Origin of the sequence: Catellatospora aurea, from assembly GCF_042663325.1 — a bacterium.
GTDB lineage: Bacteria > Actinomycetota > Actinomycetes > Mycobacteriales > Micromonosporaceae > Catellatospora > Catellatospora aurea.
The window spans coordinates 1-56607 of record NZ_JBHTAC010000005.1 but is presented as its reverse complement, the minus strand read 5'-3'; the positions used below and the strand labels follow the sequence as shown (position 1 = coordinate 56607).

53 protein-coding genes (1 of these 53 only partly in view) are annotated in these 56607 nt (G+C 71.1%); 33 read left to right on the top strand and 20 right to left on the bottom strand.

Features of this window, described 5'->3' with window-relative positions; all coding sequences use genetic code 11:
* On the top strand, positions 1–271 hold the 3' portion of the coding sequence (locus tag ACFQO7_RS06755; RefSeq protein ID WP_360538331.1) for a PIN domain nuclease. 161 nt of this gene lie to the left of the window's left edge; 271 of the gene's 432 nt are visible here — the last part of the coding sequence; its start codon lies beyond the left edge, outside the window; the stop codon is at positions 269–271.
* 262 nt (positions 272–533) lie between these two features.
* Here the strand turns inward: ACFQO7_RS06755 and ACFQO7_RS06750 are convergent, their stop codons facing one another.
* From ACFQO7_RS06750 to ACFQO7_RS06740, 3 genes are all read right to left on the bottom strand, one after another.
* Positions 534–1463, bottom strand: coding sequence for a hypothetical protein (locus ACFQO7_RS06750; RefSeq protein WP_376805609.1), 930 nt, complete (start codon positions 1461–1463; stop codon positions 534–536).
* A gap of 125 nt (positions 1464–1588) precedes the next feature.
* Positions 1589–2146: an MBL fold metallo-hydrolase gene (locus ACFQO7_RS06745; protein ID WP_376805608.1), complete on the bottom strand. Its 558-nt coding sequence runs from the start codon at positions 2144–2146 to the stop codon at positions 1589–1591.
* The gene (locus ACFQO7_RS06740; protein ID WP_376805607.1) at positions 2143–2421 is read right to left on the bottom strand and encodes a hypothetical protein; all 279 of its coding nucleotides are present in this window, start codon (positions 2419–2421) and stop codon (positions 2143–2145) included. Before ACFQO7_RS06740 ends, ACFQO7_RS06745 begins: the two co-directional genes overlap by 4 nt.
* Between ACFQO7_RS06740 and ACFQO7_RS06735 the strand changes: the two genes are divergently transcribed.
* On the top strand, positions 2420–5374 hold the full coding sequence (locus ACFQO7_RS06735; protein ID WP_376805606.1) for a helix-turn-helix transcriptional regulator: 2955 nt from the start codon (positions 2420–2422) through the stop codon (positions 5372–5374). The two genes, ACFQO7_RS06740 and ACFQO7_RS06735, sit on opposite strands and share 2 nt — an antisense overlap.
* 248 nt (positions 5375–5622) lie before the next feature.
* Positions 5623–11802 carry a S8 family serine peptidase gene (locus ACFQO7_RS06730; protein ID WP_376805605.1) on the top strand — a complete coding sequence of 2060 codons (6180 nt, stop codon included), beginning with the start codon at positions 5623–5625 and terminating at the stop codon, positions 11800–11802.
* 229 nt (positions 11803–12031) lie between these two features.
* On the opposite strand, the gene ACFQO7_RS06725 is transcribed toward ACFQO7_RS06730, so the two are convergent.
* From ACFQO7_RS06725 to ACFQO7_RS06710, 4 genes are all read right to left on the bottom strand, one after another.
* Entirely contained in the window at positions 12032–12604 is a 573-nt protein-coding gene (locus tag ACFQO7_RS06725) for a dienelactone hydrolase family protein (RefSeq protein WP_376805604.1), read from the bottom strand.
* Positions 12605–12706: 102 nt separating this feature from the next.
* Entirely contained in the window at positions 12707–12886 is a 180-nt protein-coding gene (locus ACFQO7_RS06720) for a hypothetical protein (protein ID WP_376805603.1), read from the bottom strand.
* Positions 12887–12924: 38 nt separating this feature from the next.
* A complete protein-coding gene (locus tag ACFQO7_RS06715; RefSeq protein ID WP_376805602.1) occupies positions 12925–14109 on the bottom strand; it encodes a glycoside hydrolase family 3 N-terminal domain-containing protein in 1185 nt (394 codons plus the stop codon).
* 42 nt (positions 14110–14151) lie between these two features.
* Positions 14152–15036: an alpha/beta fold hydrolase gene (locus tag ACFQO7_RS06710; protein WP_376805601.1), complete on the bottom strand. Its 885-nt coding sequence runs from the start codon at positions 15034–15036 to the stop codon at positions 14152–14154.
* 428 nt (positions 15037–15464) lie between these two features.
* On the opposite strand from ACFQO7_RS06710, the gene ACFQO7_RS06705 reads away from it, so the two are divergent.
* Positions 15465–17918 (top strand): glycosyl hydrolase family 28-related protein, encoded by a 2454-nt coding sequence (locus ACFQO7_RS06705; protein WP_376805600.1) that lies wholly within the window; start codon positions 15465–15467, stop codon positions 17916–17918.
* A gap of 48 nt (positions 17919–17966) precedes the next feature.
* Here ACFQO7_RS06705 and ACFQO7_RS06700 read toward each other — a convergent pair whose 3' ends face one another.
* Positions 17967–19955 carry a putative bifunctional diguanylate cyclase/phosphodiesterase gene (locus tag ACFQO7_RS06700; RefSeq protein WP_376805599.1) on the bottom strand — a complete coding sequence of 663 codons (1989 nt, stop codon included), beginning with the start codon at positions 19953–19955 and terminating at the stop codon, positions 17967–17969.
* A 225-nt stretch (positions 19956–20180) separates the two neighbouring features.
* Here ACFQO7_RS06700 and ACFQO7_RS06695 point away from each other — a divergent pair, with 225 nt between their 5' ends.
* The 11 genes from ACFQO7_RS06695 to ACFQO7_RS06645 all read left to right on the top strand — a co-directional run bounded on the left by ACFQO7_RS06695 (position 20181) and on the right by ACFQO7_RS06645 (position 27719).
* Positions 20181–21365 (top strand): branched-chain amino acid ABC transporter substrate-binding protein, encoded by a 1185-nt coding sequence (locus ACFQO7_RS06695; RefSeq protein ID WP_376805598.1) that lies wholly within the window; start codon positions 20181–20183, stop codon positions 21363–21365.
* Positions 21366–21393: 28 nt separating this feature from the next.
* Positions 21394–22185: a class I SAM-dependent methyltransferase gene (locus tag ACFQO7_RS06690; protein ID WP_376805597.1), complete on the top strand. Its 792-nt coding sequence runs from the start codon at positions 21394–21396 to the stop codon at positions 22183–22185.
* A gap of 166 nt (positions 22186–22351) precedes the next feature.
* Positions 22352–22723 carry a hypothetical protein gene (locus ACFQO7_RS06685; protein ID WP_376805596.1) on the top strand — a complete coding sequence of 124 codons (372 nt, stop codon included), beginning with the start codon at positions 22352–22354 and terminating at the stop codon, positions 22721–22723.
* 402 nt (positions 22724–23125) lie between these two features.
* Entirely contained in the window at positions 23126–23503 is a 378-nt protein-coding gene (locus ACFQO7_RS06680; RefSeq protein ID WP_360538299.1) for a hypothetical protein, read from the top strand.
* A gap of 8 nt (positions 23504–23511) precedes the next feature.
* Positions 23512–24483: a hypothetical protein gene (locus ACFQO7_RS06675; protein ID WP_376805595.1), complete on the top strand. Its 972-nt coding sequence runs from the start codon at positions 23512–23514 to the stop codon at positions 24481–24483.
* Positions 24484–24536: 53 nt separating this feature from the next.
* Positions 24537–24917, top strand: a complete 381-nt coding sequence (locus ACFQO7_RS06670; protein ID WP_376805594.1) for a roadblock/LC7 domain-containing protein — start codon at positions 24537–24539, stop codon at positions 24915–24917.
* Between the two features lie 41 nt (positions 24918–24958).
* Entirely contained in the window at positions 24959–25330 is a 372-nt protein-coding gene (locus ACFQO7_RS06665) for a hypothetical protein (protein ID WP_203698751.1), read from the top strand.
* Between the two features lie 316 nt (positions 25331–25646).
* A complete protein-coding gene (locus ACFQO7_RS06660) occupies positions 25647–26072 on the top strand; it encodes a DUF6232 family protein (RefSeq protein ID WP_376805593.1) in 426 nt (141 codons plus the stop codon).
* A 128-nt stretch (positions 26073–26200) separates the two neighbouring features.
* Positions 26201–27136 carry a helix-turn-helix domain-containing protein gene (locus tag ACFQO7_RS06655; RefSeq protein WP_376805592.1) on the top strand — a complete coding sequence of 312 codons (936 nt, stop codon included), beginning with the start codon at positions 26201–26203 and terminating at the stop codon, positions 27134–27136.
* A gap of 57 nt (positions 27137–27193) precedes the next feature.
* A complete protein-coding gene (locus ACFQO7_RS06650; protein ID WP_376805591.1) occupies positions 27194–27394 on the top strand; it encodes a DUF397 domain-containing protein in 201 nt (66 codons plus the stop codon).
* Positions 27395–27524: 130 nt separating this feature from the next.
* On the top strand, positions 27525–27719 hold the full coding sequence (locus ACFQO7_RS06645) for a DUF397 domain-containing protein (RefSeq protein ID WP_376805590.1): 195 nt from the start codon (positions 27525–27527) through the stop codon (positions 27717–27719).
* Positions 27720–27839: 120 nt separating this feature from the next.
* Here ACFQO7_RS06645 and ACFQO7_RS06640 read toward each other — a convergent pair whose 3' ends face one another.
* Positions 27840–28766, bottom strand: coding sequence for a site-2 protease family protein (locus ACFQO7_RS06640; protein WP_376805589.1), 927 nt, complete (start codon positions 28764–28766; stop codon positions 27840–27842).
* A gap of 71 nt (positions 28767–28837) precedes the next feature.
* Between ACFQO7_RS06640 and ACFQO7_RS06635 the strand changes: the two genes are divergently transcribed.
* Positions 28838–29518, top strand: coding sequence for a VOC family protein (locus ACFQO7_RS06635; protein WP_376805588.1), 681 nt, complete (start codon positions 28838–28840; stop codon positions 29516–29518).
* Positions 29519–29569: 51 nt separating this feature from the next.
* On the opposite strand, the gene ACFQO7_RS06630 is transcribed toward ACFQO7_RS06635, so the two are convergent.
* Complete coding sequence (locus tag ACFQO7_RS06630; RefSeq protein WP_376805587.1) at positions 29570–30127, bottom strand: TetR/AcrR family transcriptional regulator; 558 nt, start codon at positions 30125–30127, stop codon at positions 29570–29572.
* 55 nt (positions 30128–30182) lie between these two features.
* Here ACFQO7_RS06630 and ACFQO7_RS06625 point away from each other — a divergent pair, with 55 nt between their 5' ends.
* The 7 genes from ACFQO7_RS06625 to ACFQO7_RS06595 all read left to right on the top strand — a co-directional run bounded on the left by ACFQO7_RS06625 (position 30183) and on the right by ACFQO7_RS06595 (position 40946).
* Positions 30183–31244 carry an FAD-dependent monooxygenase gene (locus ACFQO7_RS06625; RefSeq protein WP_376805586.1) on the top strand — a complete coding sequence of 354 codons (1062 nt, stop codon included), beginning with the start codon at positions 30183–30185 and terminating at the stop codon, positions 31242–31244.
* Positions 31245–31450: 206 nt separating this feature from the next.
* Positions 31451–32506 carry a LacI family DNA-binding transcriptional regulator gene (locus ACFQO7_RS06620; protein WP_465252380.1) on the top strand — a complete coding sequence of 352 codons (1056 nt, stop codon included), beginning with the start codon at positions 31451–31453 and terminating at the stop codon, positions 32504–32506.
* Positions 32507–32863: 357 nt separating this feature from the next.
* Positions 32864–34222, top strand: a complete 1359-nt coding sequence (locus ACFQO7_RS06615) for an ABC transporter substrate-binding protein (RefSeq protein WP_376805584.1) — start codon at positions 32864–32866, stop codon at positions 34220–34222.
* A gap of 105 nt (positions 34223–34327) precedes the next feature.
* A complete protein-coding gene (locus tag ACFQO7_RS06610) occupies positions 34328–35290 on the top strand; it encodes a carbohydrate ABC transporter permease (RefSeq protein ID WP_376805583.1) in 963 nt (320 codons plus the stop codon).
* Between the two features lie 11 nt (positions 35291–35301).
* Positions 35302–36189 carry a carbohydrate ABC transporter permease gene (locus ACFQO7_RS06605; protein ID WP_376805582.1) on the top strand — a complete coding sequence of 296 codons (888 nt, stop codon included), beginning with the start codon at positions 35302–35304 and terminating at the stop codon, positions 36187–36189.
* A 141-nt stretch (positions 36190–36330) separates the two neighbouring features.
* Positions 36331–39291, top strand: a complete 2961-nt coding sequence (locus ACFQO7_RS06600; protein ID WP_376805581.1) for a carbohydrate-binding protein — start codon at positions 36331–36333, stop codon at positions 39289–39291.
* Between the two features lie 35 nt (positions 39292–39326).
* Positions 39327–40946: a glycoside hydrolase family 13 protein gene (locus tag ACFQO7_RS06595; protein ID WP_376805580.1), complete on the top strand. Its 1620-nt coding sequence runs from the start codon at positions 39327–39329 to the stop codon at positions 40944–40946.
* A 114-nt stretch (positions 40947–41060) separates the two neighbouring features.
* Here ACFQO7_RS06595 and ACFQO7_RS06590 read toward each other — a convergent pair whose 3' ends face one another.
* Both ACFQO7_RS06590 and ACFQO7_RS06585 read right to left on the bottom strand, forming a co-directional pair.
* Positions 41061–41372, bottom strand: coding sequence for a type II toxin-antitoxin system PemK/MazF family toxin (locus ACFQO7_RS06590; protein WP_376805579.1), 312 nt, complete (start codon positions 41370–41372; stop codon positions 41061–41063).
* 38 nt (positions 41373–41410) lie between these two features.
* Positions 41411–41635, bottom strand: coding sequence for a hypothetical protein (locus ACFQO7_RS06585; RefSeq protein WP_376805578.1), 225 nt, complete (start codon positions 41633–41635; stop codon positions 41411–41413).
* Positions 41636–41810: 175 nt separating this feature from the next.
* On the opposite strand from ACFQO7_RS06585, the gene ACFQO7_RS06580 reads away from it, so the two are divergent.
* Positions 41811–42803 carry a LacI family DNA-binding transcriptional regulator gene (locus ACFQO7_RS06580; RefSeq protein WP_376805577.1) on the top strand — a complete coding sequence of 331 codons (993 nt, stop codon included), beginning with the start codon at positions 41811–41813 and terminating at the stop codon, positions 42801–42803.
* 64 nt (positions 42804–42867) lie between these two features.
* Positions 42868–43215, top strand: a complete 348-nt coding sequence (locus tag ACFQO7_RS06575; RefSeq protein ID WP_376805576.1) for an ADP-ribosylation/crystallin J1 — start codon at positions 42868–42870, stop codon at positions 43213–43215.
* Positions 43216–43229: 14 nt separating this feature from the next.
* Here ACFQO7_RS06575 and ACFQO7_RS06570 read toward each other — a convergent pair whose 3' ends face one another.
* Positions 43230–43727, bottom strand: coding sequence for a hypothetical protein (locus tag ACFQO7_RS06570; RefSeq protein WP_376805575.1), 498 nt, complete (start codon positions 43725–43727; stop codon positions 43230–43232).
* A gap of 48 nt (positions 43728–43775) precedes the next feature.
* Complete coding sequence (locus ACFQO7_RS06565) at positions 43776–45365, bottom strand: MFS transporter (RefSeq protein ID WP_376805574.1); 1590 nt, start codon at positions 45363–45365, stop codon at positions 43776–43778.
* Between the two features lie 165 nt (positions 45366–45530).
* Here ACFQO7_RS06565 and ACFQO7_RS06560 point away from each other — a divergent pair, with 165 nt between their 5' ends.
* The 3 genes from ACFQO7_RS06560 to ACFQO7_RS06550 all read left to right on the top strand — a co-directional run bounded on the left by ACFQO7_RS06560 (position 45531) and on the right by ACFQO7_RS06550 (position 48647).
* Positions 45531–46850, top strand: coding sequence for an outer membrane protein assembly factor BamB family protein (locus ACFQO7_RS06560; protein WP_376805573.1), 1320 nt, complete (start codon positions 45531–45533; stop codon positions 46848–46850).
* 77 nt (positions 46851–46927) lie between these two features.
* Positions 46928–47683, top strand: coding sequence for a nucleotidyltransferase domain-containing protein (locus ACFQO7_RS06555; protein WP_376805766.1), 756 nt, complete (start codon positions 46928–46930; stop codon positions 47681–47683).
* 55 nt (positions 47684–47738) lie between these two features.
* Positions 47739–48647: an ADP-ribosylglycohydrolase family protein gene (locus tag ACFQO7_RS06550; protein ID WP_376805572.1), complete on the top strand. Its 909-nt coding sequence runs from the start codon at positions 47739–47741 to the stop codon at positions 48645–48647.
* A gap of 20 nt (positions 48648–48667) precedes the next feature.
* Here ACFQO7_RS06550 and ACFQO7_RS06545 read toward each other — a convergent pair whose 3' ends face one another.
* Positions 48668–49600: an LLM class F420-dependent oxidoreductase gene (locus ACFQO7_RS06545; RefSeq protein WP_376805571.1), complete on the bottom strand. Its 933-nt coding sequence runs from the start codon at positions 49598–49600 to the stop codon at positions 48668–48670.
* Between the two features lie 59 nt (positions 49601–49659).
* Positions 49660–50142: an MFS transporter gene (locus ACFQO7_RS06540; RefSeq protein ID WP_376805570.1), complete on the bottom strand. Its 483-nt coding sequence runs from the start codon at positions 50140–50142 to the stop codon at positions 49660–49662.
* Positions 50143–50188: 46 nt separating this feature from the next.
* On the opposite strand from ACFQO7_RS06540, the gene ACFQO7_RS06535 reads away from it, so the two are divergent.
* Positions 50189–50545 carry a hypothetical protein gene (locus tag ACFQO7_RS06535; RefSeq protein ID WP_376805569.1) on the top strand — a complete coding sequence of 119 codons (357 nt, stop codon included), beginning with the start codon at positions 50189–50191 and terminating at the stop codon, positions 50543–50545.
* A 45-nt stretch (positions 50546–50590) separates the two neighbouring features.
* On the opposite strand, the gene ACFQO7_RS06530 is transcribed toward ACFQO7_RS06535, so the two are convergent.
* Positions 50591–51523 carry an MBL fold metallo-hydrolase gene (locus ACFQO7_RS06530; RefSeq protein WP_376805568.1) on the bottom strand — a complete coding sequence of 311 codons (933 nt, stop codon included), beginning with the start codon at positions 51521–51523 and terminating at the stop codon, positions 50591–50593.
* A 123-nt stretch (positions 51524–51646) separates the two neighbouring features.
* On the opposite strand from ACFQO7_RS06530, the gene ACFQO7_RS06525 reads away from it, so the two are divergent.
* The 3 genes from ACFQO7_RS06525 (at position 51647) to ACFQO7_RS06515 (ending at position 53459) form a co-directional block, all read left to right on the top strand.
* Positions 51647–51973 (top strand): hypothetical protein, encoded by a 327-nt coding sequence (locus ACFQO7_RS06525; protein ID WP_376805567.1) that lies wholly within the window; start codon positions 51647–51649, stop codon positions 51971–51973.
* A 152-nt stretch (positions 51974–52125) separates the two neighbouring features.
* Positions 52126–52869 (top strand): hypothetical protein, encoded by a 744-nt coding sequence (locus ACFQO7_RS06520; protein WP_376805566.1) that lies wholly within the window; start codon positions 52126–52128, stop codon positions 52867–52869.
* A 104-nt stretch (positions 52870–52973) separates the two neighbouring features.
* A complete protein-coding gene (locus tag ACFQO7_RS06515; RefSeq protein ID WP_376805565.1) occupies positions 52974–53459 on the top strand; it encodes a GNAT family N-acetyltransferase in 486 nt (161 codons plus the stop codon).
* A 481-nt stretch (positions 53460–53940) separates the two neighbouring features.
* Here the strand turns inward: ACFQO7_RS06515 and ACFQO7_RS06510 are convergent, their stop codons facing one another.
* From ACFQO7_RS06510 to ACFQO7_RS06500, 3 genes are read right to left on the bottom strand one after another with little or no spacing between them, the layout of a single operon-like run.
* The gene (locus ACFQO7_RS06510) at positions 53941–54903 is read right to left on the bottom strand and encodes a hypothetical protein (RefSeq protein ID WP_376805564.1); all 963 of its coding nucleotides are present in this window, start codon (positions 54901–54903) and stop codon (positions 53941–53943) included.
* Positions 54904–54952: 49 nt separating this feature from the next.
* Entirely contained in the window at positions 54953–55492 is a 540-nt protein-coding gene (locus ACFQO7_RS06505; protein ID WP_376805563.1) for an orotate phosphoribosyltransferase, read from the bottom strand.
* Positions 55489–55665: an alpha/beta fold hydrolase gene (locus ACFQO7_RS06500; RefSeq protein ID WP_376805562.1), complete on the bottom strand. Its 177-nt coding sequence runs from the start codon at positions 55663–55665 to the stop codon at positions 55489–55491. Before ACFQO7_RS06500 ends, ACFQO7_RS06505 begins: the two co-directional genes overlap by 4 nt.
* Before the next feature lie 121 nt (positions 55666–55786).
* Here ACFQO7_RS06500 and ACFQO7_RS06495 point away from each other — a divergent pair, with 121 nt between their 5' ends.
* Positions 55787–56533, top strand: a complete 747-nt coding sequence (locus tag ACFQO7_RS06495; protein ID WP_376805561.1) for a DUF6518 family protein — start codon at positions 55787–55789, stop codon at positions 56531–56533.
* The last annotated feature ends 74 nt before the right edge of the window (positions 56534–56607 follow it).

The following is a 56607-nucleotide window of genomic DNA, read 5'->3' as shown; positions in this document are numbered from 1 at the left end:
GGAAGAGTACGCGCGCACTGCGGCTCTGCGAGCAGCCGGCTTCGTGGACCTCCCACCGACACCGGAGATCGCCCGCCGCGCACGTGAGATACAGGCGATGCTCGCCCGGCGAAGTCAGCATCGAGCTGCGGGCTGCCCGGACATCCTCACTGCGGCCATCGCGGAGCACTACGCCGCCACGGTCGTCCACTACGACTCCGATTTCGAGCACATCGCCACGGTCTCCGGGCTGCAAACCCGATGGGTCGTGCCCCGCGGCACCGTCCCTTAGGCGCCTGGGACAGCGATCTCGCGCGGGAGCGCGGGCCTGCGGCGATGAGGTCACCTGGCAGCGGCTCGCCGTGACGTGGCTGTCTCTACCGGCAGCGGATCACCCTGAACGGCCAGAACCGATTTCGCATTCTGCTGTGCCCGCCCCACCAATCTGGCAGTACGCGAGCCGTGCTGTCAGAAGGTAGTCGATCAAGGGCTGGCTCTCGAGCCAGCCCTTGATCGTTTGTCGCGCTCGCGATGGAGACGACGCGGGTTCGGGGTCAGCCGGCGACCGTGTACGAGAAGGTCACCGTGTTGTCGGCCGGCGTCACGTCCGTGATGGGCGTGAATCCCCAGCCGTTCTGCACGGTCGAGGAGATCGTGCCGGTCGAACCGATCACCGTGTCCTCCGGCGCGTGGATGAGCATGTCGAACGAGCGCACCTCGCCGTCGAACCAGTCGCCGCCCGGTGCGGAGCAGCCGGTCCAGCACGGCGCGTTGGCGCTGGGCTCGGTGTCCGGCGTGTACCAGCCGGCCGGGACGTCCACGCCGACCCACACCTCGTTGTTCGGCGCGTCGCCATGCCAGGCCAGCGTCATCGGCAGGCGGCCCAGGAACGAGCCGTCCGCCTGGCGTACGAGCGTCACGCTGCCGCCTGCGGTGAGGGTCATGTCGGTCTGGGTGTCCTGGACATAGGGCACCGGGTCCTTCAGCTTGCCGTTGGCGCCCCGGAACGTGGCGTTGAAGTCGCGTACCTTGCTCACCGTGCCGGCGATACCGTCCACGATGCTGAGCCGGCCGCCCGTGGCCACCATCGGCACGGTCTGCACCGGCGTGTACGCGTGGAAGGTAAGCGTGTAGGTCCGCGTCTGTCCAGGCTCGAACGACTCCAGTCCGCAGCCGATGGTCCGGCGCTGGTCCTCGCCGTAGTTGAACATGCAAGGCGTGTCGATGCTGATGCTGTCCCACGAGTGGGCCGTCGGCTCCTCGATGACGACGCTCAGGTTCGGGTTGGCCGTCGTACCCCGGTGGGTGACGGTGAACTGCATCGTGCCGGTGTATCCGCGTTCGGCCGGGTCCAGCACCAGGCGCGTGTGCGTGAGGGCGGCCGGGTAGAGCGGCTCCTCGGCCTGCGCCGGGCTGGCGGCCGCGACGAGCAGGGCCGCGCCTGCCGCCGCGAGCACCGAAAGTCGCTTCAGGTTCAGGTTCATGGGTTCCTCCCGTGATGTCGTACGCGATCGTCTTCGGCGTACGCAACACAAGAGGGCTATCGGCATGTGCGGAGTTGTCATCCGCTCCGAGAAAGTTTCGCGGAGCGCAGGTGCCCGCTCAGGTGCTAATGCTCGCGGCTTCGGTCGGCGTGAAGCAAGGTGGTAGGTCGCGCCGAGCGGGAAGAGGCGTCCGGGTTCGGCGGACATCTCGACGTGGCAGCCGAGGACATGCGTGCGAGGTCGAAGTCGGCGGTGCCGGTCGGCCAGGTGTCGGCGAGCCCGAAGAATTCTCGTACGCTGTCGGCGTCGTGGCCGACGACGGTCGTGTCCGGCCGGTCGGCGAACTGCGGGTCGCCGGCGACGTGGTCGCCGTGGCCGTGCGAGTGCGCGACCACCAGGGGGTACCCCGGGTCGCCGGTGGCCTGGGCGAGCATGTGGTCGACGGTCGCCCGCAGCGGGAACAGGTCAGGGTCGGCCGTGGCGCCGGTGTCCAGCAGCAGCGCCCGCTGGTCGCCGACGAACAGATACATGAACGGGGCCTCGTAGTTGACCGTCTTGCTCTGACGCATGATCGCGGTGCCGCCGGCGTACCAGTGGATCTGGATGGCCGGTTCGACGGTGCGTGCCCGACGTGGCGTGCCGTGGTTCCAGTGGACGTCGAGCTGGGGGGTGGCGTGGGTCATCGGTCTTCTCCCATCGGGGTGGCGGCGAAGAAGAATCGGATGTGCCGCTGGTCCGGCGGCGTGTCCGCGCTGCGGTTGAGGTGCGGCGCGAGCAGGGCGGTCCACTGGGCTTTGAGGTCGACGGCCTCCTGCGCGGTCAGCGCGGCGATGCCGGAGGTGATGCCGAGCCCGGCCCGCCAGGCCGGCTCCTCGTCGAATTCCGGTGGAGCATCCCGCGAGGCGAAGTCGCCGCCATGTCTTGCGCCCGAGCTTCGAAAAACGAGATCATCACCCATGCTCGACCCCTCGCTCGAAGACGACGGAAATTCACCGACGGTTTCCACGCCGGATTTCGTGGGTCGTGATCGGGAGATGGCGGCGCTCCGGGGCGCGTTGGCCTGGCCGCCGGCGATCGTGCTGGTGGAGGGCGAGGCGGGCATCGGCAAGAGCCGACTGCTGCGGGAGTGGCTGGCGGCCCCGGACCGGCGCACCGCCTTGGTATCGGTGTGTCCGCCCCTTCGCGAGTCGCTGACCTTGGGGCCGATCGTCGACGCGTTCCTCGGGATCGACCGCCCGGTGTCGGGATTGCCGCTCACCGCGCTGGCGGGTGCGCTGCGGCCCCTGTTCCCGGAATGGTCCGCGGACCTGCCGCCCGCACTGCAGCCCTTGGACGATGCGAAGGCGGCGCGGCATCGCCTGTTCCGTGCCCTGGACGAGCTGCTGCGGGCGCTGCGGGTCGACGTTCTCGTGCTCGAGGACGCCCACTGGGCCGACGAGATGACTTTGGAGTTCCTGCTGTTCGTCGCCTCTCGGCAGCAGACGGACGGGCCGAGCCTCGTGATCTCTTACCGGCCGGAGGAGGTGGCCGACGGGTCGCTGCTACTGCGGCTGACGTCCCGGTTGCCCGCCGGGGTGACCCAGCTGAGGATCGCCCTGACGCCGATGCGGCCCGACGACACCGCGGCGCTGGTGTCCTCGATGCTGGACGGCAACCCGATCTCGCAGGAGTTCGCGACGTTCCTGCACGAGCGGACCGGTGGTGTTCCGCTGGCGCTGGAGGAGTCGGTTCGCCTCATGTGCGACCGCGCCGACCTCGTCTTCCGCGACGGGCAGTGGGTCCGGCTGAAGCTGCGCGAGCTGCGGATGCCGCCGACGGTGCGCGACTCCACCCGCGAGCGGGTGAGCCGGCTGTCGCCGTCGGCGCAGCAGGTGCTGCGAGCCGCGGCGACGTTGGCCGAGCGGTCGTCGGCTGCCACGATTGCGGTGACCGCAGGCCTGTCACCCGATGCGTGCCGGGCCGCCATCGCGGAGGTGGCCGACGCAGGCGTCCTGGACGCGGACGACCGCGGCCGGTGGCGGTTCCGGCACGTGCTGGCCGCCACGGCTGTCTACGAAGCGATCCCGTTGACCGACCGCAGACATCTCCACCTGCTGGCCGGCCAGGCCTTGGAGAGCATTCACCCGCTGCCTGTCGCACGCCTCGCCCACCACTTCCGGGAGGCAGGCGAGCGGCAGTCCTGGGCGCGGTACGCCGAGCAGGGCGCCGAGCTGGCCATGGCGTCGGGCGACCACACCAGGGCGGTCGACATGCTCGTCGATCTGCTGGCGTGGGCCGTGTTGCCGCCCGCGGACCGGGCCCGGGTCGCGCGGCTCGCCGGAGTCGCCGCGCTGGGTCGCCGCGAACCGGTCGACGAGGTCTACCACCGCGTGATCCGTACCCTGCGCTCGGTGCTGGAGACGCCGGGTCTGTCCGCCCGCCAGCAGGCCGAGATCCGCAACCCCCTGGGGCGGCTGCTGATCACCGGGGGTGAGGCGCAGGCCGCCCTCAGCGAGCTGGAGCAGGCGGTGGCCAACCTCGATCACGACCCGGTCGAGGCGGCCCGGGCGATGACCTATCTGGGCTGGGCCTATGCGGGGCCGTGGCCGGCGTCGACCCATCGGCGCTGGCTGGATCGCGCGGCTGAACTCACCGCCGCGTGCGACTCTCCCGCGGAGCGGCTGAACCTGGCCGGCAACCGGGCTGCGGCGTTGCTCATGCTCGGCGAGGAGGAGGCTTGGGACGTCGTCGCCGGCCTGCCCGTCGACGGCGCGACCTCGGCGGAGCGTCTCGACGTGGCCCGCATCCACACCAACGTCGGGACCGGCGCGCTGATCTGGGGCCGGTACGCCGACGCGGAGGAACACCTCGCCGTGGCCATGCGCCTCGCCGAGGCCGAGCAGGCGTCCCGGTTGCAGCACAACGTCCGGCTCGAACAGGCCAACCTGGCGTGGCTCACCGGCCGGTGGGAGGGCCTCGCGGAGCTGAGCGCGGCACTCGTCGACGTCGACCGCGACCGGCCGGCGCACTACCTCGGCAGCGTCCGCCTCGCGGCCCGGCTGGCCGCCGCGGCCGGCCGGCGGCGCGCGGCGGAGGAGCAGTTCCGGCTGGTCCTGGAGGAGTCCGCGCGGCTCGGCGCAGCCGACGACACGATGGAGGCCGCCGCCGCGCTGGCCAGGCTGTGGCTGACGGACGGGAACAGCGGCCGGGCGCTGCAGATCACGAACGAGCCGATGGACACCGTCCGGCGAAAGGGCATCTGGGTCTGGGCGACGGACCTCGTCCCCGCCCGGATCGAGGCGCACCTCGCCGCGGGCGACCTGAACGCCGCGACCCGTCTGGGCGACCAGTTCGCCCGGGGTCTGCGCGGCCGTACGGCCCCCGCGCCGCGCGCCGCGCTCGCGGTGTGCCGTGCCCTGCTGGCCGACGCGGCCGGGGACCACGCCCGCGCGGCGACGGCATACGAGCGAGCGGCGTGCGCCTGGAGCGCGTTGTCGCGCCCCTATGACGCCATGCTCGCCCGCGAGCGTCGGGCCGAGGCGCTCGTGGCCCAAGGCGAGCTCGAACAGGGCCTGGAGCTGCTGGCCGCACAGTACGAGCAACTGTTCAGGCTCGGCGCCCGCGGCGACGCGGACCGGGTCGCGCAGCGCCTTCGTGAACACGGCGCCGAGGTGCCGCGACTGTGGCGCGGCGGCCGGCGCGGGTACGGCGACCAGCTCTCACCCCGGGAGCTCGACGTGGTCCAACTGGTCGTCGCCGGCAAGACGAACCGCGAGATCAGCCGGGTTCTGGCCAAGTCGCCGGCCACAGTGGACCAGCAGCTGCGAGCGGCGATGCGCAAGCTGAAGGTGACCTCCCGGACCGCGCTCGCGGTCAAGGCGGTGGAGGCCGGAGTGTTCGCCGAAGAGGACTCCCTCGAAGACCCGTCGTGAAAATTGACGTATCCGCCGGATAGCTAAGGTCACCCGGCCACCCCGAGCATGGCTCCATGATCCATAGCCCCTGGGCGATCGATGCCTGAGCGACCTGTCGCGCGTGACGACGCCGCCGTCGAGCATCCGCCACCACCCGAGCCGCCCCGTCAGCCGTGCGTCGGTGACCCCTGCGCCCGCGACGCCGACGGTGCCGGCGACCACCGGAACCACGACCCCTACCAACCCCTGTAGGCCGAAGGATGCATGTGAAATTCAAAGCCCTCGCGGCTTCGCTGGCCGCGGCGATGGGCCTGAGCATGATCCAGGCAGCACCGGCGTTCGCCGCCGTGCCGGATCCAGGCCCCACCAACAAGATTGATTCGAGCCTGGCGGACCGCTTCCGCACGGAGCCGGCTTCCGACTTCTGGATCACCTTCGACACCGACGCCGACCTCGGCCCGGCGAAGAAGATCACCGACTGGACCGCTCGCGGTCGGTTCGTCTACGACGCGCTGACCGCGGCGGCGAAGAACTCCCTGGCATCCGTCTCCACCGAACTCGACCGGGCGGGCGTCAAGTACACCTCCTACCCGATCGCCAACGCCGTGCTGGTCAAGGGAGGCAGCGAGAAGCTCGCCCTCGACGTGGCCGCGAAGGCGCAGGTCGCCGAGATCCACGCGACGCCGCAGGTAGCGCTGGTCGAGCCCGTGGAGAAGGAGAGCCCGGCCGACCGGGCTGCCCGCCCCGCCGCGAAGGCCGCCGAGGCAGGCACCTCCACGTGGGGTCTGGACGCCATCCACGCTCCCCAGGCATGGGCCATGGGCGGCACCGGCGCGGGCATCACCGTGTCCAACATCGACTCGGGCGTCCAATTCGACCACCCCGCGCTGATGCACCAGTACCGGGGCACCAAGCCCGACGGCACCGTCGACCACAACTACAACTGGATGGCCACCCGGGGCACCTGCACCGGCGCGCCGTGTGACGACAACGGACACGGCACGCACACCATGGGCACCATGGTCGGCGCCGACGGAGCCGACCACGTCGGCGTCGCGCCGGACGCGCGGTGGATCGCGACGAACGGCTGCTGCGACAGCTCCGGCGTCGAGTCGCTGCTCCGGTCCGGCTGGTGGCTGCTGGCCCCGACCGACGTCAACGGGAACAGCCCCGACCCGTCCAAGCGCCCGCACGTCATCAACAACTCGTGGGGTCAGAACGTCGAGCACGACTTCCACGACTTCTTCCAGGCCGTCGACGAGGCCTGGACCGCCGCGGGCATCTTCAGCGTCTGGTCGTCGGGCAACACCTCGCCGTACGCGGCCTGCGACACCGTCTCCACTCCCGGTGCCGCAGCGAGCGCCTACTCCGTCGGCGCCACCAAGTCGGACGGGACGCTGGCGTTGTTCTCCCGCAAGGGCGAGGGCGAAGGCGGCCGGATCAAGCCCGAGATCTCCGCTCCGGGCGAGGGCGTCTACTCGACCTACCCGAACAACAGCTACACCGAGATGTCCGGCACCTCGATGGCGGCGCCCCACGTCGCCGGCGCCGTAGCGGCGCTGTGGAGCTACGACCCGACCCTGATCGGGCAGGTCGAGGAGACCCGCCGCCTGCTCGGCGCGTCGGCCGTCGACGTCGACGACACCGAGTGCGGCGGCACCGCCGAGGTCAACAACAAGTACGGCGAAGGCCGGCTCGACCTCGTCCGCCTGCTGGAGCTCGCGCCTCGCAAGGGCGGCACCCTCACCGGTGTCGTCACCGCGAACGGCGCTCCGGTCCCCGCCGCCGAGGTGACGATCAGCGGCCCGTTCAGCCGGTCGATCGGCACCGACTCCGACGGCCGGTTCACGACGAACCTGCCGGTCGGCGACTACCGGCTCAGCACCAAGGTCTTCGGCCACCTGACCGCGACCGCCGACGTCACGATCACCCTGGGCCAGGACACCTCCGTCACGCTGCCGCTCACGGCCGCCGCGCGGCACGACGTCAGCGGCCGGGTCGTCGACGACAAGAAGCAGCCGGTCCCGAACGCCGACGTCTCCGTCAAGGACACGCCGCTGAAGCCGGTACGCACGGACGCCTCCGGCGCGTTCACGATCAGCGCCGTCCCCGAGGGCGAGTACCAGCTGGGCGTCAAGCCCAACGCCTGCTACTCGCCGACGACGGTCCCGCTGACCGTCGGCGCGCAGAACGAGTCGCGGGAGATCCCCGTCGGGCTCGTCGTCGACAAGGGCGGCTACAGCTGCGCCGTCTCCGACGGGGAGTACCTGCGCGGCACCGACCCGGTCGCGTTCGACGGCGGAGTCTGGGCGACGGTGAAACTGCCGTTCCCGATCGCGCTCTACAACGGCAGCCACGACACCCTCGGGGTCGGCCTGCGCGGCGTGATCTCCCCGGACCCCGACAGCGGACCCGGACCCGGCACCGGCGGTGCGGGCGTCTTCCCGTTCTACATCCAGTCCCCGGTCGAGTTCGCCCCCGGCGGCGGAGTCTTCACGGCGGCCACCAAGGTCAACGGTGAGGACGCGTTCGTCGTCGAGTACCGCAACACCAAGCTCTGGGCGTACCCCATCCGGTCGGAGTACACGGAGCCGGTCAGCTTCTCGGCCACGCTCACCCGCTCCGGCACGGTGATCCTCGGCTACGGCGACGGCATCGGAACCGACGACCCGGTGACCGCGGGCGCGAACGGCGTCACCGGCATCCAGGGCTGGGCGGGCGTCGACGGCATCCGGTTCTCCGACAACGCCCCGGTGCTGCGCGACGGCATGATCGTCACCTACGACCTGCCTGACTTCGGGTACCTCGACGCGACCGTCGTCGACAAGAACGACGGGCTGCCGGTGGCCGGGGCCAAGGTCTCGTTCGCGGACAAGGACGGGCTCGTCGAGACGGTCACGACCAACGGGACCGGCCTCGTGCATCGCCAGCTCCCGGTCGGCGACTACACCATGACGGTCGACGCGCCGAACTACACGACCGCGGCGTACCCCTTCTCCCTCGACAAGCTCTACGCGAGCGCCAAGGTCGACGCGCGGCTGACCACGGGCGTCGCCGGTCTGAAGGCCGACGGCCTCGAAGCGCTGCTGGGCGTCGGCCAGAACGGTACGGGCGAGCTGACGCTGACCAACAACGGTTCCGCCCCGCTCACGTACAGCCTGGGCGAGGCCGCGCGCCACCCCGAACTCGACGCGTCCGGCGCCACCACGCGCACCGGGAAGGGCGCGGCCGGCACGATCGACCTCGCCGCGTGGAAGGCGGGTGCGAGCGGCATGCAGCCGTCGAACGTGGACGGCAAGCCGACGTCGGTGAGCGCGGCGGAAGCGCAGGCGGCGGCGAAGGTCGGCACGACCTCCGGCGGTGACGTCATCACCCGGATCGCCGTTCCCGGCAGGGACAAGGTGACCACCGGCATCGGGTACGACGGCGACGTCTGGGTCCACGACTACGAGGCGCGGACCAACACCGCCTTCACGGTGGCGGGCAAGCCGACCGGGAAGGTCTTCGACGCGTCGTGGAACCCGGATTACCGGGCGTTCGACATGGCGCTCGACACCAGGACCGGCGACATGTGCCAGATGGAGGACAGCCCGGCCAGCTTCATCCACTGCTTCGACCGCAAGACGGGCAAGGAGACCCGGCAGATCAAGGGCGACTGGTCGACGCTGCAGCTGACCGGACTCGCCTACAACCCCGCCGAGGACGTGTTCTACGTCGGCGGCCGGCGCAACGGCATGATCGGCACCGTCGCCGGGACGTCGCACGACAACGCGGGTGCGCTGCTGTCCTTCTGCGCCCCGCCGCTGCCCGAGGTGATGGGCCTGGCCTACAACCAGGCGTCGGACACCATCTGGTACACCGACATCACCTGGAACCGGTTCAGCCGCCTGCTGCAGGTCGACCCCGACGACTGCTCGCTGGTGAACGCCTGGTGGTTCCCCGGCCAGAAGCCGGGCCAGGGCGGCGGCCTCGAAACCGACGCGACCGGTGCGCTGTGGGCGGCGGACCAGCTCACCGACGACGTCGTGCTGGTCGACGTCGAGGACGACCTGATCACCGACCTGCCGTGGCTGTCGCTCTCCTCGACCGGTGGCACCCTCGCCCCGGGCAAGTCGGCGACCGTCAAGGTCTCGATCTCCGCGAAGGGCACCAAGCCCGGAGTCCTCGGCGCGAACATCGTGGTGCGGTCCGACTCCGGCCGCCAGTCCAAGACCTACGTCCCGGTGACGCTGACGACCACGAAGTACCAGGTCGGCGTCAACGCCGGTGGTTCGAAGGTCACCGACGGATCCGGCTTCACCTGGTTCGGCGACCAGGCCGCAGGCAAGACGGCGTGGGGCTACGAGGGCCGGACGAAGGTCACCTCCACGAAGGCTCCGATCGCGGGCACGAGGGACGACGCCCTGTTCCAGTCCCAGCGCACCACGGCGGACCAGCGGCTGTTCTATCGCTTCCCCAACGCGCCCAAGGGCGCCTACGCGATCGATCTCGGGTTCGCCGAGATCGATCACGCGGCCCGGGGCAAGCGGGTGTTCGACGTCGTCGTGGACGGGAAGCTGGCGGTGTACTCGTACGACCCGGCCGCGGCCGTGGGGCCGTACACCGCCGACTGGCGCACCGCCGTCGTGCAGCACGAGGGCGGTGCGCTGACCGTGGAGCTGCGGGGTGCGAGGGGCCTGAAGGCGCCGACCATCGCCGCGCTGCGGGTGACGCTCGACCCGCGCAGGGACGCGGCGGAGCCGGAGCCCCAGCCCGAGCAGCCGGATCCGGGTCCCGTGCCGGTGGCCCCGGCCGGTCGTTCGTACACGATGAAGGTGACCGACGGGCTCTACCGCCAGGGCACGGAGGAGTCCAGCTGGCACGGCGACGACTCCTGCGGCGTGCTGTGGTTCGGCTCCGGTTTCCTGGCCCCGTTCTACGACACGGCCTGGGACGGCGTGTGCGTGACGACGAACGGCACGCTGACCTTCGACCGGGTCGGCACGTCGGGGTACAACACGGCACTGCCGTCGCCGGACCCGATCGACGCGGTCTACCCGTTCTGGGACGACCTCCTCGTCGACGACGAGGCGGGGATCTACTTCGGCACGACCGAGGTGGACGGGCAGGCGGCGCAGGTCGTCGAGTGGCGCAACGTCACCTTCTACAGTGACCAGACGGCTCGCGTGAGCTTCTCGGTCACCCTGATCGCGGACGGCCGGATCCAGATCGGGTACGGCGACGGCGTCGGCGGCGACAACCCGCTCACCCACGGGTCGTCGGCGACGGTCGGCGTGGAGAGCCTGAACCGCAACCCCGCGGCCCAGTACTCCTTCGACCAGCCCGTCCTGAAGGCCGGCCTGGGACTGGAGTACGCCATCCCGGCCGCGGGCACGATCGAGGGCACGGTCACCGACGCGAACGACGGCAAGCCGCTCGCGGGTGCGATCGTCACGCTCGGCGGGCCGAGCGGGGAACGGGTCATCACGGCCGACGAGCTGGGCCGCTGGAAGGCCCAGGCACTGGTCGGCGAGAACACGGTGGCGGTCTCGGCGCCGAACTACGTCACCGCCGGCCGCTCCGTGACCATCGCGAATAAGGATCAGGCGGAGGTGTTCAACACGGCGTTGACCACGGGCGTCGCCACCGTCACCGGCGGTGACCTCGACTGGCTCGTCGGCCCGAAGCAGAAGGCGACGGCCGACGTGACAGTGACCAACAAGGGCTCGGCCCCGCTCGATGTGCAGATCAGCGAGCAGAAGCGCACCGGCGACGGCGGGCACGAGGCCGCCGACCTTCCGTGGCTGACCCTCACCGGCGCGGCCGCGACCGGCACGGTCAAGCTCGCGGTCGGCCAGTCCACGACGGTCACGGTGACGGCCGACAACACCGGCGTCGCGCCCGGCGTGCTCGTCGGCGACCTGCTCGTGGCGTCGAACGCAGGCAAGGGCGAGGCCCAGTTCACGCCGGTACGCCTGGCGACCTCGGCCTACTGGAAGGGCGTCGACGTCGGCGGATTCGGGTACGTCGGCGCGGACGGCTTCGTGTGGGCACCCGACCAGGGGCTCGGCTCGCGGCCGTGGGGCTACGTCGGCGGCAAGGTGCAGGTCACCAAGGCCGACATCGCCGGCACCCAGGACGACGCGCTGTTCCGCACCCAGCGGACCGGCGACACGTTCAGCTACGTGTTCAAGAACGCCCCCGCCGGGAAGTACCGGATCTCCCTGGACTTCGCGGAGATCGAGAAGGTCAAGGCCGGCAGCCGCGCCTTCGATGTCCTGATCGACGGCAAGGTCGTGCTCTACGACCACGACGTGCAGGCCAAGGCGGGTGCGCTGACCGCGGACCTGAACATGGTCATCGTCGAGCACGCGGGCGGCGATCTGAAGATCGAGCTTCGCCGCGACAAGGGCGAGTGGGACCCGATCCTCAACGCCCTCAAGATCCAGCAGGATCCGCGCCCATGAGATAGCCGAACCTGTCCACCGATAACGGGCAGAGCCTCCACGAAAGGATCGTCGTGGGGGCTCTGCCCGCAACCACAGATTTCGTATCGGCAGATGACCCGCACTGGCCGGTATGCCGGTGTCACTCCGCTTACCCGCGCTTGGCACGCGGTTTGACACGACGGTGCGCCGGGCCGCTCGCCGGACGACCTCACGGCAGGCGGCCCGGCGGGGCCGGGTGGTGACCGCGTCAGCGGGCCAGGAAACCGAGGATCCGGTCGGTGACGAGCGCGGCGGCCTCGGCGTCGTACGTCGGCAGCGAGCTGTCGGTGAACAGGTGCCGGTCGCCCGGGTAGACGAACAGCTCTCCGTCGGCGGCCTCCTTGACCAGCTCGCGGGCCGCGTCGATGTCGCCCTCGCCGGCGAAGAACGGGTCCGCGTCCATGCCGTGGATCTGCACGGGCACCGCCGCGGGCCAGGTTCCGCCGAACTCCGACGGCGGCACGCAGGACTCCAGCAGCACCGCACCGCGAGCGCCGGGCCGGGTCTGCGCCAGCCGCTGCGCGGGCATCACGCCGAGCGAGAAGCCGAGGTAGACCAGTTCGGCGGGCAGCGCGTCGGCGGCCCGTACCCCCCGCTCCATGACCTCGCCGAACCCGGTCTCGCGGGCGTAGGCCAGCCCCTCGTCCAGCGTCGCGAAGACGTTGCCGTCGTACGAGTCCGGCGTGTGCACGGTGTGCCCGGCCTGGCGCAGCCGGTCGGCGAAGGCCAGCAGGCCCTCGGTCAGCCCTTGTGCGTGGTGGAACAGCAGCACTTCGGCCATGGGAAGCTCCTCGTCGGTCGGGGGAGTGTCTCGTGGCACCCTAGAACCCATTGCGGACGTTCTGCGTCCGGAACCGCCGCGCACCGCGGTTCCGAGCTTCGGTCACCGCCCCGGGGTCGGCGTGGTCTGCGGCGCCGGGGCGGCCAGGTCGTACACGTTGTCGGGCGTGACGACCCGGGTGACCACCTCGGCGATCCGGCCCGCGGCGTGCTGGGCGGGGATGTCGGTGTTCGCCGGCACTACCAGGGTGGCGTTGCGCTCCGGAATGGCGTCCTTGCCCACGGGAGTCCCCGGCCGCCCCGCGACATCATTCCGGCAGCTCAGCGTGGTGGCCACAGGGCGTCGATGCGGGCCACGGACCGGTCGATCTGCGCCGCGGGGATCTTGCCGGCGCGGACCAGCCCGAGCACGTGCTCGACGGTCTCGGTGACGATCGCCGGGTCGTAGACCGCCTGGTTGCAGAAGACGAGCTGATCCACGCCGGCCTCCAGGGCGTACGTGGTCGCCTCGTCCCGGGCGTACCGGCTGGTGATCGCGACGGCCTGCATGTCGTCGGTGACCACCACGCCGTCCCAGCCCAGCTGCCCGCGGAGCAGGTCGGTGACGACGGCATGGGACAGCGACACCGGCCGGTCGGGGTCGAGCTTGCGGTTCAGGAAGTGGGTGACCATGACGGTGTCGGCGGTGCCGGACTGGATCAGGCGCTGGAACGGCACGATCTCGGCCCGGGTCCAGGTGTCGGTCACGTCCACGGCTTCGAAGTCGGTGTTGCCGGTGGCGCTGCCCAGCCCGGGGAAGTGCTTGATCGAGGTGCGCACGTCGGCCTTGCGGTAGGTGTCGATCGTGTCGGTCGCGCAGGACACCACGACGTCGGGATTCGCCGAGAAGCTGCGGCCGAGCAGGGCGATCGCCGGGTTGTCCGGGTTCACCGCGAGGTCGGCGACGGGGGCGAAGTTGAAGTTCACGCCGATCTGCACCAGGGTCTGCGCCATGCCCCCGGCCCAGGCCCGAGTGGCCGGAGGCGAGTTGAGCGCGCCGATCTCGGCCTGCGACTTCGTGGCGGGGAAGCCGTTCTGCGGGCCGAGCCGAGCGATCTTGCCGCCCTCCTGGTCGATGGAGACGATCAGGCCGTGCGGGGCCGCCCCGGTCAGGGTCTTGATCAGCGCGGTGACCTGCGGCGGGGAGTCGATGTTGCGGCTCTCGCCGGTCAGCTGGTCCCGGTCGAACAGGATGACGCCGCCCAGTCCGCGTTCGGTGATGTCCTTCATGATCCAGTCGTCGGGGCCGACCTGCGCGCCGCGGAAACCCACGATCATCATCCGGGCGATCTTCTTGCGCAGCGCGGCCTCGTCCAGGGCGGGACTGGTCGCGGAGGCGGGCGTGGTGACCGCGGCCGCGGGCGTCGTCGCGCCCGGTCGCTTGGCGCAGCCGCCGAGCCCCGTGGCGACCAGTGCGGCCCCCGCCCCGGTGAGCAGCCCTCGGCGGGTGATCCCGTCGCCTGTCACGCCGTCCACGTTACTGAGCCGCACGCCTGCTCAGGTCTGTTATCAGGTCCTTTCCGCCGATCGCTCGCCTGTGCCGTCATGGGCTGCCCGGTCGGCGCGGAGGAAGTCTCGCACCGCGGCCGTGAAGGCCGCCGGCTGTTCGACCCAGGGCAGGTGCCCGGCGTCGAGGCTGATCCGGCGTGCGTTGCGCAGGGACCGGGCCAGGGAGTCCACGCTGCGGCGGGGACGGATGTCCCGGCTGCCGTCGATGATCAGCGTGGGCGTGCCGATGTCCGCGATCGCGGCGAGTGCCGCGCCCGAGTCCACGTATTCGCCGGTCTGCCGGCCCAGCGCGGCGTGGCAGTCGCGGTTGATCCCGAGGAACGGGGTCGCGAAGCGTTCGGCCTGCTCGAATGCCGTCGTAGTGTCGGCGAAGTCGGCGGACCACTGCAGCACCGCGAGCTCCCGCTCCTGCGCGGGGGTGCGCTCGTGGCCGTCCAGCTCGTCGAAGCGGGGCAGGTGGGGGCCGAGCCGGGCGCGCAGGTTGGTCACGAAGTCGGGCTTCCAGGTGGCATTCGGGTCCACGCCGACACCCGACACGTACACCAGGTGGCTGACGTGGTCGGGGTGGGCCAGGGCGTAGCGCAGCGCCAGCAGCCCGCCCCAGGAATGGCCGAGCACGGCGACCGGTGCGGGTCCCGTGCTACGGACGACGGCATGCAGGTCGGCGACGCTCTGCTCGATCGTGTACGGGCCCGGAGAGGGCGACCGGCCGCAGCCGCGCTGATCCCACCGCACCACGGTGAACCCGTCGTCGAACAGCGCGGCCGGGGCGTCGAAGTAGTCCCAAAGTCCAGGCCCGCCGTGGCACAGCACCAGCGGGGGGCCGCTGCCCGTGCGCCGGGTCCACAGCGGCGTCTCGTCGTCTGCGCGCACCGTCTCGGCCATTGCGCCATCATCCGCCTTTTGAAGATCCAGTGTGGACCGGCCGAGCAGTGCAAAGGCTTGCACAACTCTTCGGGTTAATTGCGTAAACGCTGCCGTCGTCGGGCCGTCGTGATGCCCGATCTGGCGTCGTTGTTCAGCCTGCCACGCTTCGAGCAAACGCCAAACACATTGTCTGATCAGGTACAAGGGGAGCTAATCCCACCAAGGTGGCCCGGTCGCAGCGCGCTGGACCTTTGTTTGAATTTTGCGTTGACCTCTGGACGTGGCGGCGGTGGCGGCCCTAATCTGCTGACGTCTCCGGACACGTTCGCGACGTGTCCGAAACAGCCGCCGAACACCGCCCGCTCCGCGTGCCGGCCGCGACTCACATGCCCCCGAACCCTTCAGCGCGCCCACATCCGCGCAGATCATCCCGATAGGAGCCATTGATGAAGCTCCGCACCGCACTGCTGGCCGCGACGACGCTCGCCGCGGCCGGCGTCCTGGCCGCCACGAACGCGACGGCCGCGCTCGCCGGTCCGGCCGTCCCGACCGTGCCCACCCTGCCCGGCACCGCCCTGCCGCTGCCCGTCCTCTACGGCGCACGCGGCGCGGCCGTTCCGTTCACCGAGTACGAAGCCGAGCACGCCCGCACCGACGGCCGCGTGCTCGCCGCGACCCGCGCGTTCACTCAGCTCGCCGCGGAGGCGTCCGGCCGCCGTGCGGTCGCCCTCGACGCGGGGGAGTGGGTCGAGTTCACCCTCGCCAAGCCCGCCAACGCCGTCGACGTGCGCTACTCCGTGCCCGACGGCACGACGGCGGCGCTGATGGTCACCGCCGACGGCACATCCGCCGGACGGCTGGCGCTCACCTCGAAGTACGCGCACGTGTACGGCAACTTCCCGTACACCAACGACTCGGCCGACCGGGGGCAGCACCACTACTTCGACGACGCGCGCACCATGTTCAACCGCACGCTGCCCGCAGGGACCCGGGTGCGGTTCAAGGCCACCGCGGCCGCCGTGGTCGACCTGGCCGACTTCGAGGTCGTCGCCCCCGCCCCGGCCGCGCCCGCGGGCTACCTGAACGCGCTCGACTTCGGGGCCGACCCGAGCGGCGCGGCCGACTCCGGCCAGGCGCTGCAGACGGCGATCGACACCGCCCGCGAGCAGCGGCGCGGCCTGTGGATCCCGCCGGGCGACTACGCCGTGACCCGCCACCTCCAGGTGGACCGGGTGACGGTACGCGGCGCGGGCCCGTGGCGCACCGTGCTGCGCGGCGCGGGCGTCGGCGTGTTCGGCAACGCCGCGCCGAACCCGAGCACGGCGGTGCACCTGTCCGACTTCGCCGTCTTCGGCGAGACCGTGGTGCGCGACGACGCCACCATCGACAGCGGCTTCGGCGGCTCGCTGAGCGACTCGACGATCCGCAACGTATGGGTCGAGCACGTCAAGGTGGGCATGTGGTTCGACGGCCCGTCCGAGGGCCTGACCGTCGACGGCGGCCGCGTCAAGAACGTCTGGGCCGACGGCCTCAACCTGCACAACGGGGTCAGCCACAGCACCGTGAGCAACCTGTTCGTGCGCAACACCGGCGACGACGGCATGGCGATGTGGTCGGCCGCGAACGCCGACACGGGCAACACCTTCACCCGTAACACGGTCTCGGTGCCGCTGCTGGCCAACGGCTTCGCGGTGTACGGCGGCCGCGACAACACGGTCAGCGACAACGTCGCCGCCGACACCGTCACCCAGGGCGGCGGCGTGCACGTCGGCAACCGCTTCGGCGCGAGCCCGCTCGCCGGCACCACCACGATCAGCGGCAATCTGCTGGTGCGCGCAGGCAGCCTGGTGCCCAACGAGCCGACGCAGATCGCCGCGCTGTGGTTCTGGGCCGCCGACGCCCCGATGACCGGGACCGTCCGGGTCCGTGACACCACGCTGCTGGACAGCTCGTACGCCGGTCTGCAGTTCTTCGGCAAGTCGATCACGAACGTGTCGGTGGAGCGGGTGACCGTCGCCGGGGCGGGCACCGTCGCCCTGCAGTTGCAGTCGCCGGGCGCGGCCTCGTTCACGAAGATGGTCGCGTTCGGACTGGGTGACAAGGGCGTGCACGACTGCGCCACCGGCTTCACGGTGACCCGCGGCGCGGGCAACCTCGGCTGGAACGGCGTCCGCTGCGGCTTCGCCCCGGCCGGGCAGCTGGAGATCGCCCAGGCCACCGGGGTCGAGTACGGCTTCCAGCCGATCGGCACCGAGGCCGTGCGGCCCGTCGCGATCACCAACCCGGGCCCGCTGCCGATCACGGTCGACGCCGTCGTGCCGCCGCGCGGGTACGCCGTCGACAGCGGCTGCGCCGTGATCGCGGTCGGCGCGACCTGCACACTGCAAGTGCGCTTCGCCCCGCAGTCCTCGGGCAACTACGCGGGGCTGCTGACCGTCCACAGCACCTCACCCGCCGGTCCGTACGTGGTGGGACTGAAGGGCATCGGGTTCGACCCGGACGGCAACCTGGCCCTGGGCCGCGACATCACGTCCAGCTCGCAAGCGGGCTGGTGGATCGCGCCGCCGAACCTGGTCGACGGCGACCAGTCGACGTACTTCGAGAGCCTCAACGGGGCCTTCCCACAGACCGTCACGCTGGACCTCGGCCACCAGGTGTCGGTCAGCCGGATCGTGCTTAAACTGCCCGCCAACTGGGGCGGCCGGTGGCAGACGATCGCCGTGTCGGCCGACGGCGCACCGCTGGTGGACGCGGCCGAGCACCTGTTCGCCCCGGAGAGCGGCAACGTCGTCACGATCACCTTCCCGGCCGTGACGGCCTGGGAGCTGACGCTGACGTTCACGGCCAACACCGGGTGGCCGGCGGCGCAGATCTCCGAGTTCGAGGTCTACGCGCACTGACCGCGCGCCGCGTCCGCCGTGCCCGCACCGGCGCGGCGGGCGCGGCGGTCACGGATTGAAGGCCGCCGCGGTCTGCGTCTGCACCGTGGTGGCACCACGGCGGGTGGGCGGTTTGAGCGTGGTCCGGGCGGTGTCCTGCGCCTTGCGGATCTCCGCCATCAGCTCGTCGGCCGGCACCGGGTAGGCCAGCGCGAAACCCTGCACCTGGTCGCAGCCCAGGTCGTCGAGGATCGCCAGCGCGGTGAGATCCTCCACACCCTCGGCCGTCACGAACAGGCCGAGGTTGTGCGCCAGCTCGATGGCGCTGCGCACCAGGATGGCGTCGCCGGGGTCGGTGGCCAGATCGTGGATGAAGGTCCGGTCGATCTTCAACTCGTCCGCGGCGAGCAGCTTGAGCTGGCTCAATGAGCTGAAGCCGGTGCCGAAGTCGTCGATCGAGACCTGCACCCCGTCCCGGCGTACTCGGCGCAGTGCGTCCTGGGCCCGTCCGGGGTCGGTGGTCATCCCGCTCTCGGTGATCTCCAGACGCAGCAGCGTGGCGGGCAGCCCGTGCTCGGCCAGGGCCGACCGCACCTCGCCGACGAAGGCGTCGTCGAGCAGGCAGTTCGGCGACACGTTGACGGAGACGGTCATCGGCCGGCCCTGCGCGCACCAGTGCGCGGCCTGCTTCACCGCGATGCGGAGCAGGTGGTAGGTGAGCGGGATCTCCAGACCGCCGGTCTCCGCGACGCCGAGGAACGCGCCCGGCGACAGCAGCCCGAGCTGCGGGTGCCGCCAGCGCACCAGCGCCTCGGTGGCGCTGACGGTGGCGTCGGCGAGGCGCACCTGGGGCTGGTAGTACAGCACCAGCTGGCCGTCGGGGTCGCCGTCGGTGAGCAGCGCGCGCAGGTCGCCGAACAGGGCCATGCGGCCGGGCTGGTCGGTGTCGACCTCCGGGTCGTACAGGGCGACGCCCTTGCCGCTGGTCTTGGCCCGGTACATGGCGGCGTCGGCGTGGCGCAGCATGTCCTCGGCGCAGGTGCCGGGGCGGCCCAGCACCATGCCCACGCTGCCGCTGACGGCCGCGGAGCCCGCGGGCAGCAGGTAGTTGCGGCGCAGCGCGCCGGTGGCCCGCTCGGCGATCTCGACGGCCCCCTCGGCGGACGTGACGCTGGGCAGCAGCACGGCGAACTCGTCGCCGCCGAGCCGGGCGACGGTGTCCCCGTCGCGGACCACCTTGCGCAGCCGGTGGCCGGTCTCCACCAGCACGTCGTCGCCGGCCTGGTGGCCGAGGGTGTCGTTGACGGCTTTGAACCCGTTCATGTCGATCAGCATCACGGCGAGCTGTTCGGCGTCGGGGCGGGCCGGGTCCAGGGCGTCCTCCAGCCTGCGCTGGAACAGCAGGCGGTTGGCCAGCCCGGTGAGCGGGTCGTGCAGGGCCTGGTACTGGCTGACCTCGGCGTGCTGGAGCACACGGCGCTGGTAGCCGAGCATGACCCGCCAGATCGCGGCGACCAGGCCCAGGCCGACGGCGAACCCGACGACCGTCGCGGCGAACATCCGGGTCTGCACCTTGCGCAGGTCGGCGACGAGCTTCTGGGCCTGTGTGTGGTGGTCTCGGGCGACTTCGGTGATGTCGTGCTGGAGTGTGTAGTACGCCGGAGTGACCTCCAGGCGGTCCTGCTGGACGGCCTCGGGGTTGCGGTCGGTCACCATGATGATCAACTCATCCGCGGCCTGCCGGTATGCCGACTGCTCGGCCTGCAGCCGCAGCGCGTCCTCCAGCGCCGGCCCCGTGCTCAGCTCCACCGCCCGGCGCAGCGTGGCGTCGGCCTGCGCGGCCGACTCCAGGTAGCGGGCGCGGCTGGCCACCGACGGTTCGAGCTGGTAGTGCCGGGCCTGCATCTCCTGCACCGCCACGGCGGCGCTGGCCTCGCTGAAGATGGCGTCGAGCACGAGCGCCTGGCTCTGCACCTCGGTGGCCCGGGTGGCCTGGAGCGTGCCCCACAGCGTGAACGCGCCCAGCCCGCAGAGCACCGCGGCGAGCGCGGCGGTCATACCGAGGCTGCGACGGGGCCGCAGCACCGGATCAGCCCGGCGGGCGGCCCTGCCTCGCCTGCCGAGCCGTTCGACGGCCCGCCTCCAAGACGGCCAGTGCATTTTTCGGGGGTCCTCCTCCGAGCGACCTGGCGACCGCTCCATTCGGGTCTTGTCCGGTAGTCAACGCGATCTTCCACGCGGCAATTCCGGCTTATCCCGCGAACTCTGATAATAATTCACGATATGGACATCCTCCACGGACCGCGAATGCCGCGCCGGCTACGTACGGCGGTGGTGCTGCTGGCCACCCTGCTGCTGGGTGGTGTGGCCGCCTGCAGCCAGCCCGAGGAAGCGGACAAGACGCCCGAAGTCATCCGACTCGGCGCACTCGTCCCGCTGACCGGCGACAACGCGCCCACCGGGCAGCGCCTGCTGGAGGCGTTCCAGATAGCGGTCAAGGACGTCAACGACGCGGGCGGGGTGCTCGGCCGCAAGATCGAGTTGGCGGTGGGCGACGACGCCTGCGACCCCGGCACCGCCGTGGTGAAGGCGAACGAGATGACCGGGCGGGACATCACCGTCTCCGTCGGCGGCGGGTGCAGCGTGGCCGCGGTGCCCACGCTGAAGGTCTTCCGGACCGCCGGCATTCCGATGATCATCCCGGCGGCGAACTCGACCGACCTGCTCGCTCCCGGCTACGACAGCGTCTTCCTGCTCGCCGGAACCACCACGATCGAGGCGGACCGGGCCGTCGACGCGATGGAGAAGCTCGGCCGCCGCCGGCTCCTGGTGATCGACGACGGCACCAGCTTCCCGCAGACCATGGCCGCCGCGGCCGTCGCCAGCGTCGAGAAGGACGGCGGACCGCTGACCCTGGCCGGGCAGATGAAGGTCAGCCAGGGCGCGACCAGCTACCCCCGGGTGCTGGAGAAGGTCAAAGAGGTCGACGCCGACCTCGTGTTCTTCACCGGGTACTACCCCGAGGCCGGCCGGATGATCCGCGACCTGCGCGACGGCGGCTACCGCGACACGATCATGCTGTCCGACGCGGGCACCGACCCGACCCTGTTCGACGTGCTCGACGACAAGCAGGCCGAGGGCGTCTACGGCATCACCCTGCCACTGGCGCAGTTCGAACCCAAGGCCGACGCCTGGGCGGCGAAGTACCGGGCCTCGTACGGCCACGAGCCGGGGCCGTTCACCATGCAGGGCTACGACGCGGTACGCCTGGCGGCCAACGCGATCCAGCGCGCGGGCACGACCGACCGCGAGGCCGTACGCAAGGCGATCGCCGACACCAAACCCGGCGACATAGAACTGCTCTCCGGACCGGCGCAGTTCAGCGCGAACGGCACCCAGCCGAACCCCACCTTCGTCCTGCTGCAGATCAAGAACGGGGCCTTCACACTGGTCCGCGAAGTCAGCTGAGTCGGACGGCGGTCGTATCCTCGTTCGCGTGGCGGATCTCTGGACGGCAGGCGTTGCGTACGAGGTCTACATGGGCCGGTGGAGCGCGCGGATCGCGGACGCGTTCGTGCGCCTGCTGGCGGTGCCGTCCGGGCGCAGCTGGCTGGACGTGGGCTGCGGCACCGGCGCGCTGACCGCCGCGGTGCTCGCGCGGGCCGAGCCGTCCCGGGTGACCGGAGTCGATCCCGCGGAAGGTTTCCTGGCCCACGCGCGCACCCGCGTCACCGATCCGCGAGTGACGTTCTACAGCGGCGGCGCCCGGTCGCTGCCGGTGCCCGACGGCTCCTTCGACGCCGTGGTCAGCGGCCTGATGCTCAACTTCGTGCCCGAGCCCGAGCAGGCCGTGGCCGAGTGCGTGCGCGCCGCGGCGCCGGGTGGCACGGTCGCCGCCTACGTCTGGGACTACGCCGAGGGTATGGCGCTGCTGCGGCATTTCTGGGATGCGGCCGCCGCGGGCGACCCGGCCGCCGCACCGCTCGACGAGGGCCGCCGCTTCCCGCTGTGCCGACCCGAGCCCCTGGCGGACCTGTGGACCCGTGCGGGCCTGTCCGCCGTGACGGTGCGCCCGGTCGAGGCGGTCGCCGTGTTCACCGACTTCGCCGACCTGTGGACGCCGTTCCTCGGCGGGCAGGGCCCCGCACCCGGGCACGTCGCCACGCTGTCCATCGCCGACCGGGACGCGTTGCGCGACCGGCTCCACGACGCGCTGCCCGTCGCCGCCGACGGATCCATCACACTGCCCGCACGGGCCTGGGCCGTCAGCGGCGTACGCCCCAGCTGACCTGGACAGACGTTCCGCCGGCGGCCGTCCGGGCCCGGCCGGAACGCGCCGCGTGCCGTCATGTCCCCTCCGGACGGAGGTTAGCGGCCCGCTGAGCGGGTATCCGGTTCGCAACGGGCCGCCGTTCCCTTCAGGCGTGCTCGGCGCGACAGAGGAGGGCAGCTCAATGGCTAAGAACAGCAACGGAGTCGCCGCTTCGGCGGAGCAGCTCAAGCACACCCTGGCCGAGTCGGGCCGCGCGGTCGCCGCGCAGGCCGGTGAGGTCGGGCACACGCTGGCCGAGTCGGGCCGCACCGTCGCCGCACAGGCCGGTGAGGTCAAGGACCAGGTCGCTGCGACGGCGGTGCTGGCCAAGGACAGGGCCGGCGAGGTCGTGCACGACCTGGCCGACCGGATGCCGTCCAGCTCGCAGGAGTGGGAGGAGATGGGCCGCGACGTGATGCACAGCGTCCGCCGCAACCCGCGACCCTGGCTCATCGGCGCGGCGGTGGTCACCGTCGTCTGGTGGCTGGGCCGCAAGTCCAAGCGGTCTCACTGATCGCGAGCAGTGCCGCACCAGCCGGGCGGGTCGTGTCACCGGACACGGCCCGCCCGTCGTTTGTGTGGAGTACGACGCTGGTCGCCATAGGACAGTCCGTTGCGCGACGCAACCCCGTGGTGACGGACAGCTTGTGCGATTCGTCGAGGTGGAACGTGCGTAACCTGCCGAGCGGTCGGGAGTTGGTGAGGCTCCCGGCATTCCTGCTGTCGGACTGTCTATATACGACTTCAATGGCCTTTCGGGCGGAAGTTGCGAACGAATAGTTTCTCACCTGAACCATCCTTTATCGCGGTCACCTGTTGTAGTCTTCACCGAGCTAATCGTTACCGCCGTGGTGTTTTCGTGTGTTCGGTGGCGACGTGAATCGTGGGTGGCGTCATGAATCTCTGGGGAGCGGGTGTGCTTGACATCGACGAATGTCTTCACCGTCTGATGGCCCTCCAGGGCGTCCACGGCGCCAGTCTCATCGATTTCCCCAGCGGCTCGGTCATCGGCGCGGCCGGGCGCGGGCCGGGCAGTCGCGACGACACCCCCGCCGACGCTGTCGGCATGATCCACGCGACCATGCAGACCGCCGCGTTCGCGACGGTCGGCCAGCCCGCCCACGTCGAGGACATCGTGATCACAGCGGGCAACGGATACCACGTCATGCGGCTGCTCTCGACGGAGGTCGAAGCGCGCCTGGTGCTCTACGTCTGGCTCGACCGGGCGGTCGGCAACCTGGTCATGGCGCAGCGGCAGCTCAGCGCGATCGCGTCCCAGTTCAGCGCGAACTGACCCGGCGCATGTCGAAGAGCTCACGCCCGCCGCTGCTGCGGGAGTCCCTGGAACCGTGGTGCGCGGCGGGGGTGACCGGCGCGCTGCGTGTCCTCGACCCGCCCGGCGGTGTCGTGTACGTCGTCGACGGCCGGATCGCCTACGCCGAGACCCCCGTCGCGTCCGGAGTGGAACGGCTGCTCACCGCCTCCGGCAGGCTGCCCGCCGACGCCTGGCGGGCCGCCGTCACCGCGGGCCGCGCCCAGCACCGCATCGGGCCCGAACTCGTCGACGCAGGCCTGGTCACCCAGACCGAGCTGGAAGCCCTCGGCGTGATCGCCCTGCACGACGCGGCATTCTTCCTGTTCGACCTCGTGGTGTCGGCGCACTTCGAACACCGGGTCCGGCACCCCGTCGGCCACCTGCGCACCCTCGACCTGCGCTCGGTCTGCCAGGAGGTCGACCGGCGCAAGCGGCTGCTCGCCGACGCCTGGCCGGACGCCGCCATCGACACCGCCGCCGTGCTGCCCCAGCGCCGGCTGCGCTCCCAGTGCGTGGCGCTCACCGCGCTGCAGTGGGAGGTGGTGGCCAACGCCGACCGCCGCCGCAGCCCGATCGACCTGGCCCGGCTGCTCGGCCGCGACACGTTCACGGTCATGCTCGAAGTGCGCCGGATGGCGCGCACCGGCCTCGTGGAGCCCGGACGTCCCGGCGGCTCCGCGGCGGCCGAGTCCGTCGCCACGGTGCGCGCGAAAGCCGCCGCCGACGTGGCCACGACCGCGCTGCCCATCGTGCAGTCGGCACGACACGCGAGGCCCGAACCCGAACCTGAACCCGAGCGCGACCCCGACCCGCCTGCCGCTCAGGCTCCACACGTCCCGCTGCCGCGGCGAGCCCTGCGCCACGAGCCCGCCCCGCGCCCCGAACTCGCCGGCATGCCGGACACCCGCGTGTCCGAGCAGATCCTCACCCGACTCATCGCGGGGCTGGGGGCGCTGTGATGCGAGACCTTCTGAGATCGGTCCTACGCGGTAGGAGGAGAGGAGTCGTCCCTTTGGCCCCAGACAGTCTGGTGTTCGCCGAGATACGCGAGCTGCGCCTGCGGCTGCCGCACGTGGTCGGCGTACTCGTGGCGAGCGTCGACGGGCTGCTCATCGCGCACGACGCCGAATGTGTCGAGCCGGAGGTGTTCGCGGCGATGTCGGCCGCGCAGCTCGGCCTGGGGCAGCAGATCATCGCCACGGTGCGCTCGGGGGAGTTCCGCGAGACGGTGACCACCGCCAGCAACGGTTATGTCGCGATCTTCGCCGCCGGCGCGTCGGCGCTGCTCACCGTCATCGCCGGGCGCGAACTCAACGTCGCCCGCCTGCACCACGAGGCACGACCCGTGGCCGCACGCATCGGGGAACTCGTACAGCACGTCGAGACCCGCTGAACAACCGACCATCCTTCATCGAACGAAAATGAGGATCCACCATGGCTGACATGGAAAGCTCGCTGCAGGAAGCGATGCAGATCGAGGGCGCGGTGGGCGTCGCGCTCGTGGACTACACCAGCGGCATGGCGCTCGGCGCGCTCGGCAGCTCCAAGGAGATGGACCTGACCATCGCCGCGGCCGGCAACACCGACGTGGTCCGGGCCAAGCTGCGCACCCTGGAGATGCTCAAGCTCAAGGACACCATCGAGGACATCCTGATCACCCTCGGCGTGCAGTATCACGTCATCAGGCCGCTGACCAGCCGCAACACGCAGGGGCTGTTCCTGTACCTGGTGCTCGCGCGGTCTAGGGCCAACCTCGCCATGGCACGGCACAAGCTCAAGACCATCGAGGAGGGCCTGCAGATGTGACCGCCGCCGAACTCATCGCCGATGGCCGAATCCGTTGTGTGTCAGGCCATCGGCGGTGGGGCGGTCGTGATGGGACGTGATTCACTTTAATGTTCGTTCAAATCTGCGGTACCGCAGAGTGCGGTATGGCGATCAACGTGCGTCCATCTCATACTGAGCAGTAAGGAAGCAGAACTGCTTCCTGGAACAGGAACAGCGCCCGGCTGGCACCGAGCGCCGTTCTTGGCCTCGTCCCGCGCAGGGAAGGAGGACTGACTCATGTCAACTTTACGAATGCAACTCTCTCCCTGCAAGGGCTGTTCAAGGGAGAGGGAGGATGCCCGTCTACTACCGGGGGCCATGCGCCCACATCGATCACCGGTACTTCGAGGTGTTCGAGCCTGAGCCCCGCAGGTTCGCGCTCAGCGGCCTGCGTGGCGTGCACATCGTCTGCGTTCCGTCCGGGCGGGACGGCGGTGGCGGAGCCGCCACGCGGCTGTACGCGACGGGCACCGCCGGGGTCGCCGTGGCGACCGTCTGGCCGGCGCTCGGGACTGGGGCGATGTCGGTCGCGGCGACCGTCGCCGCGGCGATCTTGGTGGGGGCCCGCGGGTGCTGGCGCACCAGGGCTCACTCGTTCGAGTTGTACGGGCTCTATCGCGGGGTGTACCAGCTGCTGTTCGCGACCACCGACGAGCGGATGTTCGAGCAGGTCAGACGGGGTCTGGTGCGAGCGATGGAGTATCACGCGGACACGAATTGACATCGCTTTCCATGGGTGGTGTCCAACCGGGATGCCGCGGTGTAACGTCTGTGCGTTGCATCACACAGCGGCATCCCCATCTGCCGTACAGCTAGATCGCGGAACGGGAGACGATCGGGAGGACCGCCATGGTCTCAGGTGACCTGCCTGCGGTTACCCGTGATCGGCATGTGATGGCCAGCGATCTGCCTGCGGTGGCCCGACGACGGCTCCGCCTCGCGATCCGTGCATTGCGGGAAGAGGCCGGGCTGACGCAAGGCGAAGTCGCCACTGCACTCGACTGGTCGCTGTCCAAGGTGCAGCGGATAGAGAGCGGCGAGGTCACCGTCTCCGGCACGGATCTGCGTGCGTTGCTGGACACGCTGGGGGTTGCCGACCCGGCCGCCATCGCCGAACTCGTGCAAGACGCGAGGGCAGCACGTCGTCGGGTTGCGGGCTGGTGGGACACCCCGCGTTACCGCTCACATCTGACACCGGCACTTATGCAACTGATCCAGTTCGAGAGCCAGGCCACGACGATTCGCGTCTTCGCCCCGGCCATGGTTCCGGGTGTCCTTCAGACGCCACGGCACGCTGATGCGGTTCTGGGTTTCTGGAACGGCGAGCTCGGCATGATCACGGACGATCAGCGAGTGGCACGGCTCGAGGTTCGGCTGCGTCGGCGTGAACACATCTTCGATCGCGTGGACCGTCCGACCTTCGTATTGGCGATCGATGAATCGGTTCTGTACCGAACCGCCGGTACCGAGGTCGCGATCGAGCAGTTTCAGCATTTGATGCGGCACGTCACCGATGGCAAGATCATTTTGAGAATCGTGCCCTTCGCCCTGGCCGGGCTGGCCGTCACTCTCGGATCATTCAGCGTGCTGGAACTCGGCAGCGAGAACGACTCCGTTCTGTATCGCGAGAGTTGGGCGACAGACGAAGTCCTTCACGATCCGGTGCTGGTTTCAGACCATCGCCGGATCTTCGAGGCGATTGAACGCCGATCCTACGGCGCCGAACGTTCCAGCCGTCTGCTTGAGGCCCGTATCGCGGCCTTGCGGGCGGAGTTCGATAGTTAGGCGGCTCCGCCGCCGAAGAACCACCTCACCAACACCAGAAGGGATCTGTGTATTCGCGTGTCAAATTTCGAATCTCCTGCCAGTTGGCGCAAGAGCAGCCGCTGTGACACCGGCGCCTGCGTGGAGGTCGCACAGCTGGGGACGGAGATCGGTCTGCGTGACTCGAAGGATCCACGGGGTCCGGTGCTTCGATTCACCCGTCAAGAATTCGCCGCCTTCATCGCGGGGGTGAGGGCGGGGGACTTCGTCGCCGACTGACGCGGTCCCCAACGGACCCGTTCCTCGATCGGAACGGGTCCTTTTCCATGTGCCAATTGTTTAGCGAACGTCGTGAAGACCCTCTCCGCCTAGTACGCTGGGCTGCCGGCAACCGATGAAGGGTCAATCCATGACATCGGACAATCAGCACGTCAGCTGGCGGGTGGGTTCCTATTGCAACGACGGGGCCTGCGTTGAGGTTGGCTTCGACGACCTCGAGGTGCGCATTCGCCGCGCTCGAACGGAAGAACCCGTCGTCGTGTTCACGCGCGACGAATGGTCGGCATTTGTGAGGTCCGCGAAGGAAGGCGAGTTCGACCTCTGATCGCCGGAGAGCGCGATCGGGACCAGGAACAGCGGCAGCCGGCGGTCACTGACGACCGCCGGGACCGATGCTGTTCTCGGTAGCCGTCGCTGGTGGTTGGTCGAAGTCGTGCTGCTCGCGTCACCAGCTCCTCCAGAACTGGAAGAGCTGGCCGCCGTAGCCGGCCAGGCTGCCCGGCACACCGGAGACGTCGAAGAAGAAGATGGTCGCCTCGCCGAACAGGTCTCGCGCCAGCGGGATGTACAGCAGAGCGAAGACGATCAGGATGCCGAAGGGCTTGATCTTGCTCCCCGCGTGGCGCGCACTGGAGGACAGGTAGGGCTCGATCATCCCGTACCCGTCCAGGCCCGGCACCGGCAGCAGGTTGAGGATCGCCGTCGCGACCTGCAGGTACGCGAGGAAGGCCAGCCCCGACCAGAACACCAGGTGGGTGTCCGCCCAGTCGAGGAACGTCGGGCCCGCGAACGCGAGCACCGTGAGCAGCCCGACCGAGGCGACGATGTTCACGGCGGGACCAGCCGCCGATACCAGGGCGTCGCGGAAGCGGTTGCGCAGCCGGTGGTTTTCGATCATCACGGCACCGCCGGGCAGCGGAAGCCCACCGATGAGCAGGTACAGCATCGGCAGCAGCAGGGTGAGCACCGGGTGGCCGTACTTGCGCGGGTCGAGCCGCAGGTAGCCCTTCTCGGCGACGGTGTGGTCGCCACCCCGGTGGGCGGTCAGCGCGTGGGAGAACTCGTGCAGGCAGAGCGTGACCAGCCAGCCCGACAGCCCGAAGAAGAACACGACCAGGGACGGGTGCCCGACGCCGGTCCACATCGCGCCGGCGCTGACCAGCATGACGACGACGAGCGCGACGAAGATGAGCGAGATCCCGCCCCGTGGTTCATGCGCGCGCCAGGGTCGGGGCGTGCGCGCCGGCCGCAGCGAGGGCATGCGCCGCTGACGGATGACCTGGTTCTCGATCGCCTTGGCGCGCTTGCTCCAGTCCTCCTCGGCCGCGAGCCGGTCGAGTGGATCGTCGTGTTGCCCGTGCCCAGCGCTCATGGCGGGCAAGGCTACCCGAGCCGACCCCATGAACGCTGTACCCGCGCCCCGTGCCCTGGCAGCATCGGGTCATGAGCGAAACGGTCCTCACCCGGCAGCAGGCGTCCGAGGCGGTCACCGGTCACGGCTGGCGGTTCGTGCTCGGTTCACTGTGTACAGCCGTGGCGGTGTCGTCGCTGGCGCAGGCGGCGGAGGTGGCCGCGCTCGCCGTCGCGGCCGCCGGGCCCGGTGCCGAGAACCGTCTGCTGCTCGACCTGCGGGGTGACCGAGTCCTGCTGACGGTGCAGGTGCCCGGCGCGATGCGGGTGACCGGTGGGGAGACCGCGTTGGCGGTACGGGTGTCGGCCGCGTTGACCGAGGCCGGGTACGCCACCGACGCGGTCGGCGGGCCGAAGCGCGTCGTGCAGTTGCTGGAGATCGCGGTGGACGCCCTCGACATCGCCGCGGTGCGCCCGTTCTGGCTGGCCGTCCTCGGTTACGACGAGGTGGGCGACGATCCGGGAGCGGCCGTCGTCGACCCGTACGGCCAGGGTCCGGCGGTGTGGTTCCAGCAGATGGACTCCCCGCGCACCCAGCGCAACCGCATCCACCTCGACATCTCGGTGCCGCACGACGAGGCCGACCGGCGTGTCGCGGCGGCTGTCGCCGCCGGCGGGCGGGTGGTGTACGACCAGGAGGCTCCCGCGTTCCGGGTGCTCGCCGATCCCGAGGGCAACGAGGTGTGCGTGACGACCTGGCTCGGCCGCGACTGACGACCGGCCGTTGCGCGCTGTCGGCGGCGCGAGCGGCCGTTCGACCGGCGGTCAGGTGGTGGTCATGCCGCGCAGTGTGGTGAGGATGGACGGGGTCGGGTCGAAGTCGGGTTCGGGGCAGGCGAGCTGGATCGCGACCAGGCCGTCGACCAGGGCGAGCACCGTCAGGTAGTCGGCGGCGGGGTCGGTGGAGCCGAACTGGGCGAGCCAGGGCTCGCCCCACGCCGCCAGCCGATTCCGCGCCGCGCGGATCTTCTCCTGCAGCCCTGGATGGAACGCCGCCTCGTGGAAGATCGCGTGCCGGGCCAGGGTCAGCGCCTTGGCCGGGCCGGTCACCTCGCCGACCATGTGGCCTATGAGCTGGGCGAACTGTTCCAGCGAGCGGGGCGGACGCTGTCCGGCGAGGCGTGACCACACCGCTGTCTCGATCTCGACGAGCCGGTCGAGGATGCCGCCGACCAGGGCTTCCCGGGTGCGGAAGCTGTTCGACGTCGAGCCTTCCGGCAGCCCGGCCTGGGCGTCGACCGCGCGATGGGTGAGCGCGCGCAGCCCTTTCGTGCCGAGTACGGCGATGGCTGCGTCGAGGATCTGCTCCCGGCGGTCGGACATGAGATTCATACTACAGCTGTAGTGAGGGGCACTACAGCTGTAGTACGTTCGGGCCATGACGAGAACAGCAGCCGTCGTAGGTGGCGGCATCGGCGGTCTGGTGACCGCCATCGGCCTGCGGGCCGCCGGCTGGCAGGTCAAGGCGTACGAGCGCAGCGACACCCTGCCGACCAGCGGCACCGGCCTGGGCATCTGGCCCTCGGCGCTGCGCGCGCTCGACGAGATCGGCATCGGCGCTGCCGTGCGGGCGGCCGGGCTGCCCCAGCGCAACGGGGCGATCCGCCGGCCCGACGGGTCGCGCATCGTCACCCTCGACATGGACAAGGTGCGCGAACGACACGGCGAGCCGGTCCACCTGGTGCCGCGGCCAGCCCTGCTCGGCGTGCTCAGCCAGGCCCTGCCGGACGGGGTGGTCCACTTCGGCCACCCCGTCGGCGACATCGCCGAGCTGCGCCGCGACAACGACGTGGTGGTGGCGGCCGACGGCATCGGCAGCCGGATCCGCACCGCGCTGTTCGGCGAGCGGCACGGCCTGCGCTACGCGGGCGCGACCGTATGGCGCGGCACCGCCGACCTGGACATCGAACTCGGCGGCGAGACCTGGGGCGTCGGCGCCCGCTTCGGAATCACGCCGCAGGGTCCGGGCCGCACCAACTGGTACGCCGTGCTGACCGCCCCCGAGGGCTACCGGCCCGCGCTCGACGACCCCGACGAGCTGCGCCGCGTCTTCGGCCACTGGCACGATCCCATCCCGGCCGTGCTCGACCGGTACGCCACCTCGCACGTCATCCGGCACGACCTGCACCACCTGGCCCCGGCGCTGCCGTCGTACACGGCGGGCAACGTGGCGCTGCTCGGCGACGCCGCCCACGCCATGACACCCGACCTGGGGCAGGGCGCGTGTCAGGCGATCATCGACGGGGTCGCGCTGGCCCGGTGCCTGTCCGGCGACGACGTGGCGGCCGGGCTGCGGGCGTACGACCGCGAGCGCCGCCGCCCCACCCAGCGCCTGGCCACCGCTTCCCTCCTGGTCAACCGCATGGCTCACGCCCGCCGCTTCCTCCCCCTCCGAGACACCACCCTCCGCCTCGCCCTCTCCCTCGGCCCACCCGCCTGACCCCCTCCCATCCGCGTTGATCATGAACTTATGGCACGGCTCGACGGCGTGTCGCCGGCCTAACTTCATGATCGATTGCGCGCCGGGTGGGCGGCGGGGGGTGGCGAGCTGTCGCGTTGGTCAACAGGAGGTTGTGGACACGACGCGCCGCTGACCCTTGCCATAAGTTCATGATCAACACGGCAAAAGGGTGTGCAACGGGTTGCGTGGGGTGGGTTGGTTTTTGCACTGGGTGCTGTAAGGTGTTGGGGGTGACTACGAGCAGGCTTTCGGCGGTGGCGAAGTTCGCGGGGGTGTCTGAGGCGACCGTTAGCCGGGTGCTGCGGGGGAAGCCGGGGGTTTCCCAGGTGACCCGGGATGCGGTGCTGACGGCGCTGGACGTGTTCGGGTTCGCTCGGCCGGAGCCGGTGCGCAGTGAGCGGGCGCGGCTGATCGGGCTGGTGGTGCCGGATCTCAGCAATCCGATCTTTCCGGCGTTCGCCGAGGTGATCGGGGTGTCGCTGATCCAGCGCGGGCTGGTGCCGGTGCTGTGCACGCGTACGTCCGACGGGGTGTCCGAGGCGCACTACATCGAGATGCTGCTGGCGCAGCAGGTCGGCGGGATCGTGTTCGTCGGCAGCAGTTACGCCGACGCGGGGCCGGCCGCGATCAAGCAGCTCACCGAGCGCAGGCTGCCGATAGTGCTGATCAACGCGGCCGACGAGAACCTCGGCGTGGCCCGGATCTGCGTCGACGACACGGGTGCGGCCGAGCAGGCGCTGGCGCACTTGGCGGGGCTCGGCCACGAGAGGATCGGGCTGATCCTGGGGCCGGTCGGGCACGTGCCGTCGGCGCGCAAGCTGGCCGGGTTCGCGAAGTTCTGGGAGGAGCGGGGCGAGACCCGGTGGCGGCGGTGGGTGGACCACACGGTGTTCACCGTCGAGGGCGGCCGGGGTGCGGCGAACCGGCTGCTCGCGGCCGGGTGCACCGGGCTGGTCTGCGCCAGTGACGCGCTGGCGCTGGGCGCGGTGCGGGCCGTGCGCAAGCAGGGCCTGGAAGTCCCGGACGACATCTCCGTGGTCGGCTTCGACGACTCGACCTTCATGGGCGTGACCGATCCGCCCCTGACCACGGTGCGCCAGCCGGTCCGGGCCATGGCCGGCGCCGCGGTGCTCTCCCTGCTGTCGCAGCTGGAGGGCCGCCCCGCGGCTTCCGAAGAGGTGCTCTTCGACCCCGAGCTGATCGTCCGCAGCACCACCGGCCCCTGCCCGGTGCCCGCCTGACCTGCTCCCACCTGCCGCAAGTCTTATAGAGTCGCGCCCTCACGAGCCCCGTGAGGGCGCGACTTTTTAAGACTTGCGGCTCGGGCAGCCCGCCCGGCGATGACGGGATTGCGCAGGTCGGGCCCTTCGGTGAGGGGCGTATTGATGAGTCACGAACTTGCGGTGCAGTGCAAGCCGATGGCAGAGTGGCGATCACGTTTTTGCGTCATCCTCTGGACTTCTGCGCGCGAGCGCGCCTATCCTTCTGCTCACGCCACGGCGCGGTAACCCCCGAGCGACGCGGCTGCAATGCGCGATTAACAAACCGGAGCGCCCCGTCGCTGCCGGAGTGTGCATACAGAAGGGATCGGAGAACCGATGAACCGACGTTTGCTCGGCAAGTCGCTGGCGCTCGCGCTGGTGGCCGGCACGACGATGCTCGGCGCGGCTTGTGCCGCCGAGGAGCCGGAGACCCCCAGCGGTCCGGTGACCATCACCGTCAACGGCATGCCCCCGGCGACGGACGCGGTCAACCGCGCCAACTTCGAGGCCGACGTCAAGGCGTTCGAGGCGAAGTACCCGAACATCAAGATCGACGCCAAAGAGGGGTTCATGGACCCCCAGACGTTCGCCACCAAGCTGGCCGGCGGGCAGCTGGAGGACGTCTTCTACGTCTACCTGACCGACCCGGCGGCCCTGATCGCCAAGCGCCAGGTGCAGGACATCTCGGCGCAGCTGGCCGACTTCCCGTCGATCAAGGACGTAAAGCCGGACCTGATGAAGGTGTTCACCGGCGGCGACGGCAAGATCTACGGCGTTCCGGTGGCCAACTACTCGCTCGGCCTGGTGTACAACCGGACGCTGTTCACCAAGGCCGGCCTCGACCCGGCCAGCCCGCCGAAGACCTGGGAAGAGGTCCGCGAGGCCGCCAAGAAGATCACGGCGCTGGGCAACGGCACCGTCGGCTACGGCGACTACAGCAAGAACAACACCGGTGGCTGGCACTTCACCGCGGAGATGTACTCCATCGGCGGCGACGTGGCGGTCAAAGAGGGCGACACCTGGAAGGCCGCCTTCAACAACGACAAGGGCAAGCAGGTCCTGCAGCAGCTGAAGGACATGCGCTGGACGGACAACACGATGGGCCAGCGCCAGCTGCTGGAGTGGGCCGACCTGCTGCAGATGATGGCCTCGGGCAAGCTCGGCATGTACATCGGCTCCGCTGACAACTTCCCCGTCATCGTGAACCAGTACAAGGCCAAGTACGAGGACTTCGGCCTCGGCGGCATCCCGGGCGGCCAGGGCACCCTGGGCGGCGGCGACGGCTACATGTTCAAGGCGGGCCTCAGCCCGGAGAAGATCAAGGCCGGTCTGACCTGGCTGTCCTTCAAGGGCGGCGCGCTCGACCCGGACCGCATCGCGGCCGACAACGAGAAGGCGGCCGCCAAGGGCCAGCCGGTGGGCCTGCCGCAGCCGAACATCTGGACCGGCGCCTCGCTGGCCAAGTGGGAGGAGGCGACCAAGAAGCACGCCAACATCCCGTCGCAGAACTTCGGCCCGTTCCTGGCCACCGCCACCACCATCCCGCTGAAGCTGGAGCCGCCGCTGGCCCAGCAGATCTACGCGGTGCTGGACACGGCGATGCAGAAGGTGCTGACCGACCAGAACGCCGACATCAGCAAGCTGCTGGCCGACGCCGAGAAGCAGGTCAACCAGATCCTGTCGACCGTCAAGTGACGCGGTAGGGTCCCGGGCCGCGGGGGCGCCGGTGGTGAACGAGCCACCGGCGCCGGCCCGGGACCTGCCTCCCAGGTTCAGCACAGCAGGGAAGGAAGCACGACGATGACGGTGATCGCGCCGCAGAGCTCGGCAGCGGTGACACGGGGGACGGGGCGCGCCGGTGCGCCCGAGGGGCCGGGTTCGGCCCGCGCGGCGCGGCTGCGCCGCAGGATCGGCGACAACCTCCAGGCCTACGCGTTCCTCGCGGCCGGCCTGCTCTGCTTCGCCCTGTTCTCCTGGTATCCGCTGGTCAAGGGCATCATCCTCAGCTTCCAGCAGGACAACTTCGTCACCGACCCGATCTGGGTCGGCATGGACAACTACACGGCCGTGCTCGACGACCCGCTGTTCGCCACCGCCTGGCTGAACACGCTGGAGTTCACCGGCCTGGCGCTGCTGTTCGGGTTCGCGGTGCCGTTCGTGCTGGCGCTGGTCATCAACGAGTTCCGGCACGCCAAGGGCTTCTTCCGGTTCGCGGTGTACCTGCCGGTGATGCTGCCGCCGATCGTCAGCGTGCTGCTCTGGCAGTACTTCTACGACCCCGGCAACGGCCTGTTCAACGCGATCCTGACCGGCGTCGGCCTGCCCGGCTCGGACTGGACCCAGTCGCCGAAGATGGCGATGATCTCGCTGGTGCTGGTCTCGACCTGGGCCAACATGGGCGGCGCGACCATCATGTACCTGGCCGGCCTGGCCGGCATCCCGGGCGAGCTGTACGAGGCCGCCGAGCTCGACGGCGCGACCGTGTGGCAGCGCGTCCGGCACGTGACCATCCCGCAGATGCGCTTCATCATGCTGGTCCTGCTGCTGCTGCAGATCGTCGCCACGATGCAGGTCTTCATCGAGCCGTACCAGCTCACCGGCACCACCAACCCCGAGACGATCACGGTGATGGTGCTGATCTACCGGTACGCGTTCACCATCAACAACGACTTCGGCATGGCCGCCGCGATGAGCGTGCTGCTGTTCATCGTGCTCGGCGCGTTCTCGGCCCTCTACCTGCGGCTCACCCGCAAGGCCGACTGAGAGGATCCCCGATGAGTTCCCTGACGCGATCCCTGATCTCCGACGCCGACCTGCGCCGCGGCCGCGGCCGTCTCGTGTACCGCCTGGTGCTGGGCACGATGGCGGTGCTCTTCGTGCTGATCTTCATCTTCCCGCTGTACTGGATGCTCACCGGCGCGATGAAGACGCCGATCGAGCTGGCGCAGCCGTCGCCGACGCTGTGGCCGACCGAGTGGCACCCCGAGACCTACCTCGACGCGTGGAACCGGCTGGAGATCGGCCGCTACCTGCTCAACACCGCGGGCTACGCGCTCGGCGGCTGGCTGTTCCAGCTGATCGTGGACGTCGCCGCGGCGTACGCCCTGTCGAAGTTGCGGCCGGTGCTGGGCAACGTGGTGCTGGGCGGCATGCTGGCCAGCCTGATGCTGCCGGCCGCGGCGCTGCTGGTGCCGGCCTACCTGACCGTGGCCGAGGTGCCGGTCTTCGGGTTCAACCTGCTCAACACGCCGTGGGCGCTGTGGCTGCCGGGCGCGGCGAACGCGTTCAACATCTACGTGCTCAAGCGCTTCTTCGACCAGATCCCCAACGACCTGCTGGACTCCGCGGGCATCGACGGCGCGGGGCGGCTGCGGCTGCTCTGGCACATCATCCTGCCGCTGTCGCGCCCGGTGCTGGCGGTGGTCTCCATCTTCGCGATCATCGGGTCGTGGAAGGACTTCCTGTGGCCGCTGCTGGTGCTGCAGGAGGCCGAGGGGCAGACCATCAGCGTCGCGCTGAGCCGGTTGGCCAGCACCGGCCGGGTCACCAACAACGAGATGTTCGCGGGCCTCGCGATCGCGAGCATACCCATGGTGATCATCTTCATGGTCTTCCAGCGCAGCATCCTCAACGGCCTGTCCGCCGGAGCCATCAAGGGCTGACCCGGCACACCTGAGACTTCCGGCCGCCCGAGCCGGAAAGAGATCCGCTCACGCACCGCCGCCCGGCTCCGCCATGCCCGGGGGCCGGTCGGTGCTGCTCCGCCACGGGGGACACACCGACGCAAGTGAAGGGAGTACGCAATGACGCTGCACCATCGCACCGCTTCCCGCATCCCCGCTCGCACCCTGCTGGCCGCTCTCGCCGCGGCCGTGCTCACCCTCGGCGCAGGCCTGCTCACGGCCCTGCCCGCGGCCGCCGCCACCACGACGTACCAGGCCGAGTCGGCCGCCCGGTCCGGCGGGACCGTCGTCGCCACCGACCACACCGGGTACACCGGTTCCGGGTTCGTCGGCGGTTACACCGACGGCAACAAGGGCAACGCCAACCTGACGTTCACGGTGAACGTGTCCGGCACCGCCAACCGCACGCTGACCCTGCGCTACGCCAACGGCACCACGGCGACCAAGACCCTGTCGCTGTACGTGAACGGTTCGAAGATCAAGCAGATCAGCCTGAACGCCACCGCCAACTGGGACACCTGGGGCACCCAGGTCGAGACGGTCTCGCTGGCCAACGGCGACAGCACGGTGGCGTACAAGTTCGACAGCGCCGACTCGGGCAACGTCAACCTGGACAGCCTGACCGTCGCCGACTTCGCCGCCCCGCCCGCGGGCCAGTACGAGGCCGAGTCTGCGTCGCTGTCCGGCGGCGCGACGGTCGCCACCGACCACCCGGGCTACACGGGCTCCGGGTTCGTCGGCGGCTACACCGACGGCAACAAGGGCAACGCGAAAACGTCGTTCACCGTCAACGTCGCGAGCGCGGGCACCGCCACCGTGACCGTGCGCTACGCCAACGGCACCGGCGCGAACATGACCCTGTCGCTGTACGTCAACGGCGGCAAGCTGCGCCAGATCACCCTGCCGGCCACCGCGAACTGGGACACCTGGGGCACCATCGCCGAGTCGGTGTCGCTGAACGCCGGGAACAACACGGTCGCGCTCAAGTTCGACAGCACCGACTCCGGCAACATCAACCTGGACAACATCACCGTGTCCGGGACGACGCAGCCGAGCCCGACGCCGACCCCGAGCACCAGCCCGACGCCGCCGCCGACCGGGATGTCGTACGAGCTGGAGACCGGCTTCATCGCCGGTGGCACCTCGACCGCGACCGGCACCGGCGGCTACACCGGCACCGGCTACGTGACCGGCCTGACCACGGCCGGGGCCCGCGTCATCCGGACCGTCAACGCCACCACGGCGGGGGCGACCACGGTGACGCTGCGCTACACGAACACCAACGGCGCCGCCCGCACCGTGTCGGTGTACGTCAACGACCTCAAGACCGGCCAGCTCTCGCTGCCCGCCGGGTCCGGCTGGCTCACCGCCGCGCAGAGCCTCACCCTGCGCGCCGGGCTGAACATCATCGCCTACCAGTACGACTCGGGCGACTCGGGCAACGTGCTGCTGGACAACGTCACCGTCGGCAGCGGCACGGCGCTGGCCACCCGCGGCGCGACGCTGCCGTACACCGTCTACGAGGCGGAGTCGGGCAGCACCAACGCCTCGCTGATCGGGCCGAACCGGGCCTACCTGTCCGAGCCGTCGGAGGCGTCCGGCCGCCGCGCCGTGAAGCTGTCGTCGACCGGGCAGTACGTGCAGGTCACGCTGACCAAGCCGGCCAACGCGTTCGTGATCCGCTACTCGATCCCGGACAACGCGGCGGGCACCGGCAACACCAACCCGCTCGCGCTGTACGCGGGCGGCACGAAGATCCAGGACGTCACCCTCAGCTCGGTCTACAGCTGGGTGTACGGGGCGTACCCGTACAACAACAACCCGGCGGGCGGCGAGCCGCACCGCTTCTTCGACGACGTACGGGTGCTGCTCGGCACCACGTACCCGGCGGGCACGGTCATCAAGCTGCAGAAGGACGCGACCTCGTCGGCGTCGTACTACACGATCGACCTGATCGAGGCCGAGGTCGCCCCGGCGGCCCTGTCCGCCCCGGCGGACTACCTCACCGTGACCTCGTACGGGGCCGTCGCCAACGACGCCGGCGACGACACCAACGCGTTCAACAGCGCCATCGCGGCGGCGCAGAGCCAGGGCAAGGGCCTGTGGGTGCCGGCCGGCACGTTCGTCACGAACGCCCGGCTCAACATCCAGAACGTCAGCCTGCGCGGCGCGGGTGTGTGGCACACCGTCATCAAGGGCACGAACGGCAAGGGCGGCTTCTTCGCCACCGGCTCGAACGTGCGGCTGGCCGACTTCACCCTGGCCGGGGACGTGCGTTACCGCGACGACAGCGCGTTCGACGCCGGCATCGAGGGCAACTTCGGCACCGGCTCGCTGGTCAGCAACGTCTGGATCGAGCACACCAAGGTCGGCATGTGGCCGTCCACCGGCACCAACGGCCTGTACGTCGTCGGCACCCGGATGCGCGACATCTTCGCCGACGGCGTGAACGTCAACGGCGGCGCGACCAACGTGCGCGTCGACCAGAGCACGCTGCGCAACACCGGCGACGACGCGCTGGCCATGTGGTCCAACTCGGCCCCGGTCACCAACAGCGCGTTCGCCTTCAACACGGTGGCGCTGCCGATGCTGGCCAACGGCGCGGCGATCTACGGCGGCAACGGCAACCGCATCGAGGACAACCTGATCAGCGACTCGGTGTACGCCGGGTCCGGCATCGCCATCAGCACCTGGCACGGGGCGCTGCCGTTCAGCAACACCACCACGGTGGCTCGCAACACGCTGACCCGCACGTCGAGCTTCGAGCGCAACTGGAACTCGGCGCTGGGCGGCCTGTGGATCTACGCGGAGGCCACCGACATCACGGCTCCGGTGCAGGTCTTGGACGTCGACATCATCGACTCCACGTACCAGGGCATCCTGCTCAGCTTCCAGCGCACCATCACCAACCTCACGCTCGACCACGTCACCGTCAACGGCGCCGGGACGTACGGGATCGAGCTCAACGCCGCGGGCAGCGCGTACGTCACGTACGTCACCGTCTCCGGCGCCGCGAGCGGCGGGTTGATCAACCGGCTGGGCTACACGCTCAACCGCGGCCCCGGCAACAGCGGTTTCTGACCGGACCCACTGCGAATCACTGAAGGCAGGTACCCGTGTTCCACAACGACACCCGCGACTGGTGGCACCACGCCGCCATCTACCAGGTCTACCCGCGCTCCTTCGCCGACGCGAACGGCGACGGCGTGGGCGACCTGGCGGGTATCCGCGCCAAGTTCGGGTACCTGCACGCCCTCGGCATCAACGCGATCTGGTTCAGCCCCTGGTACCCCTCGCCGATGGCGGACGCCGGCTACGACGTGGCCGACTACCGCGACATCGACCCGTCCTTCGGCACGCTCGCCGAGGCGGAGGCGCTGATCGCCGAGGCGCACCGGCTCGACATCCGCATCATCGTCGACATCGTGCCCAACCACTGCTCCGACGCCCACGCCTGGTTCCAGCGCGCGCTGGCCGAAGGGCCCGGTTCGCCGGCCCGGGACCTGTTCTGGTTCCGGGCCGGGCGGGGCGAGCACGGTGAGCTACCGCCCAACGACTGGAACTCCGTCTTCAACGGCCCGGCCTGGACCCGGGTCGCCGACGGCGAGTGGTACCTGCACCTGTTCGCCCCCGAGCAGCCCGACCTGAACTGGGAGAACCCGCTGGTCCGCGACGAGTTCGAGGACATCCTGCGGTTCTGGTTCGACCGGGGTGTGGACGGCATCCGGATCGACTCGGCGGCGATGTGCGTCAAGGACCCCGAGCTGGCCGACTTCGACCCGGCCGCGCCGCCGACCCCGCACCCGTTCGTCGACCGCGACGAGATCCACGACATCTACCGGTCGTGGCGGACGGTCGCGGACTCGTACGAGACCCCGCGCGCCCTGATCGGCGAGGTGTGGCTCGCCGACATCGACCGGTTCGCGCAGTACCTGCGCGCCGACGAGATGCACGCCGCGTTCAACTTCGACTTCCTCGGCTGCCCGTGGGACGCCAAGGCGCTGCGCCACTGCGTCGACGCCACGCTGGCCTCGCACGCCGGGGTCGGCGCGCCCAGCACCTGGGTGCTGTGCAACCACGACGTGACCCGCACCGTCACCCGCTACGGGCGGGCCGAGACCGGGTTCGAGCACGGCCTGCGCCAAGCCCGCCACCTCGCGCCCACCGACGAGGCGCTCGGCCTGCGCCGGGCCCGCGCGGCGGCGCTGCTGACCCTGGCCCTGCCCGGCTCGGTGTACGTGTACCAGGGCGAGGAGCTGGGCCTGCCCGACGTCGAGCGGCTGCCCGACGACACCCGCCAAGACCCGATCTACCACCGCTCCGGCGGCACCGACCCGGGCCGCGACGGCTGCCGGGTGCCGCTGCCCTGGTCGTCGTCGGGTTCCTCGCATGGGTTCAGTCCGTCGGGCTCGGCTCCGGCCTGGCTGCCGCAGCCGGACTGGACGAGCCTGACCGTGGAGGCGCAGCAGGCCGATCCCGGCTCGATGCTGCGGCTTTACCAGGCGGCGCTGGCCGTGCGGGGTGCCGAGGCCGGGCTCGGCGACGGGCCGATGACCTGGCTGGACACGCCTGAGCAGGTGGTTGCCTTCACCCGGCCCGGCGGATTCACCTGTGTGGTGAACCTGTCGACGGAGCCCGTCGACCTGCCCGAGCACTCGGCGATCCTGCTGACCAGCATCGACCTGGACGGTGGCCGGCTCCCGTCGGACGCCGCCGCCTGGCTGCGCACCGCATGAAAGCCGCCCGCGGCGGTGGTTGAGCGGACCACCGCCGCGGGTCCTGTCGGCCTGCGGCTCGGAAAGAGCCGTCCTTGGCGTTTCCCCAGGCGCACGCCGCATTGGCGCGACTGGTCAGCCCGGGGCGATGAGCTGCCCGAGCGCGAACGCGATGGCATCCCGCTCAGGTTTGGTCAGTGTGGCCTGATGCCGGCGTACGAGCCGCTCCGTGGACAGTGCCTTGACCTGGTCGCACATCGCGAACCCGCGCCGTCCACCGAGATTGATCTCGGGCTGCCAGACAAGCTGCCTGTCGGTGGTCGTACACGGCACCATCAGGGCCAGCCCGTTAGGCAGCGAGCAGGCCAGCGTCGAGCCGACCACGATTGCGGGCCGCTCACCTGCCTGCTCGTGGCCCACCTGGGGGTTGAACTGCACCCACCACACTTGCCAGGGAGCGACTTGAACGCGACGTTGAGGCGGGGTCACTCAACGACCGCCACATCCAGTTCCGCCCACTCACGTGCCTCGTTGCGATACTGTGCCAGCGCCTCGGGGTCGGCCTCCAGCCGCGCCGCATCCAGCGCGGCCCGATGCTGCCAAATCAGTACCCGCAGCGTCTCGTCAAGGCTCGCTCCGTTCAGCTCTTCAGCCGCGATACGTGCCAGCGCGTCACGGTTCTCCCTCGACACTCGCATACTCGTCTGCATACATGGAGTATACGGCGGTGCCCGCCCTGGTGGGCAATATCTCCCGGCGTGATCGTCGGCCCTGGGCTCCATCGCGTCATGGGTGCGACGGGCCGACGCGCGGACACCGGCCGGTTGCGCCGATGAACGAAATCTTCTGCAAGTGGCTTGCACTGTCGTGTTCTACACTTGCGCGATGGCGCGGAGGCTGGCCGAGGTGGCCCAACATGTCGGAGTCAGCGAAGCCACCGTGTCGCGGGTGCTGAACAACAAACCGGGGATCTCCGAGGCCACCCGGGCGGCGGTGCTGTCGGCGCTCGACGTGCTGGGATATGAGCGGCCGACCAAGTTGCGGGGCGAGCGGGCCCGGCTGGTCGGGATCGTGCTGCCGGAGATGCAGAACCCGATCTTTCCGGGGTTCGCCGAGGTGATGGCGGGGGCGCTGGCGAAGAAGGGGTTCACGCCGGTGCTGTGCGCGCGGACCGTCGACGGGGTGGCCGAGTCGGAGTACATCACCATCCTGCTGGAGCAGAACGTCTCCGGCGTGATCTTCGCGAGCGGGCTCTACCAGCAGACCCGGGCGGCGCACGAGCATTACGCGCTGTTGCGCGAGCGGGGGCTGCCGACGGTGCTGATCAACGCAAGCGCGGACGGGCTGGCGTTCCCGCGGGTGTGCACCGATGAGGAGCACGCGGTCGAGCAGGCGTACGCCCACCTGACGGCGCTCGGCCACGAACGGATCGGGCTGGTGCTCGGCCCGCCGGACCACGTGCCCTCGGCCCGCAAGCTGGCCGCCTACCGGGCCGCCCGCAAGGGCGCGGCCGAGCTGGTCGCGTACGGCGCGCTCACCATGGAGGAGGGCCACGCCGCCGCCGCGCGCCTGGTCGCCGAGGGCGCGACGGGGCTGATCTGCGCCAGTGACGTGCTGGCCATCGGGGCGATGCGGGCGGTCCGCCGGTCCGGCAGGCAGGTGCCCGCCGACGTGTCCGTGGTCGGCTTCGACGACTCGGGGCTGATGGCGTTCACCGACCCGCCGCTGACCACGGTGCGCCAGCCGATCGTCGCCATGGGGCAGGCCGCGGTGGCGCTGCTGCTCAGCCAGATCGAGGCCGAGCAGGTGCCCGACGACGAGCTGCTGTTCGAACCCGAGCTGGTGGTACGCGCCTCGACCGGCCCGGCCCCGGCCTGAGCAAACCCGCTGGCCAGACCGCCTCTCCCGCCGGTAATGTGCGCCGCTGCGAGAGGAGCACGTGATGACCGAGACGTTGACGCTGTGGCGGCCCACCGGCCCGAAAGAGCTGGCCCTCGTGGAGGAGTCCGGCTGGCGGGCCTGGCCGCCGCGCCTGCCCGACCAGCCGATCTTCTACCCGGTGCTCAACGAGCAGTACGCCATCATGATCGCCCGGGACTGGAACGTGCCCGCGAGCGGCTCCGGCTACGTCACCCGGTTCGCCGTGGACCGGGAATTCGCACAGCGTTACCCGGTGCAGCAGGTCGGCGGGCGGGACATCCTGGAGCTGTGGGTGCCGGCCGAGGAGCTGGACGAGTTCAACCGGCACCTCGTCGGCCTGATCGAGGTCGTGCACGAGTTCCACGGCTGAGCCGGGCGTCGGCCTCAGGGGCAGCGGGTCTTCAGGACCTGTGACCTCTGTTCGAGCGCCGTGGTGTACTTCTCGACCGCCTGCTGGGCCGCCGCCGGGTCGGTGCCCGAACGCAGGGCCTGCTGGAGCGTGGTGACCTCGGTCCGGATCGATCCGGCGATGACCTTCAGGTCCTCGCCGGCGGTCTGGGTGAGGGCCTCGTCGAGGATGGTCAGCGGCATGTCGAGCGTCGCCGCGGCCTCGTCCAGCCCTGCGCGCGGCGTCTTCACGCCCTGCTCGGCCTGGGTGACGGCGACCGCGACCCCGGCCGTGCGCATCGACACGATCAGCATCGCGGTCTTGACCGTGGCGCAGTCGTCGGTGGATTCGGTGGCGGTGCCGGGGGTGGCCTGGGCCGCGGCGCCCGCCGAGGCGCCGGCGGCGGCCGGTGCGGGCGAGCCGCTCTCCGCGCAGGCGGTGAGGGAGGCGGTGGCCAGGAGCAGCGCGGCGAGCAGGCGGCGGTGAGGGGTCACCGCGGGAGACTAGCAACGGCGGCCGCCGCGCACTGTCCCCGCCGGACCTCAGCCTGCCGAGCGTCCGGCGAGGACCTCCGTCTGGTACGAGGCGAGCAGCCGGTTCTCCTCGGCGTGGCGGGGGTAGTACCGGGCGACCAGGGCCATGCCGAGCCCGATCGCGACGATCGCGGCCGTGTACGCCCAGCGGTCGCCGGCCAGGAACGCGTTGCGGGCGCCTTCGATGATCTCGGCGGCGTGGTGCGGGTAGCGCTGCGCGGTGTCGGCGGCGCTTGCGAACGACTTCTGCAGCTCGGACACGACCGCCTGGGCGATCTCCGGCGACTGCGGCAGCTCGCGTACCTGTGTGGAGATCGACCGGACGTACCCGGCGGTCAGCAGCGCTCCAAGCAGCGACTGCATGATCGCCCCGCCGAGGTCGCGCTGCAGGTCGGCGGTGCCCGAGGCCATGCCGACGCGCCGGACCGGCACCGAGCCGGTCAGCGAGCGCGACGCCGGGGTGCCGGCCAGCCCGATCCCGACCCCGATCAGCGCGTACGACAGCCCGACCCGCCAGTAGGCGACGTCCTCGTGCCACAGCAGCAGCATGGTGAGGAACGCCAGCAGGCAGAACAGGTAGCCGAGCAGCAGCGTGAACCGCGAGCCGCGGCGCTCCACCAGCTTCGCCGAGTACGGCGCGACGAGTGTCATCAGCAGCGGTGAGGGCAGGATCGCCGCCCCGCCCTGCAGCGCCGTGTAACCGAGCACGTTCTGCATGAACTGCTGCCCGATGAAGACCGCCCCCATCAGGGAGCCGAAGACGATGGTGCCGGCCACCGCAGCGACCCAGAACGTGCGGCGGGCAGCGATCGTCAGGTCGTACAGCGGATGGGCGGCCCTGCGCTGGCGAAGCACGAACGCGATCGTCGCGGCGGCCGCGACCACTGCCAGCCCGGCCGCGGCCGGGCCGGACCCGGGGGACGGCGCGAAGTTGACGGCCAGCACCAGGGACGCGACCAGCACCACGGACAGCACTCCGCCGAGGTGGTCGACCGGTTCGGTGGACTCGTTGACGTGCGCCGGGACGCAGCGGACCGCCAGGATCAGCGCGACGAGCGCGAGCGGCAGGGTGAGCAGGAAGACCGAGCCCCACCACCACCGCTGCAGCGCGGCTCCGGCCAGCAGCGGGCCCATCGCCGAGATCGCGCCGCCGATGCCCGACCACAGTGCGATCGCGTGGATGCGGGGCGCGCCGCGCCACAGGGCGGCGATCAGGGCCAGCGTGGTCGGGTAGGCCATGCCGGCGGCGAGGCCGCCCAGCACCCGGGCGCACACCAGCATCACGTCCGAGGTGGAGTGGGAGGCCAGCAGGCAGGCGGGCACGGACAGGCTGACACCGAGGATGAGCAGCAGCTTGCGGCCGTAGCGGTCGCCGAACGCGCCCAGGTAGAGCACCGAGGCGGCCAGGCCGAGCGAGTAGCCGACGGCGACCAGGTTGAGCATGGTCTGCGACGAGTCGAAAGCGCGCCCGATCGCGGGCAGCGCCACATTGGCCACGCTCAGGTTCAGGTTGGCCACCGCGGCGACCAGGATCAGCGTACCCAGCACCAGGGCCGGGCGCGGGGGAGCCGCGTCCGGCACCGCCCCGCTCGGCGTCATCGCTGGCCTCTCGTCCCGTTTCACCCGGCAGGTGACCAGGGCGTATCTCCACGTTATGCGGCGGCGCCGCGAGCGTACGCGGATTGCCCGGACCGGACTCGACGGCCGCTAGAGGTAAACGGGCAGCGGGCGGTGGGGGCGGTGTCGTACTGTGCCGACCGTCCGATGGTGACGGGGGAGGCCGCGATGCGGTGGTGGGCCAGGAGCCTGTCCGGTGTGGTGAGCGCGGCGCTGCTGCTGTCGCTGCCGGGGCCGGCCGGGGGCGGGCCGTTCCGGGTGAGCACGGAACTGCCGCCGCTCGGCAAGGGACAGCGGTACGAGGTCGTCGCGGACGGCTACGCGCTGCGCCGCAGCTACGCCATCGAGCAGCCGGACGACACCCTCGCGGTGTTCGACCTGAACGACGGCAGGGAACTGTGGTCGGCGGATCCGGGCGTCGGGAACGTGACCACGCATGTGGCCTCGGACGGGGTGCTGGTCGTGCTCGGCAGCGCGCGCGAGGACGGCGTGACCAACATGTCGCACAGCCAGACGGTGGGCCTGGACCTGCGGACAGGACGTGAGCTGTGGCGGCGACCGCACAGCCTCGTGGGGCGGCCGGCCGGTTCGGTGGTCGCCATCACGTGCAACGGCTGCCGGGAGGACTCGGTCGGCGTCGATCTGCGCACCGGTGCGCAGGTGTGGCGGGCCCCGTGGCAGGGCACGGTCAACCTGGTGGAGCGCGACAAGGCGCTGCTCCGGGATGACAAGGGCACGCTGCGCTCACTCGACCTGCGTACCGGGCGGCTGACGACGCTCGGCACGCTGTCGCCCGGTTCGTGGATCGTCGACGCGACCGAGCGGCACCTGCTGGTGAAACCCGAGGCGGAGTATCCGGAGGGCGGCGGCACCGCCCTGCCGACCACCGTCACGGTGTACGACCGCGCCACGTTCGCCAAGGGGCAGATCTTCCCGATGCCGAAGCCGGGCATGGTGCCGTGGGAGCTATCGCTGTGCGGCGAGGACACCGTGTGCGCCCGGCCCGACTTCCACGACACCCAGCTGTACGACCTCGACAGCGGCAAGCTCCTCAGCGACCTGCCGAACTTCGCGCTGGGCGGGGCGGTGGACGCGCCGAGCCGCGGCACCGTCGTGGCCGGATTCCTGAACCCGGGTCGCCGGGGCGTGGACCGTCCCCACAGCCAGGTGCTCGACCGGCGTACCGGAGCGGTGCTCGCCGACCTGGTCGGCTGGTCGCCGGTGCTCACCGACGGGGACCGGCTCTGGGTCGTCGAGCTGGGGCTCGGGCAGCCGGGACGGCTGGGCCGGGTCGATCTCGACGCTGCGGTGTTGCGGGTGACGCCGGTCGCGCGGTTCGGCACCGGTCATGACGACTGCGACCTGCGCTACGGCTGGCTGCTGTGCACCGGCCGCGACGTGGCGACCGCGATGCGGTTGCGGGTGCCTGCCGAGACCGGCGCCGGACCGGAGGGCCACTGGTCCTGACCGGTGCGTGCCGCCCGCGGCGCGCCGAGCGGCCCTGACCGCGATGACCCGCTCGGGTAGTGTGGGCTGCCGTGGAAATGGATCTTGCGAAGCGGCTGGTGGCCGTGCCGGGTGTGGTGGCCGTCGTGCTGGGCGGCAGCCGGGCCCGTGGCGAGCACCGGCCCGACAGCGACACCGACCTCGGGCTGTACTACCGCGGCCCGCTCGACGTGGCCGCGCTGCGGGCGCTGGCCGCCGAGGTGGCCACCGCGCACGACGTGCACCGGCCGGGCGACTGGGGGCCGTGGGTCGACGGCGGCGGCTGGCTCACCGTGGACGGGCAGGCCGTCGACTGGATCTACCGGGATCTCGACCGGGTACGGGCGGTGTGGGACGACTGCCGCGAGGGCCGGTACACCGTCGAGCGGCAGGTCGGGCACCCGCTCGGGTTCTACAGCCACGCCTATGCGGGAGAGGTCGCGCTGTGCCGGGTGCTGGCCGATCCGGCCGGGGAGCTGGCCGAGCTGCGGGAGTCGACGCTCGACTACCCGGCGGCGCTCGGGGACGCGCTGGTCGCGGGGCTGTGGGAGGCGGAGTTCTCCATCACGGGCGCGCGCAAGGTCCCGCAGGACCCGGTGTACGTCGCGGGCTGCCTGTTCCGCGCGGTCGGCGTGATGGCGCAGGCGCTGCACGGGCGGGCCGGCCGCTGGACGGTCAACGAGAAGGGCATCGTCGCCTCCGCCGCCCGGCTGCCGATCGCACCGGCCGGGTTCGCCGAACTCGCCGAGGCGGCGGTCACCGATGTGGACGCCGCCATGGCGTTACTGGCAGAGGTCCGGTCCGCGGTCGGTTAAGTGGTCGGTTAAGTGATTGCCGGGGTGGACTCGGTGGGACATGATCGGCGGCACGATGAGGTTCGTCCTACACGAGAACACGCGGCGCGGATACGCCGCCGAGAGCCTGGCGGGACTGTCCGTCGGGGACGCGCTGGGAGCGCAGTACTTCATGGTCGGCCGCAGGGTCGCCGACCTCGTGGCGGGCGTCGTCCCGCCGCCGGTCTGGGAATGGACCGACGACACCGAGATGGCCTGCTCCATCACCTGGATGCTGAACGAGGCGGGCGCGATCGACCCGGACCGGCTCGTCGAGGCGTTCGCGCAGCGCTGTGAACCCAATCGGGGGTACGGAGTGGGCGCGTTCATCATCCTGCGGCGGGTGCGCGGTGGCGCGCCCTGGCAGCAGGCCGCCACCGAGGCGTTCGAGGGGCAGGGCTCGTGCGGCAACGGGGCCGCGATGCGGGTCGCGCCGCTGGGCGCGTACTTCCCGGACGATCCGGCCCGCGCCGCCGAGCAGGCCGTCGCGTCGGCGATGGTCACCCACGCCCACCCGGAGGGGGTGGCCGGGGCGGTCGCGGTCGCCGTCGCCGCGAGTCACGCCTGCGCGGGACGGCTGTCGGGCGCCCGCCCGAAGCCGGGGCCGTTCGTGGACGCGGTGCGGGCGCTGACACCGCCCGGCCGGGTGCACCGGGGGCTCGGCCGGGCGCGGCGGATGCTGCACCTGCCGGCCGCCGAGGCGGCGTACGAGCTGGGCAACGGTGCGGCGATCACCGCGCAGGACACGGTGCCGTTCACGGTCTGGGTCGCGGCCCGGATGCTGCACGACTACCCGGCGGCGATCCGCACCTGCGTCGAGGCGGGCGGGGACGTCGACACCACGGCGGCGATCGTCGGCGGCATCGTGGCCGCGTACACCGGACTCGCCGGAATCCCGCCCGACTGGCTGGCCTCCCGCGAACCGCTGCCCGACTGGGCGGGCTGAACCAGGGCCAGGGCGCGGCGTCAGGCGACCTGCGGGGCCACCGCCGAGGCGACCAGGTCCAGGTGGTCGAGGTCGGTCAGGTCGAGGAGCTGCAGGTAGACGCGCTGCGCGCCGATCCCGGCGTACCGGCCGAGCTTGTCGACGATCTCCGCCGGCGATCCGGCCAGGCCGTTGGTGCGCAGCTCGTCGACCTCCCGGCCGATCGCCTTCGCGCGGCGGGCCACCTCGGCGTCGGTACGCCCGCAGCACAGCACCAGGGCGTTCGACAGGCGCAGCGCGCCCGGGTCGCGGCCGGTGCGCACGCACGCGTCCCGGACCCGCCCGAACTGCGCTGCCGTGTCCTCGACGCTCGCGAACGGCATGTTGAACTCGTCGGCGAAGCGCGCCGCCAGCACCGGCGTGCGCCGCTTGCCGCCGCCGCCCAGCAGGATCGGGGGGTACGGGCGCTGCACCGGCTTCGGCAGCGCCGGTGACCGGGTCAGCGTGTAGTGCTTGCCGTGGAAGTCGAACGCGCCGCCGGCCGGGGTGGACCACAGTCCGGTGATGATGTGCAGCTGCTCGCCGAGCCGGTCGAAGCGCTCGCCGACGGGCGGGAACGGAATGCCGTACGCCTCGTGCTCCTCGGCGTACCAGCCCGCGCCGATGCCCAGCTCGACCCGGCCGCCGCTCATCGCGTCGACCTGCGCCACGCTGATCGCCAGCGGCCCCGGCAGGCGGAACGTCGCCGCGGTCATCAGCGTGCCGAGCCTGATCCGGCTGGTGTCGCGGGCCAGCCCGGCCAGCGTGGTCCACGCGTCGGTCGGCCCCGGCAGCCCGGTCACGTCGCCCATCTTCAGGTAGTGGTCGGACCGGAAGAACGCGCCGTACCCGGCGTCCTCGGCGGCCCGCGCCACCGCGAGCAGCTGCTCGTACGTGGCGCCCTGCTGGGGTTCGGTGAACACGCGCAGTTCCACGCCCCGAGCCTAGAAGCGCGGCCCGGCGTGGCGAGGGCGTTTGCCGATGCCGGACCCGGTCAGCCGGGGAGCGGCTCCGCCGCCGGGCCGGGCCGGGCCGGGCCGGCCCTGGCCCAGCGGGTCAGCGGCGGCACGGCGAGCCCGCACACGGTCACCAGGCCGATCGGCACCAGCCAGCCGGCGGGCGATCCGGAGCCGACGATCACGGCCGTGAGCAGGGCCGGACCGGCGGCCATGGCCAGGCCGTTGAGCAGCACCGTGACGCCCTGGTACTGCCCGACGGCGGGGTCGGGCGCGAGCGCGTACGACAGCCCGGTCGCGCCGTTGACGTGCCACAGCTCGCCCACCGAGTAGACCGCGGTGGACGCCAGCAGCAGGGTCACCGTGGCAGCCGTGGACAGCGTGGTCGCGGCGGCGAACCCGAGCATCGCGACGGCCAGCACCAGCGAGCCGCGGCGGACCATCCGCGCGGCGGGCTCGGCCAGCTCCGCGCGCCGGCCGAAGCGGGCCGACAGCACCACGGTCAGCACCGTGTAGGTCACCAGTGCCGGTGCCCGTGTTCGCGGCCGTGCGCAACGTCGCGAAGACGTGCACCCGCCCGGCGGTCCGGCCCAGCGCGCCGACGAGCGCGGCCCGCACCGTCAGGTTGCCGGTGACCAGCAGCGCCTCGACGGCGGCGACCGCCAGGAAGCTCGCCGCCGAGTCGACGAGCAGGAACATCAGCGCCGCGCCCGCCTGCAGCACCTGCAGCACGGCGCGCAGCGAGCGCGGATCGCGGCGGTCGGCGAACCGCCCCGCGGGCACGCTCGCGGCCAGGCCGACCAGCGCGGCGGCGGACAGGCCCGCGCCGACCACGGTGGCGGGCAGGCCCGCGAGCCGGGTCAGGTACAGCGCGCCGCCCGCGGCCCACAGCCCGCCGCCGACGGTGTTGGCGAACGTGCGTAGGCGGCGTTGCGCAGCTCACCGGGCGGCGGGAACCAGCCGGCCACGTCAGGCGAGGCAGGTGGGGACACGCCCGCCGTTGAACGCGGCCACGTCGGCGAGGATCGCGTAGTTGTCGAGTTCGGCGCCCCGTTCGGCGCCCTGCGCCTCGGCGTACGCCCGGTGCAGGTTGGCGACCAGCCGCTCGGCGTCCAGCCAGGTCTTGAACGGACCCAGGTCGGCGCGGCGGGCGGCCTCCAGCGGGGTGAGCCCCGCGGCGAGTCCGTCGGCGGCCAGGTCCTGCACCAGGCGCAGGTAGGCCGCGTTGGCCTCGAACACCTCGGGCCCGGCGAGCGGGCCGTGCCCGCTGACCACGACCGCCGGGTCGAGGGCGGCGAGCTGCCCCAGCACCTCCAGCGAGCCCTCGATCGAGCCCATCAGGCACAGCGGCGTCACCTCGGAGAACGTGATGTCTCCGGTGAACAGCACACGGTGTTCGGGAATCCAGACCAGGGTGTCGCCGGTGGTGTGCGCCGGACCGGGGTGCCACAGCTCCACCCGCAGCGCACCGGCGTGCAGGGTGAGCCGGTCGGTGTAGGTGAGCGTGGGCACGGCCGGGGCGACCTCGCCCCAGGCCACGTCGGGCCAGATGCCGGGCAGGTTCAGGCCGTCGCCGATGATGTCGGCGCGCGCCCTTTCGTGCGCGACGACGACCGCGTCGGGCGCGACCGTGCGCGCGCCGTAGTGGTGGTCGCCGTGCCGGTGGGTGACCACCAGGGTGCGCACCGGCGCCCAGGTCAGGGCCGCGATGTGCTCGGCCAGCAGGCGGGCGCGGCGTTCGGTGGCGGTCGCGTCGATCAGGGTCACCGCGTCCTCGCCGAGCAGCACTCCCGCGTTGCTGACGCACCAGCCGCCGTCGGGCTGCAGGTACGCGTACACGTCCGGTGCGAGGCGGGTCAGCGTCGGCGTGGGTTCCACGATCGGCGAGGCGGTGCTGCTCATGTGATCCCCCGGGTTCGTCGGGCAGCGACGGTCGCCAGTCTGTCAGAGAACCGGCGCGGCCGTGTCCTGTGGTCTCGATCACTCCGGATGCGACGTTCGCCCGAACGGGGTAGTTTTCGTTTCGTGACATTCAGCGCGCTCACCGGTCCAATCCGGTGGGTCGTGCGCCTGTCGGCGCGGATGCTGACCGCGCTGGCCCTGATGAGCCTGCTGCTCGCCCCTTCGGCGGGGCAGCCCGCGGCGCACGCCGCCCCGCGCCCGCACGCCGGACAGGCTGCCGCGAGCACCGAGGCCGCCGGGCACGAGGCGGCACCCGCCCCGGTGGCGGCCGCACCCGTCCAGATCGGAACCACCGAGCCGGCCGTGCCGGCCCGCATCGTCGTGGACACCGACCGGCTGCCCGCCTCGGCGCACCTTCGGGCGCAGGGCAGCCGCGCCCCGCCCGCGTAACCTCTCGTCACCGTCGCCGCCGCGCCCCCTGTTCGCGGCGTGCCGCTTTCTCGTGGCCGTTCTGCCGTGCCGCGCCCCGTCACCGCAATACCCCCACCTCGCGACGAACCCTGGTGTCGCGTCCACCCCTCCACCACCCCGAGGTGTCGATCATGAACGTCGTCCTGGACCTGTTCCTCCGTGACCTGCCGAACGCCGCGCTCGTCTGGTCGCTGCTCGCCGTGCTCGCCGTCGTGGCCATCGGCGCGCTGACCCTGTACACCCGTCAGCCGGAGCCCCAGCCGGTGGTGCCCGCGCCGGAGCTGCTGGAGCAGCAGGCGCTGCTGGCCGCGCACGCCCAGGCGCTCGTGCGCAAGGCCCGTGAGGCGACCGTCGCCGCCGAGCGCGCCGCGGCGACCGCCCGCCGCCGCCGGGAGGAGTGGCTGGCCGCGCAGGACGTGGCGGAGACCGCCTGGCAGCGCTACGACGAGGCCGACTCCGAGGCGCGCCGCAAGCTGACCGCCGCCGCGCTGCCGCTGCCGCGCACCCCGCAGACCCCCGCCGAGTACGCCTTCCGTGAGCGCCACCTGCACCGTTCCGCCATGTCGGCGTGCTCGCACCAGCAGCTGTCCGCCCTGGAGCTGAGCGACGCGCTGGCCCACCGCGCCGGCTGGGACCCGCGCCGCCACCCGATCGAGCAGGAGACGATGCTGTCGCAGTTCGCCCGCGCGTCGCTGCGCACGGCCTACCGCCGGGCGGCCGACACCGAGAAGCAGGCCTGGCTGGCCACCGAGGCCGCGACCGCCGCGGCGGCGTCCCTGCGCGCGGCCGCCCACGCCGCGAACGTCCGTGCCCGCCGGGTCACCCGCCGCGTCACGACACCGCCGAGCGAGGTGGCCCTCGCCGACCTGATCTGACCTCCAGGATCACTCGACTTGCCCGGCATCCGGGCGAAAGGGCGCTCAAGATGCGCACTGGTGCCAGGCAGGTCGAATGATCGAGGGGGCGGTAGGGTCCCGGCGTGATCATTCGAGAGGCGAGCGGCCAGGACTGGCCCGCGATCTATCCGTTCTTCACCGAGATCGTCGCGGCGGGGGAGACCTACGCCTTCCCGGAGGGCATGGACGCCGAGCAGGCCCGGCCGTGGTGGATGGAGCAGGCCCCGGGCCGGACCGTGGTGGCCGTGGACGGGGACACCGTGCTCGGGTCGGCCAAGATGGGCCCGAACCGGCCGGGCCGGGGCGCGCACATCGCGACCGCCAGCTTCATGGTCGACCCGGCCCACCGGGGCCGCGGCGTGGGCCGGGCGCTCGGCGAGCACGTCCTGGACTGGGCGCGGGCGCAGGGATACCACGGCATGCAGTTCAACGCGGTGGTGGAGACCAACACGGCGGCCGTGCGGCTGTGGCAGGCGATCGGGTTCGAGATCCTCGCCACGGTGCCGGAGACGTTCGAGCACCCGACGCACGGCCGGGTCGGCCTGCACGTGATGTACCAGCGCCTGTAGCCGAATCGCCCAGCCGGGCACGATCCGGTGGCGCAGGAAGCGCAGAACGGGGGAAACCGTACACATCCGCACCGTGTCCGGGTACGGAATCCGCACTCTGCGACGAACGCGGAGAGTGGAGCTGCGATTACTTTCAGTGAAAAAATCTTGAGTTTGCCCTGGACGACCCCAGGTCAGGCGACGTAGCGTGATCCCCAGTGGCGCGACGCTCGATGAAGGCCCCAGGGGTCCCAGCGGGCCGGCCCGGCCGGAAGACAGGTTCTTCAGGTTGGTGGCGCCGAGCGAAGTGCACAGGGGGATGGGTGGACAGATGCCGTTGGGGGACGGCGTCCACCCGGACAGTGAAAGGCCGGCGGTCGCTAACGGGGGTGAGCGACCGCCGGCCGCACTGTCGCCAGAGCCGAAAGGAAGGGCACCTTCACAACGCTCCGCGTTGTAGAAGGTGCCCTTCTTAACTGCGCCTACAGCGTGGGCTGCGGGTTCAGGCGCCCGGTGAGGGCCGTGGCGCGATCGGGGGCAGGCTGATCTCCGTGGGCAGCCGCGCGGCCTCGGCGAGGCGGCGCTCCCAGTCGGCGCGGATGCGGTCGAGCTGCTCGCGATGCTCGGCCTCCCAGTCGTCCAGCCGCCACGACAGCAGCCGCATCGCGGCCGTGTACGCGGGCATCCGGCACTCGGCGTCGTCGCGGTACAGCGCGGTCAGCTCGGCCTCCGCCCGCACCCACCCCGGCCCGGCCGGACGGCCGTCGATCGGGGCCTCCTCCCGCCGCAGGTCCCAGTTGCGGACCAGGAAGTCGTCCCGGCCGTCCCAGCCGACCGTGTGTCCCCGCGCCGCCATGCACGGCGAGTACGGCAGCGCCGCCGCCAGCACCGTCGGGTGCGCCGCGATCGGGCCCAGCAGGCCGGGCAGGTTCACCAGGTCGTAGGCGCCCACCGGCGGATCGGTGTCGTGGTAGTCGCGATGCTCGTACCGCTCCCGACAGGCGTTGCTCGCCGCCACCCAAGCGGTGACGTCGTCGCCCGGCCGCAGGTGCCACTTCTCCGGCGAGGTCTCGTCCGGCATCCGGGCACTGCCCATCGCGTTGCGCACGACCCTGCGGCCGAGGTGGGTGACCGAGTCGAGCACACCCGCCCAGCCGTCGCCGTAGCCGAGGTCGGCGTCGGTGAAGTCCTGGTAGTAGCTGACGTACGGGCGGATCCGCCAGGGCTGGCCGCGTTCGCGCATGCAGGCCGCGGTGCCGCCCTCGACCCGGTGGTAGCTGAGCAGCTCGTTCGCGCGCAGCTCGGCCGCCGAGCCGGTGATCCGGATGGTCAGCGCGTCCAGCCGCCGGGCCGTCGCGGCCAGGTCGAACCGCGCCGCCCGGTGGACGGCGTACCCGCCGCCCGCGATCAGCAGCGCCGCGGCGACCACCACGATGACCAGGCGCTTACGGGTGAGCCGGACCATCCCGTTCCCTTCCCGACACCGGATGAGACGGGTATGAATGTAGCCGCCGCTACCGGCCGGCGCGGTCCCGTGCGCGGTCGAGATCGGAGCGGGTCAGCAGCGCGCCCAGCGTGATGCCGTCGGCGGCCAGCGCGGCCGCGCCGCCCTCCTCGCGGTCGATGACGCACAGCGCGTCCTCGACGATCGCGCCCAGCTCGCGCAGCTGCCGCGTCGAGATCGCGAGCTGGCCGCCGGAGGTGACCACGTCCTCGACGACCAGCACACGGCGGCCGGTGACGTCCGCGCCCTCGGCGAGCCGGGCGGTGCCGTACTCCTTGGCGGTCTTGCGCACGAAGGCGCACGGCAGCCCGGTGTGCCGGCCCAGCGCGGTGACCACGGCGATGCCGCCCATCTCCAGCCCGGCCAGCACCTCTATGCCCGCCGGGACGAGCGCGGCCAGCCGCCCGGCGAGCGCGTCGAGCAGCACGGGATCAGCCTCGAACCGATACTTGTCGAAGTACTCGGTGGCGGTGCGCCCGGAGCGGAGCAGGAACTCGCCGCGCAGGCGGCAGGCGGCGTCGACCTCCCGGGCGAGTTCGTCGAGCGTCACCGGAGACCGTCCTTCAGGAAGGCCCGCAGGGCGGCGAGCCCCGTCATGGTATGCGCCCAGGTCTCCGCCTCGCTGGGCAGCCCGTTCAGCAGCACCACCACGGGACCGTCCGCGACCCCTTCCTCCAGAAAGGACAGCCGCACCCCGTTGACCGTGCTCTCACCCCGTGTCACGGCCGCGACGGTACTGCACCCGCGGCGAACCCGCCGCCCCGCGACGAAGCCTTGCCTCGGCGATGATGTTCGCCGATGGTGGAACCGCAGTCGGTGTTCCGTGCCGGAGTGGGGGATGGTCATGGCCACGGTGGAGACCGCGACAGACGTCGCCGAGGCCGAGCCATCCGTGGCGGTCGGCCCGTCCCTGCGCTGGGTGCTGGTCGCCGGAGCGGCGCTCGGCACGCTGGCCTTCCTCGGGGACGAACTGCCCGAGACCGTCGGGCGCATCGTGCTGACGCTGACCAGCAACGGCTTCGCCTGGGGCGCGGCCGCGTTCGTCACGGGCTACCTGGTCCGCCGGGCCCGCCGCGCCCCCGTCGTCGCGACCGGCCTGCTGCTCGTCGCCACCGCCGTGTACTACCTGCTCATCCTGGTAGTGTCGCGGCGCTGGAGCGGCGGCTACACCGAGGACGGCTCGTCGTACGACATGTACGGGCTGATCAGCCTGGTTCGCGCGGCGGGCTTCTGGCTGGGGCTCGCCGTCGGCGCGGGGCTGGTCTTCGGTCTGCTCGGCCACGTCGTGCGCAACGCTTCGCCGGGACTGTCCGCCGCCGCCGCGGGCCTGTCGTACGGCCTGCTGGCCGCGGAAGGCATGTACGGCCTGGCCACCGCGTCGTGGTCGATGATCGACGACCCCTTCGTCCAGGCATATGTCGTGTCGTACGCGATCCAGGTGCCGCTCGCCCTGGCCGTCGTGACCGTCCTGGCCGCACGCCGCAGCACACCCTTCGCGTGGGCGGTCTACCCGGCGTCGGCCGTCTGCTCCGCAGGTCTCGGCATCGTCCTCTGGTCCGTCGTCGCGTCGATCCGCGTATCCGGCTTCTGACCACCCGCCTCCCCGCCGACAAACTCCCCCCAACCCCCAACCCCCAACCCCCAACCCCCAACCCCCAACCCCCA

Bases quoted from the DNA above. Each gene is read 5' to 3' on its own strand.
- ACFQO7_RS06750 (WP_376805609.1), bottom strand. From the start codon at position 1,463: ATGAACCTGAACCTGAAGCGACTTTCGGTGCTCGCGGCGGCAGGCGCG.
- ACFQO7_RS06745 (WP_376805608.1), bottom strand. From the start codon at position 2,146: ATGACCCACGCCACCCCCCAGCTCGACGTCCACTGGAACCACGGCACG.
- ACFQO7_RS06735 (WP_376805606.1), top strand. From the start codon at position 2,420: ATGCTCGACCCCTCGCTCGAAGACGACGGAAATTCACCGACGGTTTCC.
- ACFQO7_RS06740 (WP_376805607.1), bottom strand. From the start codon at position 2,421: ATGGGTGATGATCTCGTTTTTCGAAGCTCGGGCGCAAGACATGGCGGC.
- ACFQO7_RS06725 (WP_376805604.1), bottom strand. From the start codon at position 12,604: ATGGCCGAAGTGCTGCTGTTCCACCACGCACAAGGGCTGACCGAGGGC.
- ACFQO7_RS06710 (WP_376805601.1), bottom strand. From the start codon at position 15,036: ATGGCCGAGACGGTGCGCGCAGACGACGAGACGCCGCTGTGGACCCGG.
- ACFQO7_RS06705 (WP_376805600.1), top strand. From the start codon at position 15,465: ATGAAGCTCCGCACCGCACTGCTGGCCGCGACGACGCTCGCCGCGGCC.
- ACFQO7_RS06700 (WP_376805599.1), bottom strand. From the start codon at position 19,955: ATGACCGCCGCGCTCGCCGCGGTGCTCTGCGGGCTGGGCGCGTTCACG.
- ACFQO7_RS06695 (WP_376805598.1), top strand. From the start codon at position 20,181: ATGGACATCCTCCACGGACCGCGAATGCCGCGCCGGCTACGTACGGCG.
- ACFQO7_RS06685 (WP_376805596.1), top strand. From the start codon at position 22,352: ATGGCTAAGAACAGCAACGGAGTCGCCGCTTCGGCGGAGCAGCTCAAG.
- ACFQO7_RS06675 (WP_376805595.1), top strand. From the start codon at position 23,512: ATGTCGAAGAGCTCACGCCCGCCGCTGCTGCGGGAGTCCCTGGAACCG.
- ACFQO7_RS06665 (WP_203698751.1), top strand. From the start codon at position 24,959: ATGGCTGACATGGAAAGCTCGCTGCAGGAAGCGATGCAGATCGAGGGC.
- ACFQO7_RS06660 (WP_376805593.1), top strand. From the start codon at position 25,647: ATGCCCGTCTACTACCGGGGGCCATGCGCCCACATCGATCACCGGTAC.
- ACFQO7_RS06655 (WP_376805592.1), top strand. From the start codon at position 26,201: ATGGTCTCAGGTGACCTGCCTGCGGTTACCCGTGATCGGCATGTGATG.
- ACFQO7_RS06645 (WP_376805590.1), top strand. From the start codon at position 27,525: ATGACATCGGACAATCAGCACGTCAGCTGGCGGGTGGGTTCCTATTGC.
- ACFQO7_RS06640 (WP_376805589.1), bottom strand. From the start codon at position 28,766: ATGAGCGCTGGGCACGGGCAACACGACGATCCACTCGACCGGCTCGCG.
- ACFQO7_RS06635 (WP_376805588.1), top strand. From the start codon at position 28,838: ATGAGCGAAACGGTCCTCACCCGGCAGCAGGCGTCCGAGGCGGTCACC.
- ACFQO7_RS06630 (WP_376805587.1), bottom strand. From the start codon at position 30,127: ATGTCCGACCGCCGGGAGCAGATCCTCGACGCAGCCATCGCCGTACTC.
- ACFQO7_RS06625 (WP_376805586.1), top strand. From the start codon at position 30,183: ATGACGAGAACAGCAGCCGTCGTAGGTGGCGGCATCGGCGGTCTGGTG.
- ACFQO7_RS06615 (WP_376805584.1), top strand. From the start codon at position 32,864: ATGAACCGACGTTTGCTCGGCAAGTCGCTGGCGCTCGCGCTGGTGGCC.
- ACFQO7_RS06610 (WP_376805583.1), top strand. From the start codon at position 34,328: ATGACGGTGATCGCGCCGCAGAGCTCGGCAGCGGTGACACGGGGGACG.
- ACFQO7_RS06605 (WP_376805582.1), top strand. From the start codon at position 35,302: ATGAGTTCCCTGACGCGATCCCTGATCTCCGACGCCGACCTGCGCCGC.
- ACFQO7_RS06600 (WP_376805581.1), top strand. From the start codon at position 36,331: ATGACGCTGCACCATCGCACCGCTTCCCGCATCCCCGCTCGCACCCTG.
- ACFQO7_RS06585 (WP_376805578.1), bottom strand. From the start codon at position 41,635: ATGCAGACGAGTATGCGAGTGTCGAGGGAGAACCGTGACGCGCTGGCA.
- ACFQO7_RS06580 (WP_376805577.1), top strand. From the start codon at position 41,811: ATGGCGCGGAGGCTGGCCGAGGTGGCCCAACATGTCGGAGTCAGCGAA.
- ACFQO7_RS06575 (WP_376805576.1), top strand. From the start codon at position 42,868: ATGACCGAGACGTTGACGCTGTGGCGGCCCACCGGCCCGAAAGAGCTG.
- ACFQO7_RS06565 (WP_376805574.1), bottom strand. From the start codon at position 45,365: ATGACGCCGAGCGGGGCGGTGCCGGACGCGGCTCCCCCGCGCCCGGCC.
- ACFQO7_RS06560 (WP_376805573.1), top strand. From the start codon at position 45,531: ATGGTGACGGGGGAGGCCGCGATGCGGTGGTGGGCCAGGAGCCTGTCC.
- ACFQO7_RS06555 (WP_376805766.1), top strand. From the start codon at position 46,928: ATGGATCTTGCGAAGCGGCTGGTGGCCGTGCCGGGTGTGGTGGCCGTC.
- ACFQO7_RS06550 (WP_376805572.1), top strand. From the start codon at position 47,739: ATGAGGTTCGTCCTACACGAGAACACGCGGCGCGGATACGCCGCCGAG.
- ACFQO7_RS06530 (WP_376805568.1), bottom strand. From the start codon at position 51,523: ATGAGCAGCACCGCCTCGCCGATCGTGGAACCCACGCCGACGCTGACC.
- ACFQO7_RS06520 (WP_376805566.1), top strand. From the start codon at position 52,126: ATGAACGTCGTCCTGGACCTGTTCCTCCGTGACCTGCCGAACGCCGCG.
- ACFQO7_RS06510 (WP_376805564.1), bottom strand. From the start codon at position 54,903: ATGGTCCGGCTCACCCGTAAGCGCCTGGTCATCGTGGTGGTCGCCGCG.
- ACFQO7_RS06495 (WP_376805561.1), top strand. From the start codon at position 55,787: ATGGCCACGGTGGAGACCGCGACAGACGTCGCCGAGGCCGAGCCATCC.